The following is a 57,671-nucleotide window of genomic DNA, read 5'->3' as shown; positions in this document are numbered from 1 at the left end:
AGGCAAACAATTCGATTTACTCGGTATGCCAAGTAGTTATGTGTATGGCCGTGATGGCAAAATAAAATATCGCCATATTGGCTTTAAGAACAGTAAAAAAGCGCAATACGAGCAAGAAATAACTCAGTTATTAGCCGTTCAGCCTTAAGAGGTAATGATGAAAAAATTAATAAAAAATAGTCTCCTAACGATGTTAATACTATCTGCAACTGGGTGTGTCAGTATTGGCGTAGAACCGTGGCAACGAGATCTATTAGCTAAAGATGAAATGTCACTCAGTGGCGGATTAGATGCTGCGGTTGACGATCATATTTACTTTAGTAAAGAAGCCTCCAGTGGTGGACGCAGCTTTGGTGGTGGAGGCTGCGGATGCAACTAGTCGACTCACAAACCGAAAAGAACCAAACTAGTAATATTGCTTCAGCACTAGGGCTGGCTGCTTGCGCATTACTAGGCACAGCGCCTGCAGAGGCGCAAATAAACAAAGATTGGCAGTTTGACACCGCTGTGTTGTATTACGGTGAAACAGATCGTGTTATGGCAACAGAGGCGATGATCAACGCCAATAAAGAATTTGCTGACGAGCACTTTTTAAATTTACGGCTAACCTTAGATACATTAACGGGTGCCTCAGCAAATGGCGCGGTAGCACAACCGAATGTACAAACATTTACCCGTCCTTCAGGCAATGGCCAGTATGATATTCAGCCTGGTGAAACACCGCTGGATGATACCTTTCGTGATACGCGTGTACAGCTTAATGCCCAGTGGACTCAACCCTTGGCGCAGGATTATACCGTCAGTGGTGGCGTGCATATTTCAAAAGAGTATGATTATTTATCGTTAGGTGTTAATGGTAACTTAGCCATCGACTTTAATAAAAAGAACACTACTTTGTCGTTGGGCGGCAGTTATTTTAGCGATACCTTTACCCCCGAAGGTGGTATCCCGAAAGCATTTGCATCTATGCCAATTGGTGACAGTGAAAGTGCGGCTTGGGACGACACTTTTAACAGTACGCGACGCACAGATCAAGATGATAAAACGACCACCGATTTACTTGTCGGTGTTACGCAAATCATCAACCGTAGAATGCTAATGCAGTTTAACTATTCATATTCAATGGTGGATGGTTACCAAACGGATCCGTTTAAAGTGCTTAGTGTGGTAAATAATGATGGTTTAACACAAGATTATCAATACGAGAACCGCCCTGATGAACGTACCAAGCAAAGCCTATATTGGCAAACCAAATACCATTTTGACAACAGTATTGTTGACCTTTCATATCGTTATATGTGGGATGACTGGGAGATAACATCGCATACGGTTGATTCACGTTGGCGTCTATTACTGGGGGACGACAGTTACCTAGAACCGCATTTTCGCTACTATCAGCAATCGGCGGCAGAGTTCTATCAGCCATTTTTAAATGCAGCAGCGCCTTTGCCGCAGTTTGCTAGTGCTGATTATCGTATTGGTGAAATGGATACTTACACGCTGGGTTTAGAATACGGTACTAAGCTTAGTAATGGCCACAGTATGTCGGTACGTGCTGAATATTACACTCAGCAGCCTACCAATAATGGGTTTGAGCAACCTGGTGCGCTGGCATCACTTGATTTATTCCCAAGTGTGGATGCGGTAGTGCTACAATTTAGTTATTCATTCTAACGAGTTATAGGTTAAGTTACTAACGTGGCTGCACAAGCAATATCAATTCATCCGCAAGCCGCTGGACTAAGTGTAAAATTTAACGCTATGGCCAGCCCTTGTGAATTGTTAGTCGATAGCGTCGATCAGCGGCTTGGCGAGCAACTTGGGCAGCTGGTTGCAAACGAAGTGTGGCGTATTGAACAGAAATACAGTCGTTACAATACTCAAAGTGTTTGCTCTGCTATAAATCAAAGCCAAGGGCTGCCACTTGCCATCGATGACGAAACCTATGCTTTACTTAATTTTGCCAAGCTATGCTTTGATTTAAGCGACGGGCTGTTTGATATTAGCTCGGGTATTTTACGGCGTGTATGGCATTTTGATTGTTCCGACAACCTGCCAACTCCGGCACAAATAAGTGCATTATTGCCTAATATCGGTTTCAACAAAATTGTGTTTGATCATTCCAGTATTACCTTGCCTAAAGGTATGGAGCTTGATTTTGGAGGGATTGGCAAAGAGTATGCAGTTGATAAATGCATTCAGTTACTCCAAGCACACAGCCCTATTGCAGCGTTAGTGAATTTAGGGGGCGACTTAGCTGTCACCACTGAGCGTAGTGACGGTCAAGCCTGGCAAATTGGCATTGAACATCCGGGCTTTGTACAACAACAAACTATGGTGGTGTCTTTGCGCAGCGGCGCTCTGGCAACCAGTGGCGATGCTAAGCGTTATTTATTAAAAGACGGCATTCGTTATAGCCATATTCTTAACCCTCTCACTGGCTGTTCGATCACTGATGCACCGCGCTCTGTTACCGTCGCTGCGCCGCAATGTATACAAGCAGGCATGTTAGCAACTCTGGCCATGCTACAAGGTCGCGATGCGCAGATATTGCTCGATTCACAACCCCTCCCCCATTGGATCATTCGCTAATTTGCTCAACACAGTGATATTAAATCGTTTTTAAAGCCCTCTTTGCCGTTATTTTTTAAATCGTTTCGATATTTACTTAGCATGCTAAGTAATGTTAAACTAGTTAGCATGCTAAGTAACTAGGTACTATTATGATTTCATCACCTCCTTTTCATGAAACTTTAGATTTAAGTTTATGCGGTAGCATGGGGCGCGTTTTTCGACTCTGTCGCGATGCCGTTACTCTCGCTGTTGAGCCTTTAGGGTTAACACAATCTCGTTGGACTGCGATGATCCATATCCATCATTTAAAACAAGGTGTTACACAACAAGAACTGGCTAGCAGTTTGGGGATTGAAATGCCTTCACTAACGCGAACAGTTAAACAGTTAGAGCAACAAGCGATTATTGTCCGTCGCATTGACAGCGATGATAAACGTAGTCGTAAAATCTATTTTACTGAGCAAGGGTTACTATTATTAGATGCGCTTAGAGACATTATGGCTGAAGTTAAAACACAACTTTATGCAGAACTTACAACGCAGCAGCTTGATACTATGGCCTATGGTTTAGTGCAAATGGAAGCCAATGCTCGACGTTGTATTAGCCACTTTTCTGGAGAGAAATAATTCATGACACCGGATCAGAAATTTGCCCGCTATGTAAAAATATCATTAGTTGGGTTTATTTTATTGTTCGCTTACTTTGTCGTTGCCGATATGTTTTTACCGGTTACTCCGCAAGCGCGCGTATATCACCCTGTAGTACAAGTAACGCCACAAGTAAGTGGCCGCGTGAACCAAGTATTGGTGAATAATAATCAAGCGATTAAAGCGGGTGAAGCGCTATTTTTAATAGAAGCAGCCCCTTTTAAATTAGCACTAGAGCAAGCACAACTGGCTTATGCTGATGCGCAGTTGCAAAACCAGCGCTTAGATAGCAGTGTTAAAGCGATAAAGGCTCAGCTAGCTGCTGGAAATGCCAAGCTGCATGAGCAACAGTTGTTATTTGATCGCAGTGAATCGTTATTGAAAAAACGGTCTATTTCGGAGCAAGAATACGAAACAATTAGTGCTAATTATCAATCAAGTCAAGCGAATGTCGCAGCTATTGAAGCACAGTTAACCGAGGCAAAACTGGCGCGTGGACAATTAGGCGAAGACAACCTAGCATTACGCCACGCGCAAAACCAACTGGCACAAGCGAAGCTCAATTTATCATACAGCATAGTGACTGCTGATGCTGATGGTAAAGTCGCAAACTTGCAAGTAAGCACCGGAACATTTGCTAATAAAGGTCAACCGATGTTAGCTATTGTGGCCAATAAAGCTGATTTAGTGGCTGATTTTCGTGAAAAATCGTTAGTTAATATCAAAGTGGGCAGCAAAGCAAAAGTAACGTTTGATGCTCTGCCAGGCCAAGTATTTGCAGCTACAGTGAGCTCTTTTGAAGCTGGCGTAAGTAATGGGCAGCTCAATGCTAATGGCTTATTAAGCAGTACTGAAAGCAGTAATCGCTGGGTTCGTGATGCGCAGCGCCAACGTATTCACATTGATTTAGAGCAAGCACAGCTATTAAGTAAACTACCTAGTGGTGCACGTGCAACAGTGCAGCTACTGCCTGAGTCAGTAATTGGGCAATGGTTTGGTGTCATGCAAATTCGCTTTATCAGTTTACTGCATTACATTTACTAATAAGGCTTTATTATGTCTGCATCAGTCCCTGTAAAACTAGACCAGAATGGCCTTCGGCAAGCGTTGCGTATCGCTGGCGGCAGCGCGTTGGGATTTAGTTTATGTAAATTGATGAATTGGCCAAATGGTATTTTCTTCACCGTTTATCCTATGTTGTTATTAGGATTAGTGCCGATTTTAAATGCACATATCATTCGTCAGTTTTTTGCCAGCGCGGCATTTAGTGGGTTATTTGTATTAATAGTACAGGGTTTATTTTCTCATTTACCAGTGGCGATGACCTTGCTGTGCTTTTTAGCGTTTGCATTTTTGTTTTATCAAATGAGCTGTGGTGCTAACTTTTTGTTTGGTGCTTTAAGTGTCGTTAGTTTATCTATTCAACTGCACTTTTCTAGTTATGTTGGTAATGGCACGAGTATTTATCCGTTGATCATCAGCAATGGTTTAGCAGTCGTAGTGACCGTGTTAGCGGCGGTATTAATGCACTTTGTATTTCCTGATGTTGCACCACGCCAAGGTCGGGTGATGCCAACAAAAGCAAAAGAGAGTATTCGCCACGAAGTACTGTTGTGCGCTACGGTTGCTACACTGTCGTTTGTGATTTTTCAGGTATTTGATTTACAAGATTCAATTTCAGCACAAGCGGCATCGATCTTAATTTTGTTTCCTTTGTGCTGGAAAGCCGCTGGCATGGCTGGCTGGCAACGAGCAATTGGCACATTAATTGGTTGTAATTTAGCGTTAGTATCGCAGCTGTTTTTGTATAATCACACCGATATTCTGATTTTTCCGGCGCTGATCTTGTGGATTTTAACTTTTATATTTAGCCGTTATCATATTTTAGGTGGCGGTATCCCTGGTGTTGGATTTGGGGTTATTACCACATTTGGAATTTTATTTGGTCAGTCTCTCGGACCTGGGCAAGACTTGGTTTACAGTGCGCTTTATCGGTTTTCGTCTGTATCGGTTGCGATAATCGTGAGTTTATGTGCGGTGTATATTATGCATCATATTCTTAATCGGTTTAGTGTCACCCGTCATCATACTTTCGACTAATATAATAACCGCCTTAGTCAGTTCCTTATGCACTAGGGCGGTTATTACTTTGTTATACTAACTGTGTTTAAATAATGATCACTTTAGGCGTGAGTTTATAAACCACTAATTAACACAATCGCTACTCAACGATGCGTTAAGCTGATTTATTACGAGTGTTATTTTCGCGGGATCAACCATAAAGTCAGCGCGCCTAACAATATCCCCCAAAATGCCGAGCCAATAGAAAATAAAGTAAGATCAGAGGCGGTGACCAAAAAAGTGATCATTGCCGCCTCAGTGTAGTAACTATCAGACAAAGCTTGCTGTAAGCTCGAGGCAATGGTGGTGAATAAAGCAATCCCCGCCAAGGCTAAAATAAGTGCTTGTGGCAAACTTGCCACTAAACCCACTAGAGTCGCTGCTCCAATCGCCATCAGGATATAAAAACCACCGCCCGCGATACTTGCCCAGTAACGCTTTTTAGGGTCGCTGTCGGCATCTTCACTCATGCAAATTGCCGCAGTAATAGCAGCTAAATTAATGGCATAGCCACCAAAGGGGGCAATAAGGATATTACTAAAACCAGTGACATTGAGCGCTGCAGAGACGGGTGCAGGGTAATTATGTGCTTTTAACACTGCAATGCCTGGCAAGTTTTGTGAAGTCATGGTGACGATATAAAGCGGAATACCTACGCTGATCATCGCTTGTAAATTAAATTCAGGAGCGATAAACGCAAACTCGCTCATTTTCCATTGCCAACTGCTGGTATCTATTTGCCCTGTAACGCCAGCCATTACAAACCCAGCAATCAGTACCATAAGCATTGAAAAACGTGGCATTAAACGCTTACAGACTAAATAAACCAGCACCATCGCACCAATTAGCAATGGTTTTTCACCCATAAAGTTAAATACATCTATGCCAAAAGTCACTAAAACACCGCCAAGCATTGCACAGGCAATTTGACTCGGGATACGTTGCATTATTTTTTCAAACCAGCCAGTGATCCCTGATATAAATACCAGTAAAGCACTGAACATAAATGCGCCTACAGCTTGATTTAAACTATAACCTTGGGCACTGGTAATGAGTAAAGCGGCACCGGTTGTTGACCAGGCAATTAAAATTGGGATTTTATAGTAGTACGATAAGCCAATTGAAGTGACACCCATCGCAAGACCTAACATAAGTACCCAACTTGCAACGAGCTCCGCTGTGCCACCTAGCACAATAACGACTTGGTAAATAAGTGCGATAGAGCTGGTAAAACCGATGATCACCGCAACTAAGCCCGCAGTTAAACGGTTTAATAGTTGATTTGAGAGTTGCATGTGGTTCCTAAATCGTTGAATTCAATCGTTCTATTTATACACAAATATTACTTTGATGCTAGGGCGTGTTTATCTTTCGAGGTTACTTATGACTAAGGTCTTACTGGTTGGAGAAAGTATTGATGTTCTGAGGTAGTGATAAAGTGTTAGATTTGTAATGGCGACGGTGTAACAGTTTTCACACGTCACCAATGACAGCTTAGTATACAAAGCAATAGTCGTTATTTACGACTAAAATTTTACTGTACTACAGCGCTTAATATGGGGCTTGGAGTAGGCTGTTCCATCGCTGCTTTACTGTCTTCATCCAAGGCTAAGCTTAAATTCTCTGGGCGGTCAAAAATACCCAAGCGAATGCGAATAAAATGCAAGATTTCACGAGCCACATTGATCCCCAGTGCAGCTTCTAAGCCTTCAAATCCAGGGCTTGAATTTGCTTCGCAAATTTTAAAGTGATTATCATCAAATAATAAATCAATACCAGCAACGTCTAAATTGAGTACATTAGCTGTTTGTGTAGCTAACCATTCAATCTCTGGAGTAATTGGGTGCGGTTTACCAGTGCCACCTGCACTCACGTTCGCTTTAAAGTTTTTACCGCCAGAGTTTCGCTCCATACATGCGACAGCACGGCCACCAATAGTGAGTACTCGCAAATCACGACCATGGCTAGATTTAACAAACTGTTGCAAGATGATATTAGCTTGCGGGTTGGCGGCTTCAATTAATTGCATTAAATCGTCAAATTCGCTTTTTGACTTTGATAAAAATACGCCACTGCCCTGCGAGCCTGAAAGTGTTTTAATCACCACTGGAAAGCCTATTTGCCTATCTACTAAGTCGATATTTACTGGAAATTTTACCAGCATAGTATTTGGTGTAGGTAAGTTACGCTCAGCTAAAATTTGCTGTGCAAACAGTTTATCTTTTACCGTCTCAATTGATTGTGAGCTATTAACGCAGTACACCCCTAGTCGCTCGAGATGGCGAATAATTGCTAGTGCAAAATAGGTGGTGCTGGCGCCCATGCGAGGAATAACAAAGTCAGGCAAAGTTGTGGTTACACCGTCAATTAGAATGCTTTTGCCATCTTCGCGGGTGATAGTTAAATCAAATTGATCGGGAGAGAAAACTTGTAAATCGATACCTTCTTCTTTTGCTGCGGCCAGTAAACGCTCTACTTCGTAGGTCTCTTGTTTTAGTAATCCAGCACTGTCTTTATAAATGATCCAGCCACGCATGGTATTTCCTCTTGAGTATTGATCCGCAGCTCACAGAAAAAATAGGCTCACTACGTTATAGACGTTCACAGTCACTTATGATGATGAGAGTCTGCGGCAAAAGACGCGGAGTATGAGGTTCATCTGATGTGCAGTAAAACAAATAAATTTTATCGTCACGATAATATTATTTTTCATATCTCATTTTGGTTAATCAATAGTAGGTGTTTTTTTATTGCAATAAAGTATGTAACTACAAAAGGTATAATTGATAAGTTAATGTTAACTTAACGCGTTGTATTTTTAGTATTAAAGTTATTCATTCATAACTTTAATATATTTAATTTATTAACTGTAAGATTAATATGATAAATATTGAAAGTTTCGTTTTTGTTTTCGGTAACAAATTTATGCTTGCGATTTAATTTACTCTGATGTAAAAATAACAATATATTAACCTTTAGATCTAAAAGAGAGACAAATGAAAAGGGCTATTGCATTTATTGTTATCGTTCCGATCAGTGCTTTTTTGCTATATGAGTTCGTTATCTACAAAGAAAGCAATGTAACCCATTCGGTTCCTACGAGTGACGTTCAGTTATCGACTATAGCGCCTAAGTTAGGGGCTAAAACATCACCAGATATATCGTTACCAAGAGTTTTAGCTAAACCTAAAGTAGCTGTAAATCAAACACATGATGAATTTGATGCTATTAATCGACTCTCAGAGAAAGCAGAGCAGATTCTCAAAGCCTCAGGATTTTTGCCTACAGATTTACATAATGAGGTTTATATAGAATTTGACTTAGTTGCGCTCAGAAAGCTCAAGCAAGGCGATAATTTTGATCTAGCTATTCCACAAACCGCTGAAACCTTTAGCGCAGAGGTTACCAATGTAATTGCTGCTAGCAATGGTGATAAAAGTATTTTTGGCCGAGTGCTTGGTGCTGATGGGCGATTTCACACCACCGTGATGACTATTGGCGCAGACGCTATATATGGCCAATTAACTGCACCAAGCGGTAATTATGTATTTGAAGGTAAAGGGCAATATGGTTGGCTTGCGGCAAAGCGAGATCTTTATAAAAACCACATGGAACATCAAGTCACTAATCAACCCACATTAGAGCCAAGCAATGGTGAGGATCCGTTTGCACCAAAAGCAGAAGGTAATAACTTATAGAAATTTTTCAGAGCAGACTTTAACACAGTAATACAACACAACCTGACAAGGAACTACTATGAATAAACGACTAACTACTTTAGCTGCATTATGTGCATTAGGTATGACTGCAACTAGCCACGCCGCGACTATTGATATTGCGATTTTATATACAGATCAAGCGGCGGCCGCCACGGCAAACATTAATACTAAAATTAACCAGTATATTGCTTTTAGTAATCAGGTTTATAGCCAAAATGGTATTGATATTTCACTGCGTTTAGTAGGCAGCGAAAACTTAGGTAATCATGCAATTACACCTTCTAGCAGCTGGCTAAATTCAGTCACTAACAGTAGTTATATTCAAGGTTTACGCAATAGTTGGGGGGCAGATATGGTTGCGGTGCTTGGTACTGGTCAAAGTGCTGGCAGTAACCTAATTTCGTGTGGTATTGCGTGGGTTGGCAATGGCAGTAATGGTAATTTATATAGCTCAGTAAGTAACAGTATGTACAGTATTACAGCGGTAGATTGTGGAGCAACAACCTTTGTACATGAATTAGGCCACAATCAAGGCTTAGCACACTCTCGTAAGCAAGGTGATACATCAGGTGGTGTTTATGTTGATGGTATGGGCCATGGCGTACAAAATCAGTTTGCCAGTATTATGGCGTACCCTCATGTATTTGGTAGTGCCACGCAGTATGATTATTTTTCTAACCCGAACTGGAGTGTTAATGGTGTTCCTTACGGTGTAACTGGTGAATCGTTTGCATGGCGTACAGTAAATGCCACTAAAGACAGTATTGCTAACTTTAAATAGCGTTTATTTTTAGTGAACAGTTTTTCCCTTTTGAGCGCATTAGCGCTCTTTTTATTATTTAATTTAAAGCAGGCCAAAGTGTTGCGCCATCGCCATCGATTGCATTGAGTACTTTAATTCCCAGTACTTTGGCAATAAGTGGGTAAACATCTAAGTTATTTACTTCATCGATTACTAATGAATTTTTAAATGCTGGGCCATTGGCAATAAAGGTTGCCGCCATATCTTCGCTATAAGCATAGCCATGGGTACCTAAATAGCTTACTTTACCGGTATCAGCAAAACTTCTTGGTGCTGTGGTTTGTAAAATAATATCACCAGTTCGGCCATTGTTAGCATAGTGATAAAGCTTACGTTGTTCATCACTTAGTACGGTATAGCGCCCTTTTGCTGCTTTCGTTAAGTGTTGTTTATATGCTGTGATCTCAGCTTTTGTAGTGCCCTTATTAGCATAGATCAATACTCTCGGTCCGGTATTTTTAACCATAAACTTGTCGTCTTTCGGTAAGCTGCTGATAGCAATACTTTGGTTTGGCTCAACCGTACTCATACCATGATCGGAGACAATCACTAAGTTAACATTTTGCTCTAGTTCATTGAGGCGTTGCTGTAATTGCCCCATTAATACATCTACTTCTTTTACCGCTTGCTTGGTTTGCTCAGCATCAGGCCCATATTCATGGCCCATACTATCTACCAGTGAAAAATAACTAACAACTAATTGCGGACGCTGCGCTGCTGGCAATGTTAGCCATTGAATAATTTGATCAACACGATTTTGATAATCACTGTGTTTTGAATAATGGTAAAAGTAATCCGGCAGCATGCCATTAAATCGCGCATCCGATTCTGGCCAAAAATAAGCGGCTGATTTTAATCCCTGCATCGACGCCAAATTCCACAGTGGAATGCCATTGAACCATGTGCTGTCGTCTTTCCCTTTTCCCATGCTATAGCATTCATTTCTTTGTGTATCGCAAAAGCGGTTATCTACTACGCCATGATTAATTGGCAATAAACCAGTAATGATAGATATATGATTAGGAAACGTTTTAGTTGGATATACCGGGCGCATTTTAGTTGCGCGAACCCCCGATTTAGCTATTGCGGCTAAATTTTTAGCACCGTGTTTTTCGATGTAATCCCAGCGGAATCCATCAAGAGAAACAAGTACTACGGTATTACTTGCAGAGTTTTTATCGTCTTTAGCGTGGCTAAAAGAGCTATAAATGAGCAATGCTAATAACAGAAAAATTAAAATAGGCTTCATTGTATTACTACCTTATTAGTAATCAGAAAATAAACAAATACGTTACGATATGCTTATGTTTAATATGCAGTGTACCGCTATTTTATGACCGTGATAATTATTAATAGATAAATTTATGTGCGAATAGCAGTCATGGATATTAATTTAGTAAACAAGCTGTTAGATTAAAAGTAGACAATAAAAGGAGCGTCTATGATCGATTTCAGCAAAAAAATAACGTCAGCGCGTGAGCTGCGCTCAACCCCTAATTTACAGATGGCGTTAGAAAGCGATCGTGGCCGTATCATCAATAGTGCTGCAATTCGCCGCTTACAACAAAAAACGCAAGTGTTTCCGTTGGAGCGCAATGCTGCGGTACGCTCGCGGTTAACTCACTCCCTCGAAGTACAACAGGTTGGGCGCTTTATAGTGCAACGCATCTTTGCGAATTTAACGGCCAAACAACAAGCTGAATATGGCCTAACAGGGTTAGAGAGGCCGCTAGAAAGTCTGGTTGAAATGGCCTGCTTGATGCACGATATAGGTAATCCACCGTTTGGTCATTTTGGTGAAGCTGCGATTAATCACTGGTTTAACGCAAATTTAGCAACGCTTACCCCTCAGCGCTGCGCCGATCCACACACGGGAATTGGCTTAATATTTAAACATTTAGCACAAGATATTTGTAACTTTGAAGGTAATGCGCAAGGTATCCGTATTGTACACTCACTGTTATCACTTAATTTAACCTATAGCCAAACGGCTGGTATTTTAAAATACACGCGTCCGGCAAGTATGGCTAAAGAAGATATACCACGAACTAAAAATTATTTGATGAAAAAAGTAGGCTTTTACTACAGTGAAAAAAACTTTGTTGAAAGATTGCAAAAAGAGCTATTGATAGAGCCACAATGTCGCCACCCCGCCAGTTATATAATGGAAGCGGCTGATGATATTTCATATTGCTTAGCTGATATTGAAGATGCCGTAGAAAAGGGCATTATTACTGTTGAGTTATTATGCGATAAACTCAAACAGCATTATCAAAAAGTGTTAACTAATCTTACTATTGACGATGCAGAACATCAGCACGTGGTTGAAAAAGCAGTTAACTATGCCCTCGATAAGGCCGCTCAGCAACCTTATAACTTTAATAGCGAGTTTTTTATTTATCTACGGGTAACTCTACTCCACCCTCTGGTTAATTATGCGGCCAAACGTTTTATAGATAATATTGAAGCGGTTTATCATGGTGATTTTAATCAAGCCTTGTTAGAAGACCGCAGTCATTTACATGCTATAACCACCACTTTGAAACAAGTGGCGTTTGAATATGTGTTTTCACATAAGGAAGTCGGTAAACTTGAATTACAAGGCTATCGAATTATCAATGGATTACTTGATTGTTATAAGCCATTACTGCTGTTAAGTTATGATGACTTTAAACGGGTGATCAAAGGGGATGATCGTTTCTTAATTGAAACACGGTTGCTCAAAAAGCTTTCGAAAAAGCATTTAAATAGCTATTTACAAGCCATTGAAGCGATGCAAGCAGAACCCGATCATGTACTCGCTTATGAGTTTTATTATCGCTGTCGATTTATTCAAGATTATATCAGCGGCATGACAGATCAATTTGCTTACGATGAATACCGTACCTTGATGGTAATTGATTAGCAAAACACACTGCTAGATAAATTTGCGCACAACTATTAAACTGGGTTTATTGTGTTATTTTGTTTAATAGATTTATGATGGCTCACGTATTACGACTTTGCTTATTTATTTTATTTACTTTTAGTTTCAATAGCTTTGCTAAATACAGTGAAGCTATGTGCATTTTGTATAAACAACAAATGCAACAATACAGCGATAATACAAGTAGCCGTAGTTATCGAAATGCGGCAAAAGATTATAAAAACAACTGCAGTAACCCACCTCCAGCGTCTCAAGCGAAACCAGCACCTGTAGTGGTTGCACCAAAAACACATGTTGATAATAAAATAAAATCTACATTAGAGACGCAAAACTCGACTGTAAACCCCCTTGACAGCAATTCGTCAGTAGCCAAAAATGAGCCAGCAGAAGTTCAAAGGGAGGCGTCTGTAATTGTTGAAAATGTTGAAAATGTTGAGAATGCCCAAAGTATTGAAGTTGAGCAAAAGAGCAGCGCAGAAACCACAGTCGAACAGCCGCTTGGGCAAAACAATGATGTAGTTGATGCTACACCCGAAGCAGTAATAACAAGCGAACCTGCGACGATAAAGGTAACAGCCCCAGAACCAGTGCGCACTGAGTCGGATTCGTTATTAATGCCAAGTTTATTGTTGTTAGTAGTTTTATTATTAGCTGCAATGTTGCTGCTGCGCTTACGGGCTAACAAAAAAGCAGTTGAAACTGCACCGCTAATTCCTGCAACTGATGAGGCTTCAAGTACAGAAGCCGCTGAATCAAAACCAACCCCCGCAAAAGCTGAGCCCGTAGCAAGCGAATCCACTGTTGCGCCAAAAAAAGCGGTTATAGCAGAGCAAGTAGTGATTGCAACTCCACAAACTGAAGTGATAAGTGCAGACGATGTGAACGTAAAAGTTGAGCTAACGCAGCGGCTTTTTAAAAATGAGCATGATTTTAAAGAGCCTGAAGTGCGTATGTTTGATCCTGATGCGCCATTACCAGGTCAGAAGCCACAACAACCTAAAGACGTCATAAAGCCTGCGACGATAAATGTTGAAGCTGATCTTGAAACTAATTTAGAACCACACCAAACGACCACAACAGAGCTCGATAGCGAAGCTGAGCAATTACCTAAAATGGATGATGAAAACGTTATTCATTGCGCAACGAATGAAGTAGCAAATGAAATTGTCCATTCGGATGCTGTTAATAGTAGTGGCCAAGCGCTCACATCAGGCCTTTCGCAAACGAGGGAAGTTGAGCCATCAATGACCGTGGATGTTCAACCACAAGCTGATACTTTAACGGTAACTGACAGTGATGATGAAATAGCACAGGCGCTTGCGGCATTAAACGATGAATTAGCAGCAGAGCAGCATAGTGCATCAGAGCAAGATGAAAGAGATAATATATCTGGCGCATTTGTAGCAGATCCAAATCAGAGTAAAGCTAACCCATTTGCTAATTTATCACTCGACCCCACTTGGGATCCAAATTCAAAAGAAAAGCCGACGATTGTCCCGAAAAAAACAGTGCCAAAATCAGCCAAATTAATTGCAGCACAGGAGCGTGCAAAACAGTTAAAAACTGACGATTAATATATTAATTGTCGCTGGAGATTGATTATCCAAAGCTCAGACTATTTCGTTTAGTAGCAGCCTGCTCTGGGCTGTTACTTGCTGCTATAAATTACTTTGTTTGTATGAGTTAATATTACGAACCGCTTCACCCTTTTAGCATGTCGCCAACTAAAAAATAAAATCACAACGGTAATAAACAAACAAATACAGACAATCCCCATTAATGAAGAAGCATGTTGTAATAAGCTTGTTTGGGGGAGTGACTTTACGTTTTGAGTAGCTAAACTAATCGATTGCATGCCTTTTCTGGGTAGGATGATTTCATAGACATGATCATTAGGTTGTACTTCGGCACGTTGTAAGTTGCCCGCTGTTTGCCATTGTAACTCAAACTGTTGACGTTTTTTTCGCTGATGCTCCGTACACCAAAGTGCATTAATGGTGGCGTTTTCTTTAGTTTTACAGCGCGCTGGCAACTCATAAAAATTGCGCCATGCAGTCTGTTTTGCCGTGTTGTTATATGAGTGTAGATAAAAACCAGCTGTTATTGGTGATTCAATTATATTCACGAAGCTGTCTTTATCGGTTGATGTTGTGATGTTTTCTCTGCGATTACAAAAATCAGCTAGTCGAGTGAATAGTGTTGTGTCAGGTTGTTCTAATTGCGGTTGTGTCAAAGGGGAGTAAACAGCGGATGCAGTACATAGCGGGCTGAAACTGAGGGAGATTAATATAAAAATCCATTTTTTCATTAGTTACGTCCTGTAAAAGATGAACGTACAGCCTACCATTATTTTTTGTTATTGCAAACTTTATAGGTACAACCAAATAAGACGGTAACCGTTAAAAGCTTATATTTGGCTTAAAAGCACATGAAAAAATTATTATTGATTCTAAGTGTGTCAGTACATTGTTGTTAGTGGGATGATACACAATCCCAAGTAATGGTGGTTTTATTAGACCTAATACGAATCTATTTGGTTAGGGTAAGATATTGAAAAATAAAGTGTCAATATTAAAACCGTTAACCAGCGTTGGGTAAACGGTTTTAAAAATGCTTTAATGCATGTCTAAGTAGTAATAGAGCATTGTGAAAGGTAAATTATTAGTTTACGTTTAGCGTTTTTGTGCCACATAACCACTAAAACCAAGTGTTTTAAAATACAACTTGCCACTATTGAAGCCTGTTTCATCGAGTAAGTCGGCAAGACGAATTCTATCAAGTGGGAAAAACTCATGCTCAAAATTATGCTGCATGCGCTCTACCCCTGTTTCAGTTAAGCCTAATTGTTTGCTGAGTATCAATTGGGCATCACGCTCAAAAAGTGTTTCTGGACGCATTAAATCGGCTAAATATAATTGCCCATGTGCTTTTAGCTGTGTGCTAATTGCTTGCAACATGGCTTTTTTATCGCCGTTATCTGCCACAAAGTGCATCACTAATAAGCATAATGCGGCATCCGCTTGTTGTTTAAGTTCGGATGGCGAGCCTAAGTGTAAAGTAACCCGTTCGCTGATCCCAAGCTCAACAAATCGTTGCTTTGCGATATCGAGCATGTCTTGTGAGGTATCTTGTGCAGTAAAATGCCACTTAGGCTGCAAGGCAGCAAGGAGGGCGACTTCTTTACCGGTACCGGCGCCTATTACCAAAATATGCGCTTCATCGCCGAGCGTTGCTTGTAGTTGCGCTGCGGTACTGCTGTGCAGCAATTCATACCCCGGTACTAAACGAGGAATGCGAGAATCATACTGCGTTGCTTCGTCTTGTGTAAATGTTGGCATTACTATTCCTTAAATAATTGTAACAGTCGAATAGCCACCAGGTTTCTTGGCGACATGAACTTGGGTAGCAACCCGTTCTGTCATTTGAGATACATGGGAGATCACGCCCACTTTGCGCCCCTGCGCTTGTAATGAATCAAGTGCATCCATGGCAATGCTTAATGTTTCACTGTCTAACGTACCAAAGCCTTCGTCAATAAACAAAGAGTTAATACTTACTTTATTGGATGACAAAGATGCAAGGCCCAGCGCAAGTGCCAACGAGACTAAAAACGACTCGCCGCCGGATAAGGTATTAACTGAACGTTGCTCATCAGCCATGTCCTTATCAACAATGGCGATATCCAAGGTTTGCTCAATAGCTGTAAGTTCATAGCGTTTGTTTAACGTTCGTAAGTGGCTGTTTGCATAGTGTAATAATATTTTTAGCGTTTGCGTTTGTGCTAAGTTACGCATGGTTTTACCCGTTGCATCACCCAAGACTTTATTAAGTACATGCCATTGCTCGACGTGTTTTTGCAAGGTTGCCAATTCAGTTTGTTTGCCTTGCAGCGCCTGACGGTTTTGATTGTGCTGTTCAAGTACAGTATTGGTTGCAAGCTGTGCTTTGTGCTGCGCAGCTTGCTGATCGTTTAAATTGGCTAACTGTTGAATAAGCTCAGCATGGCTTTGCTTAGGTTTATCGCTGTTTTGATGCTGTAAGTAAGCGTGTTTGTGCTGCTTTAACGCGGCATTTTCATCTATTAAAGCTTGCGCTAATTGTTCATGTTGCTTTAAATGCGTTTTAATTTCATCGCTACTTAGTGTTAGTAAAATTGTGACCTGTTCGTGGCTTGCATCGCTGTAGCGGCTTTTAAATTCAGCAAACCATTGATTATAGCGAGTATCGAGGTCGGCTTGTTCTTGCGCATTTTCAAGTAGCCGTTGCTCGAGGCCTTGCAGCGTTATCGCGTGCTCGTCGCGTTGTTTTATCGCGTTATCGTGCGCTTTTTGGCTGTGCTGAAGCTGTGCTTGGCATTGCTCTTGTTGAGCAGCTAGCTTCGTTTGGTAGTCGTCAGCACTAATGTGTTCATTATTAAATAGCGCTAAGCGCTCACTTTGCGAGCTGCTATGTTGTTGCTGTGCTTTGGCTAAATCATCTTTTAGGTTTTTTAAGATTTGCTCTGTATCACTGATCAGCGGTGTAAACTGCTGCATCTGTTGGTCAGCGCTATCGAGTTGTTTTTGCGCTTGCTCAAGCTGCTCTTGGTTGTGCTGATATTGCTCAACTTGCTGGTTTAACTCAATTAAATTAAGCGAATTATTTTGCAGTTGTTGCCAAAATTGAGCCTCTTGAAATTGTGAACCAAGGGTCGCGGTTAGCTCATTAATTTGTGTGCTTAGCTCACTTAGCTTGCTATTGAGCTGGCTTTGTTGATTGCTTAGTTCAAGGTGGCGTGTATGTAACTGTTGTTGAGCTTGCTGCTCATTTTTAAAGATACTTTGCAGTTGGTTTACCTGCTCTTGCAAGTTGCGCTGTTGTTTTTGTGTTGCATAATACTGTGTTTTTTGTTCATTGAGCGCAATGTAACTGGCCTCCAATTGCTCTGAGGTTAAGTCATTAAGTTCAGTACGGGCCGCTTGCATGGTATGTTTTATTTCAAGCTGTTTAGTCTGTGCAGTCTGTACCGCTTGGCTGTGTTGTGTGTGTTCAGCAACGAGCACAGCATGCTGAGTTTGATGCGAGTGAAGCTCTGCTAGGGCATTTTCGTAGTGCTGTTTTGCAGTTTTATAGTCATTTTCAAAAGCAGCGATCAAGTTAGTTAATTGCTGATCTGCGAATGGGTGTTCGGTTGCTCCACATACCACACAAGGTTCATTTGGCGTAAGTTGAGCACGTAAATGTTCGACACTTTCGCTGGCACGCAAGCGAGCTTGATTTAGTGCGTATTCACTGTGTTTAAGCGTTTGTTCTCTTGTTACAAGGTTCTGGGTTAGCGTTGTTTGTGTTTGCTCGCCCTGACTTAGTTTGCTTGCAATAACACTTTGTTGTTGCGTGCTTTGCTTTAGCTCTTGATTAAACTGTTTGTAACGTTCGCGTTGCTCTTTTAAGTAATCGATACTTTTAAGTTTGGCATCACATTGCTCAATATTAAATTGGCCGTGTTGCTTGTTGAGTTGATCAAGCTTTTGTTGTTCGCTTAAAAGTGTTTGTTCGCTTAGCGTCAGTTTTTTAGTTTGTGTTTCCAGCTGCTCGTTTTGCCGTATAAGCTCAGCTGCTAACTGTGTACTTTGTTCAGTCGTTGTTGCAAATTGCTGCTTAGCGTGCAAAAACTGATTAAAGCTATGCTGATAGTAATTCCAATCACTCGCTAGTTGCTTAAGTTGACTATGCTGGTTTAGCCATTGCTGGTGTTGCTCGGAATGTTTTTTTGCTTGTTGATGACTTGCTTGGCTTTGTTTAAATTGCTGCTGTAAATGAGTAAGTTGTTTTTGCTCTTTTTCATTTTGCCTTGTAATGCTGGTTATTGTTTGTGTTTGCATCGCAAGTTGATTGTCTAGCTCACGCGCTTTAGCAATGATTGGTTCTGCGCTTTTTTGCTGTTGTTTCGCCCTTTGCAAGCTCTCGTTGTGCTTTTCAAGTGCGCTGGCAAGATCAGTAATGAGTGCCATATGATCGATACTCTTTAAATCATTTACCTTGGTATTTAGTTCATTATTTTGCGCCGTTAAGCTTTTAAAGCGATTGCGATTGTCTTTAATTTCCAGTGCACTTTGCGCTTGTTTAGCCTGTTCACTTTGTGTTGCAATGGCTTTAAGCGCTGTACTGGCTTGTTGTTGATTTTGTTGTGCTAGATTAAGTGCTTGCTCTAAGCTATTGGCTTGCTTATACCAGTTTATACCCTGCTCGATGCCAGCTAAGGTTTTTGTAGTATCTTCAATTTGCTGTTTTAAATCATCAAGTAGTTGAGTTTTCGCGGCAAGTTCTTCGTCAGTGAGTAAGGTATAACTGGCTAAACTGGCTTTGAGCAATTCGAGTTTATTTAGCTGTTCTTTATGGCGCTCAAAAATACGTTTACCAATCAAGCTAAATTTATCTGTGCCAGTTAAGCATTCTAAAAGCTGGGCTCGTTCATCACCCGTGGCCTTTAAAAATGCCGCAAACTCATGTTGCGCTAATAATACCGCCCGCGAGAATTGTTCAAAGTTGAGCCCTATTTTACTTTCGACTTCTTTTATGGTGTTGCTTTTATCAGCTATTAGCGTTTCGTCTGGCAAAGTATAGAGGCTGTGCTCAGCTACTTTTAACTTGCCGGTTATTTTTTTATGAGTTCTTTGAATGGTATAGCACGCGCGATAGAGCTGTTTATCTTGGCCTAAAAAATCGACCTCGGCAAAACCTTCCCATTTACCCTTACGTAATAAGTTACGTGGGTCATTTAACTTTATACTGTCACCATTAAAATCTATTAAGTTACCTTTATCACCTCTTAATCGAGCTGTTTTGGTATAAAGGGCTAAGCAAATCGCATCTAAAAAAGTGCTTTTTCCTGCACCGGTGTCGCCCGTTATGGCAAATAAACCAGCATCCCTTAACGGTGCTTTGGTAAAGTCGATTTCGGCGTCAACAATTGAGGCTAAGTTATGGATACGTACTGCGGTTATTTTCATAGCTGTTCTTGCTCCGCAAGTTCGCTTATTACATCGTTTAAAAGGGTTTTTAGCTCATCCGGGACAGCTTGCCCCGCCATGTCTTTGTTATTGGCAAACGCTTGCTCTAATAACATTTGCGGGTTGAGCATCTCGACTTGGCTTAAATCTTCAAAGACAGTTAAACGCTGCTCTTTATTTTGCTGACGAACGCGTTCTATGCCACAAAAGCGCACTTCTTTGTTCTCTAGTGCTTTTTCAATTTGCTCTCGAAAAGTTGTATCGGTATCCCCTGCACTGAGCTTTACTCTTACATACGGAGCTTGGCTATATTGGCTTAGGTCTAGGCTCGATAGTTGTTGGCATAATTGTTCAAGAGGTACGCACTCTCCTTCAGGTAATAGAATCACTTCTGTTGGGCGAGGAATGTAAAGGGGGTTTACAGTCACTGCAATCGTATCATCAGTGGTGGTTGTAAACTCAGCAACACATACTTGGTGTTTATAGTTGCGCTCTGAAAACGACATCGGCATTGGTGTACCGCTATAGCGGATTGTCTCGGACTTTGCGACTATTTGCGCTTTATGCAAGTGGCCCAGCGCAACGTAATCAGCATGATTGCTAAACACGTTTGCTGTGACTGATTCTTCTCCGCCAATTATCAAATTTCGCTCAGAATCACTGGAGATATCGCCGCCCTTGGCATGTAAGTGCCCCATCACTATCAGCGGCGTTGCTGCAGGCTTATCAATGAGCGCATGATCAATACTTAGCTGGTACGCCTTAGCTATGCCTTGAGCGTAATCGTGACCGTTTTCAGTGTGACTAAGCGAACTAACATCACTGGCACGTAAAAATGGCATTGCAACGATATGAGCTGTTACAGAGTTGCTATTTAAACGCAGTACCACATCTGCAGGGCTGTTTGCATCAAAACGGCCTACGACCTGAGTATCAAACTGTGCAAGCAGGGGCTGGGCGGCCATTATGCGATTTGCAGAATCATGATTACCGGCAATAAGTACTATTTGTAATGCAGGGCATTGTTTTTTGGCATCTTTTATAAATTGGTAGAGTTGATTTTCACTGCTAGCAGGTGGGGTAGCTGTGTGATAAATATCACCAGCGACTAACAGCAGATCTATTTGTTGTGTGACGAGCGTGTCTATCAGCCAACTGAAAAACACCTGATGCTCTTGGCAGCGATTGTGTTCGTAAAATTGTTGGCCTAAATGCCAATCTGAGGTATGTAAGACTTTCATGTCACGCTCTTAAAAAACAGTTAAGAGCGTCAATATACCCAAGCTAAATTAAGATGCAAGGGCACAAGCTGAATCTTTAACTTGTTAGGTTATACCAAGCAAAGATCACCATGGGTAAAGCTAACAATGCCAGCACTAATGGTACTTTGAGTGCTTTGGTTTGTTTGGCCTGCAGTACTTTTAACGCATTCGTTTCGTTACAGGCAGCTACTTTATCAATATAAAAATAACCTGAATCTAAATACTGTTTACAACTTTGTTCATCTGCTGGAATTGCAATTACTTCTTGTTGTTTTTTTAGGATATAAAAATCCATATGCCCACCGCATTTTACTAGTATGTTGAAACACTTTCGAGGAGAAAAGCGATGCTTTTAACCCCCTCAAATCAAAAAAGTGGGCGATTTTAAATACAAATGACTATAAAGGTCAACTAAAGAATTCATTATTTAGCCATTAATACAAAAATAGCCGAAATTAAGCTAAAAGTTATGCTTATAACCACCAAACTACTGCATAAAACAAGCCACTTTTTACGTTTTTTACTATGTTTTGGAAAGCGATCGAGTGCGTCGTTTTTATCGCAAGCCGCAACGACTTCAACAAACTCGAAGCCCCGCTTTTGATATTCATTTAGTTGCTCAGTCTGAGCTGGAATTGCCGCAACACTATTATCTTTTTTTACAATGTAAAATTTCATTGGTTACCCCTGCAAGCTGTCAGCTAGCTTATTCAATACTATGGTAAGAGGGTTTACTACTCATCGTTTAGGTTAACGTGTTTACAAATTGTAAAGCTAACTGTAATAGACTTGCATTAATTAAGCCTGAATTTCGTACAAAAGTTGCTGTAAACCCCCTTTACAATAATTGCCTTGTTGTTAATCATCAGTATTTAAGAATAAGTTATTTTTTACCCTATAAATGCGGCGGTTTATCGCTATTTTATTGAATATATCTGACTATTTTGACAAAGTATGCTTACGAAAAATTAACAGGATTAATTATGAAAAAAGCAGTTGTAACTTTAGGGGCTATATTTTTACCGTTAGCTCTCTCAAGTACTGTCATGGCTTCTGCAGTTGAGCAAACAAAAGGCAGTTATGTTGATAAGTTTCGCCAACTCGATGAAGTGCTGCCTACACCGAATGTTTATCGCAGTGCAGCAGGTGAACCTGGTGAAAAATACTGGCAACAGCATGTTAATTACGACATCGATGTAAAGCTTGATGAAAAAGCGCGTCGCTTAACAGCAAGTCAAACCATAGAGTATAAAAATAATTCACCACACACACTCAAGTATTTATGGTTGCAACTCGATCAAAATATTTTTAAAAGTGACTCTATTGCAGAACGTACTGCTACATTTAATGGTTCTGCCTTGCAGGGAGATCCACAACCCAAAGCAACTAAATTAAGTTTAAGCCAGCTACGTCGTCAACAATTTATGAGTGACAATGAACTTGGCTTTACAATTGCTAATGTTAAAGATGACAACGGTAAAGAATTAAAAGTCACAGTTGTTGATACACTAATGCGTATTGACTTAAATGAACCACTGAAACCAGGCAAAGACACCGAATTCAGCATGGACTTTGCTTTTAACATCGTTGAAGAAGATGCCGTTGGCGCTCGCTCTGGTTACGAGCATTTTGAAAAAGATGGCAACGATATATTCTTACTTGCTCAATGGTTTCCACGTTTAGCTGCTTATACAGATTACGAAGCATGGACTAATAAAGCCTTTTTAGGCAGTGGTGAGTTTACGCTAGAATTTGGTGATTATGATGTTGAGATCACTGTTCCTGCCGATCATATCGTCTCAGCAACGGGTAAGCTTGATAATGCTAGTAGCGTGCTGACCCGTACTCAGCGAAACCGTTTAGAACAAGCCAAAAATACAAAGCGTCCAGTATTTATCGTTACTGAAGATGAAGCCTTAGAAAATGAAAAAGAAGGCACAGACAAGACCAAAACATGGCACTTTAAAGCGGAAAATGTGCGTGACTTTGCATGGGCGTCGTCGCGTAAATTTATGTGGGATGCAAAAGGTTACCAACAAGGAGGTAATGATCAGCCATTAGTGATGGCTATGTCATTTTTCCCCAAAGAAGGTGGCGATCTATGGAAGAAGTATTCGACCGAAGCAATCGTACATACAATGGAAGTTTATTCGCGCTTTTCATTTGATTATCCATACCCTGTTGCGCAGTCAGTCAATGGTCCAGTAGGCGGTATGGAATACCCAATGATCACATTTAATGGCCCACGAACTGAGTTACAGGATGACGGTTCGCGTACTTATTCACAAGCTGAAAAGCGCTTTTTAATTGGCGTGGTGATCCACGAGGTTGGTCATATTTATTTTCCTATGGTGGTGAACTCTGATGAGCGCCAATGGACTTGGATGGATGAAGGTTTAAACAGCTTTTTAGATGGTGTTGCTGGGCGTGAATGGGATCCAACTATTCCATGGGGGGTTGAACCGCGTGACGTTGTTGCCTACATGAAGTCTGAAAATCAAGTGCCGGTAATGACTCAGTCAGACAGCGTACTGCGTTTAGGGCCTAATGCTTATACCAAACCTGCGGCCGCACTAAATATTTTGCGTGAAGTGATTTTAGGCCGTGAGCTGTTTGATTTTGCGTTTAAAGAGTACGCCCAGCGTTGGAAGTACAAGCGCCCTACCCCTGCTGATTTTTTCCGTACCATGGAAGAAGCATCAGGTGTTGATTTAGATTGGTTCTGGCGTGGCTGGTTCTATAGCACTGATCATGTTGATATCTCGCTCGATAAAGTCTATCAATTACGTTTAGATACTAAAAATCCTGATATAGATTTTAATCGCCTACGTGATATTGAAGCGGCTAAACCTATGCCACTATTTGTGGAACGCAATAAGGCTGAAGCTAAAAAGCTATGGGTTGAAGAAAACTCCGACGTAACTGATTTCTACGATGAAAACGACCGCTTCACTGTTACTAACAAAGAGCGCAACTCGTATAATAAATTTTTAAAAGGCTTAGAGCCATGGGAGCGTAAAGTACTCGATCGCGCAGTTGCAGAAGATAAAAACTATTACGTGCTTGAATTTTCGAATTTAGGCGGCCTAGTAATGCCAATTTTACTTGAGCTTACCTATGAAGATGGTACTAAAGAAGATCGTATGATACCTGCCGAAATCTGGCGTCGCAACCACAAACATGTGCAAAAACTTATTATTACTGATAAGAACAAGCCTTTGGTATCTGTAACGGTTGATCCTCGTTGGGAAACTGCAGACGTAGATGTTGAAAATAATAACTACCCTCGTCGTATTATTCCTTCACGTATTGAAGTGTATAAAAAAGAGCAAAGTAAAGCCAAAGTCAGCCGCGATATCATGCATGATATTAAAACTGAACTAAAAACAGATGACGAAAAAGATGACGCTAAGGAACAAGAATAATGCGTTTTATGCTTATTATTCTTGCTTTTATAGTTGCTATGCCTGCGACGGCACATCAACTTAAAGCATCAGTAACTACTGTTTTATTCAATAAACGTACTAGCAATATTGAGCTAATGCATCGTTTTTATTTACATGATACCGAGCATGCTGTGGAGCATTTATTTGCCGGTGGCGCCGATATTATTAGTAATAAAGAAGATCAACAACGCTTTGTAGATTACATCGAATCACATGTTGCTTTACAAACACTCGATGGAGAGCCGCTAGTGTTGAAAGAAGTGGGTGCGCAAGTTGATGGTAAGTTTTTTTGGGTTTACCAAGAAGCACCGATCCCAAAGGATATTAAAGGTATCCGTATGAGTCACGGCGCGCTGCGCGATTTATGGCCTGCGCAAGTGAATATGGTTAATGTTGAAGGTAAAGGCAAAGTGAAAACACTGCACTTTACCCAAGATGACACTTGGCTAGAAGCGCGCTTTGAACCAGCTAATACAGCGGTAGAGCAAACAAAGTAGGCAAGTTTAATAGTCCCCCAACCGACGCGCACAGTGGTTTTGTGCGCGTTTTTTATTAATTTTTAATTAAATACGAATATGTTTCTTTTCATATCCAATTGCTTAAACTATCTTAAAGTAAGTAATTTGGATGAAAATTAAATCATATACAAGGAGTGGTATGAACACGTATCAAAGTGCAGTAGCTGGGGTTATTTTTGATTTAGATGGCACCTTAGTATCATCTGAACTTGATTTTACTCTTATCAAAGCTCAAGTCGGGTGTCCTGACGAGCTTGATCTACTTAGTTTTATTGATGGTCTTCCTTCGCCTTACATGCGTGAGGAAGCAATGAATATTGTCCATCAACATGAGCTTATAGATGCTCAACATGCAACGTTGTTACCCGGCGTAGCGCAAGCTATCGCGTGTTTAAAAGAGCAAGCAATACCAATGGCAATCGTGACTCGCAATTACGATCGCGCTACTGCGCTGAAATTAAAAAATAATCCGTTGCCAATTCAAACAGTACTCACGCGTAGTGATGCCCCCCCTAAGCCAGATCCGAGCGCTTTGAATGCAATTGCAACGTTATGGGGAATAGATCAGCAACACATACTTTATGTTGGTGATTATCTTTATGATATCCAGGCTGCACATAATGCCAATATGCGTGCTTGCTTATATGCACCGAGTGATGTGCCTGCATATGCAGATCAAGCTGATTATATTCTGCACCATTTTTCTGAATTGCCTAACTTAATAAATAATTTAGGACAAACACGACAATCACGTATTTTAAATGTCTCCATTTAAAGGTATTAAATATGTTATGTTAAATAGTGCGTTGTTTAACTTTTATAAACATGAGTACTGTCAAATGAAATGTCATAATTATGATTTTGCAGTCATTTAATCACTAGCTCAATATCGCGCTAATTGTTAAAATGTTGCCAATATCGAGTTTCCAATAGAGGCATAAGATGGGCAGAGCATTTGAAGTACGTAAAAGCTCCATGGCGAAAACAGCCAATGCTAAAACCAAAGTTAATTCTAAGTACGGTAAAGAAATTTACGTAGCAGCAAAAAATGGTGAACCTGATCCAGAAGTAAACCAGTCGCTAAAACGCTTAATCGAACGCGCAAAGCGAGATCAAGTACCAGCACATGTCATCGAAAAAGCGATAGAAAAAGCTGCTGGCGGAGCTGGTGAGGATTATGCAACAGCCCGTTACGAAGGCTATGGCCCAGGTAACTGTATGGTGATTGTTGACTGTTTAACAGATAACCCAAATCGTACTATTAAAGATGTTCGCTTACCGTTTACTAAAACTGATTCAAAAATAGGTACGCCAGGCTGTGTAGCACATATGTTTGATCATTTAGCTGTACTTGGCTTTAGTGGTGACGATGATGAAGTGGTACTTGAAGCTTTAATGATGGCTGATGTTGATGTAACCGATGTAGAAGTTGAAGATGGCAAAGTATCGGTTTTTGCTCCACATACCGAATATTACAAAGCAAAAACAGCATTAGAAGAGGCGTTTGAAGGTATTATTTTTGAAGTTGACGAAATCACCTTTGTACCACAAGTGCATATAGAAATTAATGATGCTGATGTTATCGCTAATTTTGATAAATTTATTGCAATGTTGGAAGATTGTGACGACGTACAAAACGTTTATCATAACGCCACGGTAGTGAATTAGGCTGAAGTTATAAAGTTAGCAAGTTAGTAGTTTCGAGAAGATACAAAAGCGCATTTCATTGTTGGAATGTGCTTTTTTGTTGTTGATAGCTTATTTTTCTGAATGCTGATTATTCAGGAAAGTTATGGTTAAAGGATAATTTAAGCAAAAAAAACCAGCCCGAGGGCTGGCAATATGACACTAACAAACTCGAAGGGGAGCTATTGTTGCGCTTTATATTTTATACGAAACGCATGCAATAATGGTTCAGTATAACCACTGGGTTGTTTAACTCCTTCTAATACAAGGGCTAATGCAGCTTGATATGCAATACTTTGTGCTAAGCTTTGCACTGAATCGGCCATATTAACATAAGCCGGATCCCCTTCATTTTGGCCATCCACTACTTTTGCCATTTTCGCCATAGTAGTTTCTATTTGTGCCTGCGTGCATACCCCATGCTGCAACCAGTTAGCCATATGTTGGCTTGAAATACGCAGTGTAGCCCTATCTTCCATTAATCCTATATGGTTAATGTCAGGCACTTTAGAACAGCCTACACCTTGATCAATCCAACGTACTACATAACCTAAAATACCTTGAGCATTGTTATCCAGCTCTGCCTGAATATCTTCTTTGCTCAAACTATTAGGATCAACCATCAAAGGCGGAGTTAATAGTTCTGTTAAACTAGCTTGTTGTCGCTGGGCAATCGCTTTTTGACAGGCAAACACATCAACGTCATGATAGTGCATAGCATGTAAGGTGGCTGCAGTAGGGGAGGGCACCCAGGCAGTGTTAGCGCCTGCTTGCGGATGGGCAATTTTTTGCTCCATCATCAACGCCATTTTATCGGGCATTGGCCACATACCTTTGCCTATTTGTGCGCGACCACTTAACCCGGTTTGCAAACCGATATCGACATTTCTGTCTTCATAAGCATTGATCCAAGGTTGTTGTTTAATGGCTGCTTTTGGTAATACTACACCTGCTTGCATTGAGGTATGAATTTCATCACCTGTACGGTCTAAAAAGCCAGTATTGATAAATACCACACGTTGTTTAGCAGCATTAATACAGGCTTTTAAGTTCACCGATGTACGGCGCTCTTCATCCATAATGCCCATTTTGATGGTGTTTTTGGGTAACTGTAAAAGCTGTTCAATACGACTAAATAATGTATTGGTAAAAGCAACTTCTTCAGGACCATGCATTTTCGGTTTGACGATATTGATACTGGCTGCAGTTGAATTTTTTACCGGGCTATTGCCATTTAAGTCATGCAGTGCAGCAGTGACCGTGATCATTGCATCCATGATACCTTCAAATACGTCGCGGCCTTGGCTATCTTGAATCGCAGGGTTTGTCATTAAATGGCCAACATTACGCACAAACATCATACTACGCCCTTTTAGACTTAGCGGTTTCCCATCAATACCTGAATAACTGCGGTCTTTAGCGAGTGTACGCTCAATCGTTTTGCCATCTTTTGTGAATGACTCAGCGAGAGTTCCTTTCATTAAGCCTAACCAATTTTGATAAACTTGCACTTTATCTTCGCCGTCAACGGCGGCAACGGAGTCTTCACAATCCATAATGGTGGTAAGTGCAGCTTCGAGGAGGACGTCTTTTAAGCCCGCTTTGTCGGCTGCACCAATGCTATGATTATGATCTATTTGTAGCTCTATATGGAGGCCATGACTGAGTAATAAAATTGCACTGGGGTTTTGTGCTTCACCTTGAAAACCAATAAGTTGCGCTGGTTGTTTTAAGCCTGTTTGTGAGCTATCACGTAAGGTGATGATGAGCTGGCCATTAACTACCGAATAATTAGTACTTTCAATATGTGAGCCATTTTCAAGTGGTAACGCTTTATCTAAAAACTGCCTTGCGTAGGCCATTACTTTAAAACCGCGAACAGGATTATAGTTGCTGCCTTTTTCAGCGCCATCTTCTTCGCTAAGTACATCAGTGCCGTATAAGGCATCGTATAACGACCCCCAGCGTGCGTTAGCGGCATTAAGTGCAAAGCGTGCATTACTTACTGGCACAACCAGCTGAGGGCCAGCTGTGCGGGCTATTTCAGGCTCAACATTTTCTGTCTCAATGCAAAAATTATCGGGCTCAGGGACTAAATAACCAATGTCAGTTAAAAACTGTTGGTATTGCGCTGCATCCCAGTGTTTATTTGCTAGGTGATAGCTATCAATTTGGTGTTGTAGGTCTTCACGCTTGACTAATAATGCACGGTTAAGCGGACTAAGGTCATCAATAATTTCAGCAAATCCTTGCCAAAAGTGTTGTTCGCTAATACCTGTACCGGGTAGCAGTTGCTGGTTAACAAAATCGGCTAATTGGTTATCTACGGTTAATCCAAATTGGCTGTGAGAGAGTGTCATAATCGATATCCTTTTAAACGGTCGCGGTGCTATTGACTGCATGTGAGCAATCTTTTGTTAACCATAACCTAAAAATAAGCAATAGGTGTTCTTTTAGCCATTCACTAAATATATAGCCAGCATAACAACTATAAATTTACTAAATCCAATAAATCGGCCTAATGTTGATTTAAGCGCTACAGAGCATTAACTCTTAGCCTCTCACACAACCATATAAATAAAATTTAGTTTTAACCCGTTCAGAGGATTTTTTATTATGACTACTTATCAACGTGAAACCGATACTTTAGCTACACTTTGTCAAGCACAAGGTAAAACATGGCAAGCAATTAATCCTGAATACGCAAGTCGTATGCGTTTGCAAAATCGTTTTCGTACGGGATTAGACATCGCTCAGTTTACAGCTGACATCATGCGTGAAGATATGGCTGCATATGATGCTGATACCAGCCAATACACACAATCGCTTGGTTGCTGGCATGGTTTTACTGCCCAACAAATGATGATGGCGATTAAACGTCACCAAAAAACCACTAAGCGTAGCTACGTATACCTAAGCGGTTGGATGGTTGCTGCGCTGCGCTCTGAGTTCGGCCCACTACCGGATCAAAGTATGCACGAAAAAACCTCAGTACCGGCGTTGATTGAAGAAATTTATACTTTCCTAAAACAAGCCGATGCTCGTGAACTTGACCATTTATTTAAAGACTTAGATAACGCCAAAGCAACTGGTGGTGATGTACAAGCGGTACTTGATAAAATAGATAACTTTGAAAGTCATGTGGTGCCGATCATCGCAGATATTGATGCTGGTTTTGGTAATGAAGAAGCAACCTACTTACTCGCTAAAAAAATGATTGAAGCGGGGGCATGTGCTATCCAAATCGAAAACCAAGTTTCAGACGCGAAGCAATGTGGTCACCAAGCAGGTAAAGTAACTGTGCCACACGAAGACTTTTTAGCAAAAATTAACGCCGTGCGTTATGCCTTTTTAGAACTGGGTATTGATAACGGTATTATTGTCGCACGTACTGACTCACTTGGTGCCAGCTTGACCCAAAAAGTGCCGGTATCACAAACACCTGGCGACCTTGCTAGTCAGTACAATGCGTTTTTAGAAACCACACCAATTAACGGTGTTGAAGATTTAAATGAAGGTGATACGGCAATGAAGCTGAACGGCCAACTATGCAAGCCGACTCGCCTTGATAATGGTTTATACCAATTCCGCGAAGGCACAGAAAAAGACCGTGTTGTACTAGATTGTATTACCAGCTTGCAATCGGGTGCTGATTTACTGTGGATTGAAACTGAAAAACCACATGTAAAACAAATTGCTGAACTGGTTAATCGGGTTAAAGAGCAAGTTCCTGACGCTAAACTGGTTTATAACAATTCACCTTCTTTCAACTGGACATTGAAATTCCGCGAGCAAGTTTATCAACAGTGGTTAGACGAAGGTAAAGACTTATCTGCTTATCCAAGCATTGATGATAATAAGGCGCTAATGGCACCAGAGATGGATGCAACTGAACTTGCAGTCGCAGCAGATGAGTTAGTACAAAACTTCCAACGTGATGGCGCGCGCGAAGCTGGTATTTTCCACCACTTAATTACGCTACCGACCTATCACACGGCTGCATTGAGCACTGATATTCTGTCAGAAGGCTACTTTGGTGACTTAGGTATGCTGGCTTATGTACGTGATGTGCAGCGTCAAGAAATTCGCCGCGAACAAGCATCCGTTAAGCATCAAGACTTAGCAGGTTCTAACATGGGAGATACCCATAAAGAGTACTTCTCAGGTGAAAATGCGCTTAAAGCTGGCGGCGAAGCAAACACTATGAACCAGTTTTAACATAACAGTCCAACTCAACAATGTTACCAAGGGCCGCAAGGCCCTTTTTTTGATGCTAGCAATTACAGAGGATATACAGCTTTACACTTGCTAACTTTACCGCTCAGATCAGATTTTAACTAAGGCTTGGATCAGTATTTAACTAGCATCAGATTTATTTTCAATTTTTGGATCAGAGTTTAATCAAGTGAATTTTTTGGCGGTATTTTTTATCAATTTAGCGATTTAATCAGCTTTTAGCTCTTTGGAAAGGGGGGATTTTGATAAAAATGGCCGTTATTAGCCATTAATCAGAAAATATAAACCGATTTTTTACCAACTCTAACCGACTACAAACCACTTTTTTACCAACTTAAACGCCATAAACAGTGACTCAAACCGATTTTTTACTAACTCGATGACCAAAAAATGTCATAAACCGAAATTTTACTAACTCGATTTTTTACAAAGTCCGATACTTGTGTAAACTTTAGAATATGTGAATGAGCACTCACTTTTTGTAAAGGGGGTTTACAGGGGATTTGACTAGGGACAAATTAGCGAGAGTAAAAGTTGTTAAGGACCAAGCTACGGTTTCTAGCTTCACACTTGCAACTTGTTAACTTTACTCTCGCCGCTAACTAACTTCTATTTACTATGCTTATCAAACCACCATTGAATATAAGCTACTTTAGCCATCAAGTTTGACGGCCGTTTTGTTATGCCATGTGATGCATCAGGAATACGTACCATTGCTGTATCAACTCCTTGTAGCTTTAATGCTTGATAGAATTGCTCGGTCTCAGAAATAGGAGTGCGGTAATCCGCTTCACCAGTGAGTAGCATGGTTGGTGTTTTAACATTACCAACATAGCTAATTGGCGAGCGTTTCATATAATGCTCAATATGATCCCATGGCTTACCTGGGAACCAGTAATCGGCAAAGAATGGGTAGAAGTCGGCAGTTAGTACAAAGCTGATCCAATTGATCACCGGCTTGGCAACAACAGCGGCGGCAAATCTGTCTGTATGGCCAACAATCCACGCCGTAAGTACACCGCCACCTGAGCCACCGGTTACAAACAGTTTTGACTGATCAATAAAACCTTTGCCAATAAGCGCATCAACGCCAGTCATTAAGTCATCAAAATCGTTACTAGGATAATTGTGATGAATAGTTTGCGCGAACTCCTTCCCGTATGAATCACTACCACGCGGGTTCATATATAAAACCACATTACCTTTAGCGGCAAATAATTGTATTTCAGCGCTAAAGTGTGGACCGTAGTTAGCGACAGGGCCGCCGTGTATTTCTAAAATAAGGGGATATTTTTTACTACTATCAAACCCAGGAGGGTAGGCGACCCAACCTTGAATTGGTAAGTCGTCATAACTTGATTTCAGCCAAATTTCTTCTACTTTTGCCAGCTGTTTATTACCAAGCGCGTCGTCATTTAATTTTGTTAAACGTTGTGTTTTACCATTTTTAACTATTGCTATATCAGCAGGACGTTGGGTATCAGCAAGCGTGATTGCCACATCACCATCGTCGCTTATATCAAAGTCACCACCAGAATAAGGGCGACCGAATGAAACACTCCCTATTTTTTGTGTGATCACTTTTCGTTTGCCGCTACGTGGTTGATAAGCGAGTGCGGTTTGGCCTTCACTGGCGTAACTAAAATAAAGCCCTCTAGAATTATCAGCCCATTTAATTTGCTCGACACTGCGGTCAAAATCAGCGGTTAAACTTGTGGTATCACCCGATTTTAAATCGCGAATATATAGCTGGGTATTTTCATAATTGGTACGTTTATCATCATAGCCGGTATAGGCAAGATAACGCCCATCTGGTGATATTTGCGGTTGCTGATCAGGACCTTCTCGGTCGGTAAGCGCTGTTATTTGTAGATCATTTAATGTCAGCTGATATATTTCAGAATTTGTTGGTTTGAGTTTAAAGTCAGCATGGCGATTAGCCGAAAAATAAATGCTGTTACCATCTTCAGAAAAGCTAACTGGCCCGCCATGATCAAAGTCGCCAGAGGTTAACTGACGGGCATTACCGCCATTGGCTTCAATAGTAAACAAATGACGAAAACCAGGCTTGGTATAACCGCCGCCATCGGCACGATAATATACGTCATCAATAAATTTAGCAGGCTCTGCCCAGCTGGCACCTTCAGGCTTGCCTGGTAAGTTAATAGGAGAACTAACTTTACTCGGTACAAATTGGCTAAACAGTAATTGCCGACCATTAGGTGACCACTGCAAACTTGAAGGGCTTTGAGTAAGATTACTAATTTTTGCAACAGCGCCTGTTTTTAGCCATTTTACATAAATTTGGCTACTGCCATCACGAGTTGAAATAAACGCTAAACGTGATTGGTCTGGCGACAAGACAGGGGAGTAATCCATATGTACACCCGATGTAAGCGGTTGTAATTGCTTTGAACTACTGTCGACAGACCAAATATTACTAACTTTACTATCTGATTTAATGTCCATCCGATTACGAACAAAGTAGACGGTTTTACCGTCGTTAGTCATTTCAATTTGATTGGCATATTCAAGGTCGAATACATTTTCTAGTTGAAAAGTTTGCAGGTTATCATTGGCTAATACTGAAAAACACAGCGAGGTTAGGAGGGCTGCGGGGGCAATCAATTTCATTTTAATTCCTTGTTATTAATTATCGCACCTAACCGTTATAGAATAACAAAACCCAAAGGTACACCATCATGCGATGAATACCTGATTGATTATTAGTGGCTACTTGCCGACATTAGTATTTTTGAGTGGTTGAGCTGCGATAGTAAATTCACACTCGGTGAGTACTACACTTTTATTACATTGATAGAAAACGGTTACGTAAGTGTCTTGAGGCACTTGTTCTGCGAGCGTTTTAGTAATTTTAAACTGCAATTGTTGCTGATTAAAAGCAATTAGCTGTGCAGCTTCAAAACCAAAAAATTGCTTTACGCTTGGATATAGTGCTTTAAAAATACTTTCTTTTGCTGAAAAAATGACGGTTAATGGATGTGAAAGCTGCCCAGCCAATCGCCTAAACAGTGGATATTCATCGGGATGCAAAATTTGCTTTTGTAGCTCTAGCTCTTGTTTGGCACTCATTAGTTGCTCTAAATCAATACCAATTCCAGCGATATCAGTGTGCTGACATGCTATAGCCATTGCGATCCCTTGCGTGTGGGTAATGCTACCAATAATGTTTTTAGGCCATATGGGCGCGCGATCGGGGCCTGAGATAATATCAAAACAGGGGATATTGAGGGCGGTTAACACCTGTTTTGCGCAAAAACGGCCGGCGAGGTATTCAGCTCTTCGTTTAACAACAGCCTTTTGTAGTTGTTGCGGTAACACAATCTGATAATTTAAAAAGTCACTGTCAATAAAACTACTACTGTCAAACTCACAACAATAACTATTATGACTAAGTTGTGGGCTCAGTTTAGTATAAAGAGAAAAATCCATAACATTTTGCTGTTTTGTTTAGTGTCATTAGTAAGACTTTGATAATACGCTAATAACTTCATAAATAAAGTAAAGGCTATGACTATTTAAGCTGAGCTTTGGTTAAGAGATTTACTAACATATTTATTTTAGCATTAATATTATTTTACTCCCCAGCCGGAAATTTTCAGGGATAACAAAGCGATTGAGCTTGGCGCTACTGATAAGGGCGCAGCCGGTCTACGTGAAATGGCAAGCGTTCAGGCGTGTCAATTAAAGCAATTAGGCATTATGAAAGTATAGGTCTACTGACAAACATAGAACGTCAAGGTTGTTACCGTATTTATGATAACGCTGATGTGGAATTTGTTTCGCTTATAAACGTGCACAATTATTAGGGTTAAGTTTAACTCAATTAAAACAGCTAAAAGTCACTAGACATGACTTAGATTGGCCTGCGTTAATGGCTTTGCCTTTCAATATCAACCTAATAAAAGCATTCCTGAAAAACTTCTTAAAGTACTTACCGCAGAGGTTGTACTAACGCTTGATACCCCCGTTTATTATCGTTATTTTCAAGGAGACTGTGTGACAAAGCAGTTGAAGCACACAATTTTAGGCTTGTGTGGCATTAAAGTGCTAAAAATAACGCATATTGGTCCAATCATCAGTTCAACGACAAAGTAGCGGGCTAAGTGCTTAAAACAGATGACTAAAATGGCGATGAAATGAGAGTATAGACTTTACTTTATAGCTTGCAAGATCTTTAAGTACCGTTTAATAACAATAATATAAGTGAGAATACGTGTGCGCTTTTGTATTTTAACACTCGTTTTAATAGGGATTTTATCGGCACTGGTTGGCTGCTCAGGAGAGCCAGTTTTTGAAGCTCCATCAACATCACAATTTCGTCATACGCAAGAAATTGTTGAGTCCGCGGCGTTATCTAATGATGGCCAGCTAAGTGTTGTCTCAGAGCAAGGTAAGGTATGTGTATGGGATAATAAGATAAGCAAAACCTTGTTTAGTTGCATTTCCGGTGATGATGCAAAACATATTGAACTGCTTGGCTTTAGTGATGATAAAACTAAGTTTTATATTTCTAACCGCATGTCAGTACATTTATTTTCAGTTGCAAATGGTCAACTACTGGGTAGTTGGTCAACAGGGAAAAACATTGCTCGTGATATTGCAATATCAGCAAACGGTCAGTTAATAGTGGTAGGCTATCGTAGCGGTGAAGCTGATGTGATCAACTCTCTAACGAAGCAAAATACGCTATTTCAAGTTCATCGCCTTGATATTAATTCTGTAGCACTATCTGCCGATGGACAAACAGCATTAAGCGGTTCAAGCGATAAGTTTAGTTATTTATGGTCAACGAAAGATGGCACTATTTTAAAAGAGTTCAAATTAGCGACTCGTGTTAATCATGTCAGTATAAACGAAAATGCAAGTTTAGGTTTTGCGATAGATTCTGTTGATGATCGTATATTTCTTGATTTAAACACCGGTATTAAAAAAGCTGAACTAAATATATTTACTAATTTTATAGAGTTTAACCACTCGCGGTTTGTAAATGATAATAAATGGTTTTTAACCGGCTCACCGAAAAGCACGATACAATTATGGCGTGTAAAAGATGGTACATTATTGGCTGAGTATAAAGCGACACAACTGCGCATTCGTGGCTCAGTTTTAGCTGTAGCGTATGATAAAGAAAATAAAACAATTGTCAGCGAAAGCAGTGATGGAGTACTAGAAGTTTGGCCGTATCAGCCTAAGTAAGCGAAAATTTAATTGGATTTTAAAAGCCGTGTTTACTTAACAACCCCGGCTTTTATAATTACCGCTTAGCGCTATTAATAATCAAACTTATGTTCAGTAAATAAGCTCTGTACTTGTTGCCATATTTTCCCTGGTTTGCCATCAGCGACCAGTTGACCGTTGAGTTTTACCACTGGGCCAACTTCTTTTGTGGCACTGGTGATCCACACTTCATCGGCTGCAAATAGTTCCTGCTTAGTAATAATACGTTCTTGAACTTTAAAGTCACTGTGGCTGTGTAATATCGTTAAAATTAACCAGCGAGTGATACCCGGTAAAATTTGGTTATCCAATGGGGGGGTGCTGATCACGCCATCTTTAACAATAAACACATTACTTGAGCTTGCTTCGGTAAGCTCATCTAAGCGATTGTATAAAATGGTTTCTTTATTGCCAGCCGCCGCACCATGCTGGTAATGAATCACGTTGCCGAGTAATGCGGTTGACTTGATGTGGCAACGCTGCCAGCGCTTATCTTGCTCAACGGATACAGTATAAGTTGTGGCGTTGTCGATATCACTAACGGGTTGTGCTGGAATTTCAAAGGCGTAGGCAAATACCGTTGGCGTAATACCACTAGGATAAGCATGAGCACGCTTAGTATCAGCGCCACGGCTAACGTGCAAATAAATACCAAGGTTTTCACCGTGATTTTTCTCACACAGCTGCTGGCAGATTTCACGCCATGTATCAGCTGTATAATCGAGTACAATTTCCAGTTCATTTAAACCATTTTTCATGCGTTCAATATGCGCTGCAAAGCCAAGCATGTTGCCATTATAGGCAGGGATCACTTCGTAAATACCATCGCCAAATAAAAAGCCTCTGTCCATTGGCGATATTTTTGCGTGCTCTGCGTTCATATAGTCGCCGTTTAAATACACCGTACTCATTATAAATCCTCATTCTGATTGGCAACATCGCTAAGCTGACGTAGTCTTGCGATGAGTTGTTGGCCATGCATAGCATGTAAGCCATCTTCGGTTAATTCGTTTTTGTGAGTAACGCCATCTACACTGCCACGTTCACTCAAATATTGCAGGATTGCTAAAGTATCGACTTCTGCGAGTAAGTCTTGGCTATGCCAGCGGCTTAAAAACGCAATAATGCCGTAAGCTGCCCAGTTTGATACATCCGCTAACAGCAGTTCATCGCAGCAAGTAAGGCAAGGCATAATGCTCAGCTCGGTCATATATTGTGATAAATTGCCCATCCCTATTTCGTTACCGCCATCACCAATAGCTACCGTTGGGCAGGGTGCTTGGCTGACAAAAAAATCAAAACAACCACAATCAGCCGAAATATCAATACCACGCATATTGTAATATTTATTGCCGTGACACAGCCCGGGGCGCTCGATAGACAATACGCAATCTGGTTTTAACTCAGCCAGCGCAGCTTTGCTAAAAGCCATTGCATCAGTAAAATTATTCAGTGGCAATTCAAAACAGTTAAATTCATTTTTCAGTGCACTGTAAAGGGGGTTTCCACAGACTAAAATAGGATTTTTACCCAGCGTAATTAAAGCATTGTATAAAGCAATGGCGCCTACAGGGCCATCGGTTTCAAATGTTTGCTTGACGGCAAAACCGGTACCAATGAGTACCGTACTTTTGGCATCAAATAACGACTTTGCAGCGCGCAGATAAGTACCTGTCTGTTGATAGGCATAGAGGTTTTGCATACCACGTAGGTTTTGTTCTACCATCATGGTTTCGATTGCTTGACTTAATTGTTCATCACTTAACGAGTGTGGCATAACGCTTTGATCTCTTGAATTAGGGCAATGCCTGCAGCGTTATCGCCATGCACACATAAACTGTCGGCGTGTAAAGGCAGTTGTTTGCCCGATTGTGTGGTTACGCAGCCGGTGGCGAGTAGCTGTTTAACTTGTGCTATTAGCGCAGGTTTATCATGCACACTACCAGCAATTTTCCGTGATACTAATTGACCGTCATCGGTATATTGGCGATCAGCAAATGCTTCTAAAATTAATTCAAGGTTATATTGTTGAGCAAGTTGTTGATGTTGCTCTGCTTTCGCAGTGGCGAGAAGCATTAGTTTTAAAGGGCTCGGGTAACTGGCAACAGCTTGTATCACCGTGGTCAAAATTGTTTTATCGGCCATCATATCGTTATATAACGCGCCATGTGGCTTCACATACTCTAAAGTGAGGCCTTGAACTTTTGCCATGCCTTCAATTGCGGCTATTTGATAATGCAGGCAATTGCTTAGCTCTTGTGGTGTTAATGCCATGGAGCGACGCCCAAAGCCCTGTTTATCAGGATAGCTGGGGTGCGCGCCTATAATGACGTTATGTTGTTTAGCAAGCATCAGGGTGCGTGCTAGAACATCACTATCACCGCCATGAAAACCACAAGCAATATTAGCCATATCAATATGCGGCATTACCTCTTCATCAAGGCCCATTTGCCATGCACCAAAGCTTTCCCCTAAATCACAATTGAGCTTCATCATTATTCCCGTTTAAAAAGCCGAGATATGGGCGTTTTGAATGTCGGTGATCAGCATATGACCTGGGCTATGTGTAATGCAAAAATCAGGCGCAGCATTAGCTATGGCTACTTGCGGCGTGACACCACAGGCCCAAAATACCGGTACTTCACCGTCTTTAATGGTGACAGATTCACCAAAGTTAGGGCGATTAATATCTTTAATACCTATTGCAGCTGGATCCCCAAAGTGAACTGGCGCTCCATGCACATCTGGAAAGCGGCTACATATTTGGATTGCCCGAATCGCATCTGCCGGCTTCATCGGTCGCATACTAACGACCATGTTAGCATGAAATATACCGGCGCTTTCGCAGGGAATATTAGTCATGTACATAGGTACATTTTTATTTTCCGTAATATTACGTATTTCTAGGCCCGCCAACTTTAACGACTCTTCAAATGAAAACGAGCAACCAATTAAAAAAGTGACCAAGTCATCGCGCCATTGCTCTTTGATATTCGTTACTTCTTCAATCAATTGGCCATTTTTAAAAATACGATAGCGAGGTATGTCAGTCCTAATATCTAAATCATGAGCAACATTTGGAATGCTGGTAGCTCCAGGCGTGCGGCTACTTGCTACAATTGGGCACGCTTTTTTGTTTGCTTGGCAAAATTGTAAAAAATCAAACGCATAGCGCTGGGGCAAAATCACTAAATTAGCCTGTACAAAGCCGGGAACAAAGCCCGATGTACTACCGGTATAATCTTCATTCCTGATCATATTACGAATAGCGTAAGGCGTAGTAAGTGATGCGTTATGTTGCATAGTATCCTCGTAAACTTTTAGTTGTTGTTAATGCCACTGACGGTAACAGGCAAAGTACCTTGCGCTGGCTTTTTACCAACTAGTACTTTTGCAAGAGCAGTAAAAGCTGGCCCTGCTACTTTAACATCATTATCTACATCTATGTTATACGCATAAGTTGCTAAAATTGCATCCGCATATTGGCCAAATGTGGCAATATCGTATGGTGCTCGTAAACTAACAAAAACGGTTTTCTTATCAGCTTGTTGCGCTTGCTGAAGCAGTTTTTCAAGTGCCGGACCTTGCGCCGATTTTGCAATTGCAAATGCAGGGTTATCAGCAAGGTCATCCATGCCGCCAATTTCTACCGCGCTTTGGTTTGGTGATGCATTGCCTGCAATGATGATATCCGCTTCATTGATTGCTTTTAACGTCGCAGTGGGCTCAAAGCCTTGTAAACTGGTGCAGCTAAATGCAAGTGGTTGCTGAGTATTTTCTGCAATTGCCTGTTGTAGCGCCAAACACTTGCGGGTATCAGGCATGATGATATGTACTTTACTATTTTTCGTCAGTTTAATCGGTAAAGTGTGCTGGTCATTTTTAACTTGGGTAATGGCGGCAAGAGCCAGCTCAGCTTCGACTTTGCGATGATTATCATCACCGAGAATAAGTTGTGCTTTTTGCATTGCTAACGATTCGTCAAGCTCTGTGGTCAGTTTAAATTTACTTTTTAAATTGATGATGCGTTGAGCAGAGATAGCGACTTCGTCGGCTTGTAAATTACCTTTTTCAACTTCGCTCACTAAGCGGCTGATCAGTTTATCTAATACGACTAAATCTTTTGGACTACGAATTTCAATTGGCATCAAAGCAATATCAACCCCGGCAGCAAAAGTATTTACAACGGCTTCAATTGGTTCGAAAAAGTGGCTAATACCAGCCATATCTAGCGCATCGGTGATCACTACACCTTGATAGCCCATTTCATCGCGTAATAATTCGCTGATGATTTTATGCGACATCGTCGCAGGTTTGATCATGGTTTTGCCATCTTTACTAACAAATGTGCTGCTATCCAGTGCTGGGTACTGAATATGCGCAGTCATGATCATGCCAGGGTTTTGCTTTTTAATAATAGTTTGAAACGGAGGTAAATCTTTTTCCCAGATAGTTTCTTTATCGTGCATTACTTTTGGCAAGCCGGTGTGGCTATCAACGTTTGTATCACCATGGCCTGGAAAGTGTTTCAGTGAGGTAATTACGCCATTACCTTCAAAGCCAGCAACTTGTGCGCCACCTAAAATACTCACAAGTGTTGGATCTTCACCGTATGAGCGCACATTAATAACCGGGTTATCAGGGTTCATGTTTACATCAATAGTTGGTGCATAGTTAACATTCACACCAATGGCCTTTAATTCATCAGCAATCACTTGTGCAGATTGTGTAGCAAACTTGGTGCCGTGAACCGCATAACTTGCGCCAATCGACATATTACCAGTAAATGAAGTGGCAATATCACGAGGAATACGTGCAACACGTCCGCCTTCTTGGTCAATTGAAATAAATAAAGGTGCGCCTAAGCTCGACTTTGCCGCAGCTTGTTGCATAGCATTATTTAATTTAACAATTTGCGCAATATTATCGATATTTTCAGCAAATAAGATCACCCCACCAATATTATGTTTAGTGATCACCTTGGCTAAATCTGCAGGTAATTCAGTGACTGCATTACGGCATTTTTGCTCAGGTGTGTTCTCGCTGTCTTGCTCACAATAATAACGAAAATCGAGCATCAGCTTTTGGCCAAGCTGTTGCTCAAGGGTTAAATTGGTCGCTGCAAAGGTCGATTTCATTGGTAATAAACACCCTAGTCCAAAGAGAATTGATGATATGGCAAACTTATTTAACACAGTAGGCTCCAAAGCTGAATTGCTTATTTTATTTGTGAATATTTTATTCCTGATGGTAATGCCATTTTGGATTAAAATACAACATATTTTTGTCACATTAACGTTTTTTTTGCAGAACTGCAAAAACCACCGACGAATCACATGCTTGCCTGATCATTACATAAATATTAAGAGTTAATAGTTATTTAGATGAAAAAAAATAATATTAGACGAGCTTTTATTAATGGTAATTCGCTCTTATTTCAAGTAATAATATATTCCATAATGCTTGGTGGGTCGCCAAGCGAGTAAATTAACAGAACGCAAAGGGGCAAATAATGGCAACAGCACTGACACTATTTCAACAACAACTCAGTGATAAGCTGCCTGCTTCGGCGTTTATTGAAGATTACCCTAGGCGCTATGCTTTTGGCACTGATGCCAGCTTTTATCGTTTAGTGCCGCAATTAATAGTACTGGTTGCTGATCAGCAACAAGCGCAACAGGTCATCAGTGCCGCTGCAACATATAAAGTTGCCATTACTTTCCGGGCCGCCGGTACTAGCCTATCAGGCCAAGCAATTACAGATTCTGTATTAGTGCTGCTTAGTGATTGCTGGTCTGGTTATCAAATTGAAGATAACGGCGCTGCCATTCGGTTAGAGCCAGCTATTATTGGTGCTCGTGCCAATGCCGTACTTGCGCCTTTTGGCCGTAAAATTGGCCCTGATCCCGCTTCAATCAATAGTTGTAAAATCGCTGGCATGGCAGCCAACAATTCATCAGGTATGTGCTGTGGCGTGGCACAAAATAGTTACCATACAGTAAAGGACATGACCTTAATCTTCGCTGACGGTACAGTGCTTGATACACGCAGTGAGCAAAGCCGTTCTGAATTTTTACATAGCCATCAACCGTTTATTAACGATATCACTGCGCTTGCCCAGCAGGTTACAAATAATCCTGAGTTGGCACAGCGTATCGCTCATAAATACCGCTTAAAAAATACCACGGGTTATGGTTTAAACGCGCTAATTGATTACACTGATCCGATTGAGATCATTAAGCATTTAATGATTGGCTCTGAAGGTACGCTGGGGTTTATTGCTGATATTACTTACCACACGGTGATTGATCATGCTCATAAAAGCTCAGCGTTTATTATTTTTGATGATATAAGCCAAGTCTGTGAATTAGTAAAGCAGCTAGCAACGCTTGATGTAGCGGCGGTTGAGTTATTGGATAAGCGCTCGCTCCTGTGCGTCGCGCATCATGACATCATGCCTAAAGATGTTCATAACTACCCAGCAGATAGTGCAGCATTATTAATCGAAGTACGTGCAGAAGACGCAACAAAATTAGTTAATTTACAACAACAAGTGGATCAGCTTGTCGCACATTTTAGCGCCCATCAATTAGCGATTATGGCGTTTTCAACAGATGCTAAGCGCAATGCATCATTATGGAATATTCGTAAAGGTACGTTCCCGGCAGTCGGTGCAGTGCGCGAAAATGGCACCACTGTGATCATTGAAGACGTGGCTTTTGAGCTGGATGTATTAGCTCAGGGTGTTAAAGCTCTGCATCAATTATTTGATAAATACAGTTACGATGAAGCGATTATTTTTGGCCATGCCTTAGCGGGTAATTTGCATTTTGTATTTACCCAAGCGTTCGATACACCAGCGCAAGTAGCGCGTTATGAGCAATTTATGCGGGACGTGTCGCAACTGGTGGCGGTTGAACTGAATGGCTCATTAAAAGCTGAGCATGGTACTGGGCGAAATATGGCGCCGTTTGTGGCAACTGAATGGGGCACTGATGGCTTTGCTGTGATGCAACGTATTAAACAATTGTTTGATAAAGACCACATTTTAAACCCAGGAGTGATCATCAATACCGATGAAAACTGCCATATTCAACATTTAAAAACCATGCCTAGCAGCGACGATATAATCGACAAATGTATTGAGTGTGGTTTTTGCGAAACCGTATGCCCATCAAAAGGACTCACCTTAACGCCGCGCCAACGTATTACGCTGTGGCGACGTCGCACTGAATTGGTTAATCAACTTAGTAACACCGGTGATATTAGCGAAAAACAGCACATTAATCGTCAGCTCAGCAGTATCGAAAAAGATTTTCAATATTTAGGTATTGATAGCTGTGCAGCAACCGGGCTGTGTGGCATGAAATGCCCCGTTGGTATTAACACCGGTGAATTTATAAAATCCCTGAGGGCAAAAAAGCAACTCAATGCAAAAGTGGCGCCGCGCATAGCCAGTTTTGCGGTCAAACATTTTGCGGTATTAGCAAATACAGCACGCTTTGGTTTAACCAGTATGGCGATGGTGCGAAACATCATTGGTGCACAGGCACTGCGTACTTTAACCAAACCTACTAATAAGCTGATTGGCACCCCACTTTATTATTCAGCGTGGCCAAGGGGGGAGCAGCCAATTAATCACAGCATAGTACACGCACAACAGCCTGATAAAGTGGTTTATCTTCCCAGTTGTGCCAGCAGGGTGTTTGCTGCCGATGAGCAAGCGGATGATCGCCGCTCAATTATGCAAGTTATGCATAGCCTCGCGACTAAAGCGGGAATTGAACTGTTACTGCCGATGCAAATTAATGAGCTATGTTGTGGCATGCCCTTTGCCAGTAAAGGTTTACCTGAACAGGCAAAAAGTAAAGCTGAGCAGTTACTCGATATCGCGCAGCAGGTGTCTGAAAATGGTCGTTACCCGATTATTTTTGACGCCAGTCCATGTGCATTAACAAGCAATGAAGCAGCGCAACAGCGCGGTTTAACAGTACTCGAAAGTGCTGAGTTTGCTTATCAATATTTATTGCCTAAGCTGACCATCACAGCCCAACCAGAGCCGGTTATGTTACATGTTACCTGTAGTAGCAAACGCCGTGGCAGTGAACAACAACTTGTTGCCGTAGCTAAAGCATGCAGTAACGAAGTGATTATTCCGGCTGATATTGAATGTTGTGGCTTTGCCGGCGATAAGGGCTTTAACTTGCCAGAGCTAAATGCTAATGCATTAAAAACGCTGCGTAACCAAGTGCCTCAAAATTGCAGTAGCGGTATTTCTAATAGCCGCAGTTGTGAAATTGGCTTAACTCAGCACAGTGGTATTAACTACCAATCTGTGCTGTATTTATTAGATAAAGTGAGTCAAGCAGCCTCTTGATGAGGCTTAGACATTATACTTTCCAAAAAATCCCGCGTTTATAGCACGCATACATCACTAGATAAGAGGCGAGTAAAAATAGCAACGAATAGCTAAAAGAGCCTAAATAATTACCAAATAGCGGTTGTAATACTTGATTAAATATAGCACCTTTTAAACTTGTATCAGCCACTGGGATCATAATTAAAATACGCGCTACGATGCCAGCAAACATAAAGAACAAAATAGCGTTAGCGCCAAACACTAAAAACGGCGCACTCCACAAGCGAACTTTACGAATATCGAGAATATAGCTACACAGTGCATAGCATAACATCGCTAGTCCTGAGCTGATTATTACATAGCTTGGTGTCCATAGTGCTTTGTTTATTGGTATTAAAAGTGAAAGTAAGCACCCGCAAACAATGCTTGTAATAGCCACTAGGGTAAATATTCTGACTTGTTTGCCAAGGTTTTTTTCAGTGCTTATATAGTATCTGCATAATATTCCTGATAATGCCGTTGCAATTGCAGGTAAGGTTGAGAGTATTCCTTCTGGATCAAATGCTAAAGGTTTTGCTGTGGCATAGTAAACATGATTTGCACCGAGCAGTAAATTATCAAGCCAAGCGCTGAGGTTATTACCATGCAGCCACAGCCCTTTAACGATTTCACCGTTAGGCAATGAATAGGGCGTATATATCATTAACGCGCCGTACCCGATGAGTAAGCTCACAAAGGTAAGCGCAATATACTTTGGTTTTATATAAAGGTAACAAGCTAAGGCAATCAGATAAACTAGACCGATGCGTTGTAAAACGCCCATGATCCTAATACCTGCTAAACGTTCATCTAGCCAGCTGAAATTAGGATCGCGAAAATTATAGTAGAACAGGGCTAAAAACCAACCTAATGCAACTAGCTTTACCGTACGCACTACACCAGATCTGAGTATACTTTGTTTAGTCACTCCTTTTGTCAGCATGGCATTAACCGATAGTGTGATCGACATCCCAACAATAAAAATAAAAAATGGGAAAATTAAATCAGTGGGTGTTAGGCCATGCCAATCAGCATGTTTAAGCGGCCAGTACATATATAACCAACTTCCTGGGTTATTGACTAGAATCATCGCAGTGATAGTGAACCCTCGCAGTACATCTAAGGCGAGCAAACGATGACTGGGTAATTGTGATAATATATTCTGGCAGTGATGTTTAACCATAACGTTCTTTTATTTGTTATTTGTCTTTTAATTGTAATAATTTATTCATTTTGCGCAAGGTAAATTTTCTTCGCTTATTTTGTTAAAAGCGCAAACAGATAAATTGATTTTTCTATGGGGAAACAGCAATCGCTTAGCGCAAGCTCAGCAACAAGTTGTTGCATAAGTTCAACTGGCATGTAGTGAAAATTCAAATAATATTACAAGTATTTGAATTTAAAATTTTTATGTCGCGAGAGCCAAGCTGAGCGCGGTCTAAAAATTGCATAGAGATAAATTATTAGCCGTTGGGAACAACAGAAATAAGTACTTTACGAGCTTTTAGCTGGATCGTATGGGAGCTATTTGCTATCATTTATCGTTAGTATAATTGCCAAGGAAATACAAGGCCAGCATAGAGAAGTAAGTATTTTGCTAGGCCGTGTTAATATCAATCTTGATTTAAAAAAGTTAATCTTATTTTTAGCTATTTCAGTGACTGTGATCACCTTTCTAAATGGCTTTTATTCCAGCTACCAAGTACAAAAACAGCAGCTACAATCGCAAACCTTAAAAAACCATAATGCGTATGCCGCTAAACTTGTCTCTGCCACTGACCGGTTTCTACTGGCTGCTCAGCAGCAACTCGCTTATTCAGCAAAAATTCTTGCAATCCAATTTAATGATGCAAACACTCTTGCGCAAGAGGCGCAGCGACTTAGGTTGCAAACTGATAGCTTTAACTCAACGGTTGTCGTTGACAAAAATGGTGTGGTATTAGCCCATTCACCATTGAGTCTAAAGCTAAAAGGTCAACTTTTAGAAAGTGATGGTGCAAAACAAGCACTAGCGAATAAAAAGCCAATAATCAGTGAGCCTTATATTTCTGCGGTAGGGAACCTCGTGATAGTTATTTCGCATCCGATATTTAACTCTCAAGGTGAATACCTTGGCTACATAGGAGGGACATTATATCTAAAACAAAAAGGGATTTTACATGACTTACTGCAAGTACATTTTCATAAAGACGGCTCATATATCTATGTTGTTGATAAGAATAGGCGCTTACTTTATCACCCTGATGTTGCTCGGATCGGTGAACAAGTTTTTGGCAATCCAGTGATCGAAGCGGTGCTAAGAGGTGAAAGCGGCACTAGGCAGTTAATTAATAGTCAAAACATTGTCATGCTGGCAGGTTATGCACCATTAAAAAGTGCCTCTTGGGGCATTGTCACACAACGACCATTAGACGCTACATTTGCGCCATTAGACGATTTAATGATGAATGTTTTATATCGAACCCTGCCAGTAGGGTTGGCAACCTTTATATTTATTTGGGTGCTAGCTCGGTTAATTTCAAAGCCGTTAAGGCAACTTGCAGAAACGGCTAAAACACTTGATAACCCGTCAACTTCGCAACAGTTAAAGCAAGTGCGGTCTTGGTATTATGAAAGCTCTGAACTGCGTTTAGCTATGCTAAAAGGAATCGGCTTATTACAAAACCAGATTGGTCTATTACAGCATGAAGCACAAACAGATCCACTTACGGGCTTACATAACAGACGTAGCCTGGAGCTCATGTTAGATCAATTAACTTTACAGCAAACACCCTTCACTGTGCTTGCTATCGATATTGATTTTTTTAAGCGTGTTAATGATGAGTTTGGCCATGATATTGGTGATATTGTTTTGCAATCGTTGGCTAAAATTATTGTTGATGTAACCCGTGAAAATGATTTTGTTGCACGTACGGGGGGAGAAGAGTTTATTGTTATATTACCAAATATTAACGCCAAATCAGCTTATCAACTTGCGGAACGATTACGTATGCGTGTATCAGAAACAATCATCGAACCAGTAGGAAGTATCAACATATCAATAGGTATTTCTGGCTGGCCACTGATGCAATTGAGTGTTGAAGAGATACTCAAACAAGCGGATCAGGCTTTATACAAAGCGAAAAAAACGGGTCGTAATCGGTGTATTATTGATTCTCAGTTTATCCAATCTGATGATTCTCAGTTTATCCAATCTGAACTTGTCGAGCAGGAATAATTTATTGGCAATGGCTTTTAACTATGCAATATTAATAGCCTGTTTTTAATGTTATAAGCTACTACAATGTTGTTAAATATCAGTTTTAAACTAATGTCACTGCTTGGAGTGTATGCTTTAAGCAGTGCAGCAATTGCCCATGACGCTAACGCTACATATTCCGACCCAGCTCAAAGCTATCGTAGTGAGTTTGTTGATGTTGCAACGTTAATACCGACCGCATTATTTGATATTCGCTATTTTAGTGGGCAAAACTTTGTTGGTAAACCAATCGAAGGTTATAACGCGCCTAAATGCTTATTGCATAAAACGGCAGCTGCAGCGCTGGTAAAAGCACATTCTCAGGCGGAGCAAGCAGGTTATAATTTTAAAATCTATGATTGTTATCGGCCACAACGAGCCGTTGACCACTTTGTGCGTTGGGTTAACGACGAAACTGACACAAAAACCAAAGCTGCGTATTACCCTAATTTAGGAAAAGATCAGTTACTCGGTGATTATATCGCAGCTAAATCAGGCCACAGCCGTGGTTCAACAATTGATTTAACTTTGACTGATAGTCAAGGCAAAGCATTAAATATGGGCTCATTGTTTGATATGTTCGATACCATCTCAAATACCGATGATCCGCGTATTACTCAAGATCAACAAGCAAACAGATATAAGTTAAAAAATATCATGTTGGCCGCTGGATTTTCGCCTTACGCAATGGAGTGGTGGCACTTTACCTATCAGCCACAAGCCTATCCAAATACTTATTTTGATTTTGTGGTGCAGTGAGGGGCTAGCGAGTTAAAAACAGTAAAGTTAGTGAGCTGAACTAAGTACATCTATTCAGCCTACTAATTTATACACTCATAATGAGGCGGTATATAGCCATTGCTAGTTACAGGCGCGAAATTAGTTTCGCGCCTTGATCGTTAAGCAGGAAATAGCTAGTTTCTAACTTTCCCCTCCGTAGCTTGTTTTTACTGAACGGTTGCTTTTAAACCACGGCGTTTTAATAACGCTGAGGTGTCAGGCTCTTGACCGCGGAACGCTTTGAACGACTCCATTAGGTCACGTGAGTTACCAACTTCTAAGATCTCTTTACGGTATTTATCGCCCATTTTACGGGTTAAACCGCCTTGCTCTTGAACGTAAGCAAATGCATCGGCCGCTAAAATTTCACTCCACATGTATGCGTAGTAGCCCGCTGAGTAACCGCCACCCATTGAGTGTGAGAAGAACGCAGACTTATAACGCGGTGGCACAAATGGCACATTTACACCGTGCTTAGTTAGTGCTTGTTGCTCAAATTTCTCAATATCTTGTAACGGGGCATCAGCAGGCAATGAGTGCCATTCCATATCTAAAAGTGCCGCTGCAACGTACTCAAGGGTGTCATAGCCTTGGTTGAAGCTACGTGATTGAATTACTTTAGTCAGTAACTCATCAGGAATTGGCTCACCTGTTTCGTGGTGTTTTGCATAGTTTGCGATAACTTCAGGATACATAGCCCAATCTTCTTCAAACGTTGATGGGAACTCAACGAAGTCACGAGATACTGAAGTACCCGATAAAGTTGGGTATTTCACGTTCGAGAACATACCATGTAGGCCGTGACCCAATTCGTGGAAGATAGTTGTTGTTTCGTCATAGCTGATTAGCGTTGGTTCACCTTTGGCGCCTTTTTGAATGTTCATTACATTCACAACCACAGGCTTTTGTTCTTTTAAGCCAGATTGTTTTACAAACGAGCTCATCCATGCGCCACCACGTTTGCCTTCACGCGCAAAGTAATCAGCAAAGAAAATCGCAAGACTCTTACCATCAGCATCAAATAGCTCATATGCTTTTACATCTGGATGATAAACCGGAATATCAGTGCGTGGTTTGAAAGTAATGCCATATAAGCGGTTCATGGTAAAGAATACGCCGTCTTCTAATACACGATTAAACTCAAAGTATTCTTTTACTGCATTTTCGTCTAAGTTGTACTTATCTTTACGTACTTGCTCTGCGTAGAATAGCCAATCCCAAGGCTGTAGCTTAAATTGATCGCCAGACTCATCGATTTTCGCTTGGATCGCAGCAGCTTCAGCATTAACGTTTTGCATCAACGCAGGGATCATGCTGGCAAACATATCAAATACTGCTTCTGGTTTCTTCGCCATTTGTGATTCTAATCCAAACGCAGCCCAACTGTCGTAACCAAGTAGTTTTGCTTTTTGAGCACGTAGCTGAGCTAGTTCAGCCACGATTTCGCGGTTACTATTTTCACCCGATAGCGCACGCTCTGATGATGCACGCCATACTTTTTCACGTAGTTCACGGTTTTTAAGCGCTGCTAAAATTGGTTGGCGCGTTGTGTTAGTGATTTTTATCAGATATTTACCTGAGTGACCCGCTTGTGTTGCAGCATTGGCAAGTTGCTCTATTTGGCCTGCTGATAAACCATCAAGCAGCGCTTTATCGTCAACGATAACAACATTGCTGTTAGTCAATGCTAGTAAGTTTTGTGAAAACTGAGTGGTTAAGCTTGAGTGCTTGGTATTGATATCACGAATTTGTTGTTTTTGTTCTGCGTTTAATTTCGCGCCCGCTCTGATAAAGCGTTTGTAGTAAACGTCGAGTAAGCGAGTTTCTTCAGCTGTTAAAGCCAGAGTGTCTGACTCTGCGTGTAATGTTGCTACTTTTTCAAATAATGCTTTATTTAAGAAAATGTTGTCGCTGTGTGCTGCCATTTTTGGCGCTAGCTCTTTTTGTATCTCACGACGCGTTGGGTTTGAGTCACTGCCTGCTAGGTTATAGAAAATGCTACGGGTACGGGTTAATAATTCCCCACTTTCTTCAAGCGCAACAATTGTATTAGCAAAATCAGGCTTAGCAGGATTATTGATAATCGTTTGTACTTCAGCCATTTGCTCAGCCATACCTTGATTAAAAGCCGGCATAAAGTGTTCGTCTTTAATCGCATTGAAATCTGGCGTTTCGTATTGTAAAACGCTTTTCACTAACAGTGGATTAGCTTGCTGTACTTGATCAGCTGTAGCCGTTTGTTCGGCTTTAATGTTGTTTGCTGTTGTTTGGGGCTCAGAACAGGCTGTTAATAATAACGCTGAACTGATCGCGGTTGCTAATAAGTGTTTCATTATTTTTCTCTTATCATTTTTAAAAATTAAATTGTGCCGATATAAGCGCAGTAAGCGCTTTGTAAATCAGCAGGTGCCTGCTGTCATAAAAGTTGAAGTGCACAAAAAATAGCAGCAAAGCGCAATTAAATGGGGCAAATATCACTATGTGCTCAATGGCCCAAGCATACTGCAGATAACTACTAATGATCTCACCTATTGAGATAAGGCGATTATTAGCTGCGATCAGTGGTGAAATCTCACTAAGAATGGAATATATTTTTACTTTTACGCAATTTTTTCAGTGAGTTTTCAAATATGTGATAGATTGCAAAAAATGATGCTGAGCAATCAACTGTAACAAAAAAAGTAACACTCATCCGTGATAGAAAAAATTACTCAACGCGCCTTAAATATTGGCTAAGGTAAATAAAGACTCGAAAGGGGGTTGACATAACTTATTAACCCTGTATAGTTTGCTGCAGCTAGAAAGAAAGCATGAAAGCTATAAATCTCCATTTCGATGTTGTATAAGTAATACTTGTAGTACCGTCCTGAAGTTTTTAAAGTACCATCTCATTTTTTGCTACACCGCTCATTAGAGCAATTATTTTATTTTTATATCAGGATATTACAATGTCTAACATCGTATCAGGTACAGTTAAGTGGTTCAACGAGTCTAAAGGTTTTGGTTTCATCGAGCAAGAAAATGGCCCAGACGTTTTCGCACATTTCTCAGCAATCAAAAGCGAAGGTTTCAAAACTTTAGCTGAAGGCCAACGTGTAGAGTTCACTCTTTCACAAGGTCAAAAAGGTCCACAAGCAGAGAACATCACTGCTGTATAATTTTACCTTTTAGGTAGAATAAAAAAAGCAAGCTTAGGCTTGCTTTTTTGTATTTGAAAATTGACGTAACTTGCTCCCCCTCCTATTCTTTATCTATTATTATTTTTCTGTAACGAGATAGATTATCTACCGATTACTTATCCTAGTGTTTAGCCTTGGATTCACTTTTACTTGCGCTGCAAAGCCAATAATTACTATTTTTACTGAACAGTTTCCCCCTTATAATTTTTCGAATAAAGGGCAGCTGCAAGGGATTAATTTAGATATTGTGCGTACGTTGTGTGAGCTTTCACAAGTGGAGTGCAAATTTGAGCTGTTGCCTTGGGCAAGGGCATACGATTTAGTGCAAAAAAATCAGCTCTCAGGGCTAGTATCAACCGCTCGCAGTGCTGAGCGAGAAGATTTATTTTACTGGGTTGGCCCATTGGTTTCTTCACGTACATTTTTTTATCGTCTTCGCGACAACAAACACATTAATCCAACTGATATTACTCAAGTTAGTGCATACACCTTAGGTGTCGTTAGAGGCAATATTTATGAGGGGTTAGTGGAGAGTATTGGTTTCCAACAAGATAAAAACTTATTAAAAGTAGCTCATCACTATGAATATATGAACCTATTTTTTAAAAATAAAATCGATTTAATTCTCGGCTCAGAGTTTGCCTTAGATTACCAACTGCAGCAATTTGGTCATGGTGGTAAAGAAGTCGTCAAACTAGTTGAGCTACCAGTAAATACATTACAGGGTAACTACGTAGTATTTAATAAAGAGATGCCTATTGAAATAGTTGAACGCTTCAATGAGCAGTTAGAAAAACTTAAAGCGGTGGATAACTTTGACGCTTATCGGCATCGTTATGTACAATAGCTAGTTAATGAGCCGTTATTAATTGACGGTATTTTTCAGTACTTTTAACCTTTAAAAAAGCCTGCTGCAGTGCTTTTATAATATCTTCATCAGTATTGATATTTGCAGCTAAGTAACCAGCAACTGCCAGTCCTTCTATGGCATGTACGAACGTCAGTGCGTTAGCATTGATCGCTAGCTGCTCACTCATTGAAGCTAGATAATTAGCATCGTCGACTACCAGATCAACTTTTCTTGCTAGTAGTAACTGATATGACTTTTGAATATCAGTGGTCAGCAATACTTCGAAACCACGTTTTACTAATACTTGCGATGCAAGGTCATGGCGCTGTACGGCAATTTTATATTGCTTAGCTTGCTCTGTATTATCAAAGTTAATATCACTGCGCTCAGAGAGTTTTACAAAGCCCATTTCAAACTGTGCTACTGGCCCAATCCAATGAAACAGTGTTTCGCGATCCGTTGTGCGTGCCATACTGTAAATTAAGGTGTTGCTATTATTAACCGCCATTTTATAAGCACGTGCCCAAGGGTACATGTTGATTGGGGCATTGAGCTTAGCCTCTAAAATAATCATATTTACTAACTCAGTACTATAACCAGTTACCTGATTATTCAGCAAAACTTGATTCGGCGGTGACAACTCGGTCACAACCATTAAGTTTTGATTTGCAGTACTATGGACACTGATACAAAGAAGTAGCAGATTAATAAATAGCCGCATTTATTTTCTCTTTTTGACGATAGAACTTTGAGTATAGCAATAACTAGGAAAAGTATTATGAAAGTAAACAGTGAATTAAAAACGATAAAAGGGCCATAAAGGCCCTTTGTGAAGTATCGTTCAAGTAAGATAAGTCTTTAACCCCTTAAAGGCTTATCCTATTGTTTTGCAACCAAGGCTCATCTCAAAGTTTCTAAGCTAGCGAGAGGAAAAAACCTGCAATTGCGGCGCTCATAAGGTTAGCCATAGATCCTGCTAACACTGCTCTGAGCCCTAAGCGTGCGATATCCTTTCGCCGACTAGGCGCCATACCGCCTAATCCACCTAGTAAAATGGCTATCGATGATAAGTTAGCAAACCCACATAACGCGAATGTGACAATCGCTTGTGTGTGCGCACTTAACGTATCGCGATAATTCATAAAGTCTAAATAAGCAACAAACTCGTTTACTACTAATTTTTGACCAATAAAGCTACCAGCTATAATTGCTTCATTCCACGGTACACCTAGTAACCAGGCAACCGGCGCAAATATATAACCTAAAATTTCTTGTAGTGTTAGGGTTGGATAATCAAACCAACCACCAATACCACCTAATAAACCGTTTAACAGCGCAATTAAAGCTACAAATGCCAGTAACATTGCGCCTACATTCAAGGCTAAATGCATACCGTTTGCTGCACCCGATGCTGCTGCATCAATTACGTTAACAGGCTTGTCTTCGTCAAGCTCTAAATCAGCTAAAGTATCTTTTGGTGTTTCGGTCTCTGGCACAATCATCTTGGCCATTAAGAAACCACCCGGCGCTGCCATAAAGCTGGCTGCAATTAAATATTTAAGCTCTACACCAATAATCACGTAACCGGCCATTACTGAGCCCGCTACCGTTGCTAAGCCACCTACCATTACTGCAAATAACTCTGACTTAGTCATCGTTGCAATGAACGGCTTAACAATCAGTGGCGCTTCAGTTTGACCAACAAAAATGTTTGCGGTTGCTGAAAGCGACTCAGTGCGTGAGGTTTTCAACAGTTTTTGTAAACCACCGCCTAATATTCTAATTATCCAATCCATAATGCCTAAGTGATATAACACAGCAACTAATGCTGAGAAAAACACAATAACTGGCAATACCTGAATAGCAAAAATAAACCCTAACGTATCCTGATTTGCTAACGGTCCAAATAAAAAGCTGATCCCATCATTAGCAAACCCGATCACTGATGATACGGCTTTTGACATGCCAACTAATGCATTTTTACCTGCGTCTGAAAACAGGACAAAACCACCAATTATAAATTGCAGGGCAAAAGCGATACCGACAGTTCTAAAACTAATTGCTTTGCGATTTGTCGAAGCCGCAAATGCAATGCCTAGCAGCATACACATGCCGACTAAGCTCATAAATGTTGTCATCTTTGCTTATTCCCGTTGTTATTTTTGCAGTAAATATTTTATTTTACTTTTAATTATATCAATCGCAACACGATTCATACCACCACGTGTAACCACTAAATCAGCCTTGTGCTTTGAAGGCTCAATAAACTGATAAAACATCGGTCTCACAGTAGCTTGATATTGTTCAACAACGGACTGTAATGTTCTGCCTCGTTGCTCCATATCACGTTGCATACGGCGCATCAGGCAAATATCAAGCGGTGTATCAATAAACACTTTGATATCAAATTCTTTACGTAGCGCTTTATCACTAAGCAATAAAATCCCTTCAACTATGAGAATTTCTGCTGGCATCACAGTGCGTGTTTTGTCACTGCGAGTATGCTGCGCATAATCATAGGTAGGTACTTCTACCGCTTCGCCATCACGTAACTGTGTTAAATGTTTACACATTAACTCATGTTCAAACGCATCAGGATGGTCGTAATTCGTTTGCGTACGATGATCAAACGGCAAATGCGATTGGTCTTTATAGTACGCATCTTCTTCAATCACGGCGATGGCGCCTGGTTCAAGCTCATTCACCAATTCATTATAAATTGTTTGGCTAAAAAGAGATTTGCCAGACGCAGAAGCGCCAGCAATGGCTATTATTGTTCGTGTCACTAAAGTTCTCATCCACACAGAAGGATACATTGTTGGTAGATCACAATAGCAAAAAAGACACGAATAATCTCTCTTGCTTCGCTTTAAGGTGTGAAATTTATAATGTTTAGGTTTTATGAAACAGGACTTATGTCCTGTACGTTAAAAAGCACAAAAATATAAAGTAGCTACATTGGATAATCGAGGTGAGTATGGCAAGAGCAATTATATTAATGGCAGATAGCCTAGGCATAGGTGCAGCACCAGACGCTGACAAGTTTGGCGACTTGGGCGCAAACACTTTTGCACATTTGCTTAAAGCATACTTTGAAGAAACCGGCGAACGGCTATCACTACCTAACCTATCGTTATTAGGTTTAGTTGATGCATGTGAAGCTGCAGGCAATGAACCGTGCCTTGTTAGCGACCGTCAAACACCGATTGCTGCTTGGGGTTACGCAAAAGAGCTTTCTAGCGGCAAAGATACTCCATCAGGTCATTGGGAAATGGCAGGTGTACCGGTGTTATTCGATTGGGGATATTTCCCTAAAACACAACCGAGTTTTCCACAACAGTTAATTGACGAGCTGATTGCTCGTACCGGTATCCCAGGGATTTTAGGCAACTGCCATGCCTCGGGTACTACGATTTTAGAACAGCTAGGTGAAGAGCACATAAAAACAGGTAAACCAATCTGTTACACCTCAGCTGATAGCGTGTTTCAAATAGCCGCGCATGAACAAACTTTCGGTCTAGAAAAACTTTATCAGGTCTGCGAAATCACACGGGCGCTGCTTGATGAAATGAACATAGGACGAGTGATTGCGCGGCCATTTTTGGGTTCCAATAATCAAGACTTTGCCAGAACGGGCAATCGTCGAGATTATTCAGTGTTACCGCCAGCGCCAACATTGCTAGACAAACTAGCCGATGACGGTGGTGAAGTGATTAGTATAGGGAAGATATCTGACATCTATGCGCATCAAGGGATCACCCAAAAACACAAAGCCCCAGGCTTACAAAACTTGTTAGCAAAAACCACTGAGGTAATGGCATCAGCGCCAGATCACAGTTTGATATTTACTAACTTAGTTGATTTTGATGAAAAATTTGGTCATCGCCGCGACCCTGTTGGGTATGCAAAAGCGCTTAAACAGTTGGACGATTACTTACCAACGATACTTAAGCAGCTTAAAGCCGACGACGTACTAATTATTACGGCGGATCACGGTTGTGATCCAACATTCCCGGGCAGTGAGCACACCCGCGAATATGTGCCTGTACTTGCTTATCAGGTAGGGCTTGAAAATACCCCGCTTGGTGAACGTGCTAGTTTTGCAGACATAGGTCAAACACTTGCCCAGTGGTTTAACTTACCTGCACTTGAATATGGCGATGGCTTTATTGATAAGCTTAACGCGCTAAAAGTAAAAGGAAACGAATAATGAGTACTCCACATATTGACGCAAATAATGGCGATTTTGCACAAACGGTATTAATGCCGGGTGATCCATTACGTGCGCAATACATTGCTGAAAATTTTCTTGATGATGCTGTAAAAGTAACCGGCGTTCGTAACATGTATGGTTTCACTGGCACTTATAAAGGTAAACCAGTAAGCATTATGGGTTCTGGTATGGGCATTCCATCAATGTCGATTTATGCACGCGAATTAATCGTCAGCTACGGCGTTAAAAACCTAATTCGTATCGGCACTTGCGGCGGTATTGGTAGCGACATTAAAATTCGTGATGTTATCTTTGCACAAGGCGCAAGCACAGATTCAAATGTAAACCGTGCACGTGTACGTGGTTATGATTTCTCAGCAATTGCTGATTTTGATTTACTATTAAACGGCGTTAATGCAGCAAAAGAGCTAGGTATTAAAGCGAAAGTGGGTAACGTATTTACCACCGATACCTTTTATCAAGCCGATAACAGCTTTTATCAAGAACTTGATAAACTAGGCATGTTAGCGGTAGATATGGAAACAGCCGGTTTATATGGCGTTGCTGCTGAATATGGTGCAAAAGCCATGGCATTATTTACCGTGAGTGACCACGTGATCACCGGTGAAGCAACCCCAAGTGAAGAGCGTCAAAGCACCTTCAATGAAATGGTTAAAATTGCCTTAGAGTCAATCTAAGCGTAATAAACAAAAAGTTCCTTGGTAACGTATTCGCAGTATTTTGGAGACACGCCCAAAATAATGTGAGACTAACCTCCAAAGCCGCCTAGTTAAACTAAGCGGCTTTTTTTATGGGGAAAAGTTAGCGAGGGTAAAGTTAGCGAGG

The 57,671-nt window shown here is 40.8% G+C and carries 47 protein-coding genes (1 of these 47 running past the window's edge); 25 read left to right on the top strand and 22 right to left on the bottom strand.

The genetic code is table 11. The features are described from left to right. The 7 genes from H5183_RS14380 to H5183_RS14350 form a co-directional block, all read left to right on the top strand. Nucleotides 1-148, top strand: the 3' portion of a protein-coding gene (locus H5183_RS14380; protein ID WP_182732002.1) for a TlpA disulfide reductase family protein. 326 nt of this gene lie to the left of the window's left edge; 148 of the gene's 474 nt are visible here — the last part of the coding sequence; the start codon falls outside the window, past its left edge; the stop codon is at nucleotides 146-148. Between the two features lie 9 nt (nucleotides 149-157). Then, on the top strand, nucleotides 158-379 hold the full coding sequence (locus tag H5183_RS14375; protein WP_182731994.1) for a DUF4266 domain-containing protein: 222 nt from the start codon (nucleotides 158-160) through the stop codon (nucleotides 377-379). Continuing rightward, nucleotides 370-1,674, top strand: a complete 1,305-nt coding sequence (locus H5183_RS14370) for a DUF3570 domain-containing protein (protein WP_182731993.1) — start codon at nucleotides 370-372, stop codon at nucleotides 1,672-1,674. Before H5183_RS14375 ends, H5183_RS14370 begins: the two co-directional genes overlap by 10 nt. A gap of 24 nt (nucleotides 1,675-1,698) precedes the next feature. Further along, nucleotides 1,699-2,592, top strand: coding sequence for an FAD:protein FMN transferase (locus H5183_RS14365; protein WP_310736584.1), 894 nt, complete (start codon nucleotides 1,699-1,701; stop codon nucleotides 2,590-2,592). A 131-nt stretch (nucleotides 2,593-2,723) separates the two neighbouring features. After that, the gene (locus H5183_RS14360) at nucleotides 2,724-3,200 is read left to right on the top strand and encodes a MarR family winged helix-turn-helix transcriptional regulator (protein ID WP_182731992.1); all 477 of its coding nucleotides are present in this window, start codon (nucleotides 2,724-2,726) and stop codon (nucleotides 3,198-3,200) included. Nucleotides 3,201-3,203: 3 nt separating this feature from the next. Then, nucleotides 3,204-4,265 (top strand): HlyD family secretion protein, encoded by a 1,062-nt coding sequence (locus H5183_RS14355; RefSeq protein ID WP_182731991.1) that lies wholly within the window; start codon nucleotides 3,204-3,206, stop codon nucleotides 4,263-4,265. Nucleotides 4,266-4,277: 12 nt separating this feature from the next. After that, nucleotides 4,278-5,321 (top strand): DUF2955 domain-containing protein, encoded by a 1,044-nt coding sequence (locus H5183_RS14350; RefSeq protein WP_145238906.1) that lies wholly within the window; start codon nucleotides 4,278-4,280, stop codon nucleotides 5,319-5,321. 158 nt (nucleotides 5,322-5,479) lie between these two features. Here the strand turns inward: H5183_RS14350 and H5183_RS14345 are convergent, their stop codons facing one another. Together H5183_RS14345 and H5183_RS14340 are read right to left on the bottom strand one after the other, a co-directional pair. Beyond that, the gene (locus H5183_RS14345; RefSeq protein ID WP_145238904.1) at nucleotides 5,480-6,637 is read right to left on the bottom strand and encodes a benzoate/H(+) symporter BenE family transporter; all 1,158 of its coding nucleotides are present in this window, start codon (nucleotides 6,635-6,637) and stop codon (nucleotides 5,480-5,482) included. A gap of 239 nt (nucleotides 6,638-6,876) precedes the next feature. Further along, entirely contained in the window at nucleotides 6,877-7,878 is a 1,002-nt protein-coding gene (locus H5183_RS14340) for a RimK family alpha-L-glutamate ligase (RefSeq protein WP_145238901.1), read from the bottom strand. Between the two features lie 460 nt (nucleotides 7,879-8,338). On the opposite strand from H5183_RS14340, the gene H5183_RS14335 reads away from it, so the two are divergent. Further along, entirely contained in the window at nucleotides 8,339-9,040 is a 702-nt protein-coding gene (locus tag H5183_RS14335) for a hypothetical protein (protein WP_145238898.1), read from the top strand. A 58-nt stretch (nucleotides 9,041-9,098) separates the two neighbouring features. Continuing rightward, entirely contained in the window at nucleotides 9,099-9,842 is a 744-nt protein-coding gene (locus H5183_RS14330) for a zinc-dependent metalloprotease family protein (protein ID WP_182731990.1), read from the top strand. A gap of 58 nt (nucleotides 9,843-9,900) precedes the next feature. Here the strand turns inward: H5183_RS14330 and H5183_RS14325 are convergent, their stop codons facing one another. After that, a complete protein-coding gene (locus H5183_RS14325) occupies nucleotides 9,901-11,112 on the bottom strand; it encodes an ectonucleotide pyrophosphatase/phosphodiesterase (RefSeq protein ID WP_182731989.1) in 1,212 nt (403 codons plus the stop codon). A gap of 192 nt (nucleotides 11,113-11,304) precedes the next feature. Here H5183_RS14325 and dgt point away from each other — a divergent pair, with 192 nt between their 5' ends. Beyond that, the gene (dgt, locus tag H5183_RS14320) at nucleotides 11,305-12,768 is read left to right on the top strand and encodes a dGTPase (RefSeq protein ID WP_182731988.1); all 1,464 of its coding nucleotides are present in this window, start codon (nucleotides 11,305-11,307) and stop codon (nucleotides 12,766-12,768) included. A gap of 74 nt (nucleotides 12,769-12,842) precedes the next feature. Then, nucleotides 12,843-14,363 (top strand): hypothetical protein, encoded by a 1,521-nt coding sequence (locus tag H5183_RS14315; protein WP_182731987.1) that lies wholly within the window; start codon nucleotides 12,843-12,845, stop codon nucleotides 14,361-14,363. A gap of 74 nt (nucleotides 14,364-14,437) precedes the next feature. Here H5183_RS14315 and H5183_RS14310 read toward each other — a convergent pair whose 3' ends face one another. From H5183_RS14310 to H5183_RS14285, 6 genes are all read right to left on the bottom strand, one after another. Beyond that, on the bottom strand, nucleotides 14,438-15,097 hold the full coding sequence (locus H5183_RS14310) for a hypothetical protein (protein ID WP_182731986.1): 660 nt from the start codon (nucleotides 15,095-15,097) through the stop codon (nucleotides 14,438-14,440). 364 nt (nucleotides 15,098-15,461) lie between these two features. Continuing rightward, nucleotides 15,462-16,127, bottom strand: coding sequence for a class I SAM-dependent methyltransferase (locus tag H5183_RS14305; protein WP_182717327.1), 666 nt, complete (start codon nucleotides 16,125-16,127; stop codon nucleotides 15,462-15,464). Between the two features lie 9 nt (nucleotides 16,128-16,136). Then, entirely contained in the window at nucleotides 16,137-19,778 is a 3,642-nt protein-coding gene (locus H5183_RS14300; protein ID WP_182731985.1) for an AAA family ATPase, read from the bottom strand. Then, the gene (locus H5183_RS14295; RefSeq protein WP_182731984.1) at nucleotides 19,775-21,019 is read right to left on the bottom strand and encodes an exonuclease SbcCD subunit D C-terminal domain-containing protein; all 1,245 of its coding nucleotides are present in this window, start codon (nucleotides 21,017-21,019) and stop codon (nucleotides 19,775-19,777) included. Before H5183_RS14295 ends, H5183_RS14300 begins: the two co-directional genes overlap by 4 nt. Nucleotides 21,020-21,095: 76 nt before the next feature. Continuing rightward, nucleotides 21,096-21,335, bottom strand: coding sequence for a hypothetical protein (locus H5183_RS14290; protein WP_145238872.1), 240 nt, complete (start codon nucleotides 21,333-21,335; stop codon nucleotides 21,096-21,098). Between the two features lie 128 nt (nucleotides 21,336-21,463). Continuing rightward, a complete protein-coding gene (locus H5183_RS14285; RefSeq protein ID WP_182731983.1) occupies nucleotides 21,464-21,718 on the bottom strand; it encodes a hypothetical protein in 255 nt (84 codons plus the stop codon). Between the two features lie 305 nt (nucleotides 21,719-22,023). Here H5183_RS14285 and H5183_RS14280 point away from each other — a divergent pair, with 305 nt between their 5' ends. The 4 genes from H5183_RS14280 (at nucleotide 22,024) to H5183_RS14265 (ending at nucleotide 26,672) form a co-directional block, all read left to right on the top strand. Further along, on the top strand, nucleotides 22,024-24,465 hold the full coding sequence (locus H5183_RS14280) for a M1 family metallopeptidase (RefSeq protein WP_182731982.1): 2,442 nt from the start codon (nucleotides 22,024-22,026) through the stop codon (nucleotides 24,463-24,465). Continuing rightward, entirely contained in the window at nucleotides 24,465-24,983 is a 519-nt protein-coding gene (locus tag H5183_RS14275; RefSeq protein WP_145238863.1) for a DUF6702 family protein, read from the top strand. Before H5183_RS14280 ends, H5183_RS14275 begins: the two co-directional genes overlap by 1 nt. A gap of 160 nt (nucleotides 24,984-25,143) precedes the next feature. Continuing rightward, nucleotides 25,144-25,779 (top strand): HAD family hydrolase, encoded by a 636-nt coding sequence (locus H5183_RS14270; RefSeq protein ID WP_145238861.1) that lies wholly within the window; start codon nucleotides 25,144-25,146, stop codon nucleotides 25,777-25,779. A 167-nt stretch (nucleotides 25,780-25,946) separates the two neighbouring features. Next, entirely contained in the window at nucleotides 25,947-26,672 is a 726-nt protein-coding gene (locus tag H5183_RS14265) for a YebC/PmpR family DNA-binding transcriptional regulator (protein WP_182731981.1), read from the top strand. A gap of 200 nt (nucleotides 26,673-26,872) precedes the next feature. Here H5183_RS14265 and H5183_RS14260 read toward each other — a convergent pair whose 3' ends face one another. Beyond that, entirely contained in the window at nucleotides 26,873-29,050 is a 2,178-nt protein-coding gene (locus tag H5183_RS14260) for a malate synthase G (protein WP_182731980.1), read from the bottom strand. 256 nt (nucleotides 29,051-29,306) lie between these two features. On the opposite strand from H5183_RS14260, the gene H5183_RS14255 reads away from it, so the two are divergent. Then, complete coding sequence (locus H5183_RS14255) at nucleotides 29,307-30,908, top strand: isocitrate lyase (protein WP_145238853.1); 1,602 nt, start codon at nucleotides 29,307-29,309, stop codon at nucleotides 30,906-30,908. Between the two features lie 627 nt (nucleotides 30,909-31,535). Here H5183_RS14255 and H5183_RS14250 read toward each other — a convergent pair. Then, complete coding sequence (locus H5183_RS14250; RefSeq protein WP_182731979.1) at nucleotides 31,536-33,560, bottom strand: S9 family peptidase; 2,025 nt, start codon at nucleotides 33,558-33,560, stop codon at nucleotides 31,536-31,538. 99 nt (nucleotides 33,561-33,659) lie between these two features. Beyond that, nucleotides 33,660-34,379: a 4'-phosphopantetheinyl transferase gene (locus tag H5183_RS14245; RefSeq protein ID WP_182731978.1), complete on the bottom strand. Its 720-nt coding sequence runs from the start codon at nucleotides 34,377-34,379 to the stop codon at nucleotides 33,660-33,662. 245 nt (nucleotides 34,380-34,624) lie between these two features. Here H5183_RS14245 and H5183_RS22025 point away from each other — a divergent pair, with 245 nt between their 5' ends. Together H5183_RS22025 and H5183_RS14230 are read left to right on the top strand one after the other, a co-directional pair. Continuing rightward, nucleotides 34,625-34,756: a MerR family transcriptional regulator gene (locus H5183_RS22025; protein WP_222428961.1), complete on the top strand. Its 132-nt coding sequence runs from the start codon at nucleotides 34,625-34,627 to the stop codon at nucleotides 34,754-34,756. A gap of 409 nt (nucleotides 34,757-35,165) precedes the next feature. Continuing rightward, nucleotides 35,166-36,146: a WD40 repeat domain-containing protein gene (locus tag H5183_RS14230; RefSeq protein ID WP_182731976.1), complete on the top strand. Its 981-nt coding sequence runs from the start codon at nucleotides 35,166-35,168 to the stop codon at nucleotides 36,144-36,146. A gap of 74 nt (nucleotides 36,147-36,220) precedes the next feature. On the opposite strand, the gene H5183_RS14225 is transcribed toward H5183_RS14230, so the two are convergent. From H5183_RS14225 to H5183_RS14205, 5 genes are read right to left on the bottom strand one after another with little or no spacing between them, the layout of a single operon-like run. Beyond that, nucleotides 36,221-37,078 (bottom strand): aminotransferase class IV, encoded by an 858-nt coding sequence (locus H5183_RS14225; RefSeq protein WP_145238837.1) that lies wholly within the window; start codon nucleotides 37,076-37,078, stop codon nucleotides 36,221-36,223. Beyond that, nucleotides 37,078-37,944 (bottom strand): glutamate cyclase domain-containing protein, encoded by an 867-nt coding sequence (locus tag H5183_RS14220; protein ID WP_182731975.1) that lies wholly within the window; start codon nucleotides 37,942-37,944, stop codon nucleotides 37,078-37,080. The genes H5183_RS14225 and H5183_RS14220 overlap by 1 nt, the downstream gene beginning before the upstream one ends. Beyond that, nucleotides 37,929-38,660 (bottom strand): 5-oxoprolinase subunit PxpA, encoded by a 732-nt coding sequence (locus tag H5183_RS14215; protein ID WP_182732000.1) that lies wholly within the window; start codon nucleotides 38,658-38,660, stop codon nucleotides 37,929-37,931. Before H5183_RS14215 ends, H5183_RS14220 begins: the two co-directional genes overlap by 16 nt. A gap of 12 nt (nucleotides 38,661-38,672) precedes the next feature. Then, nucleotides 38,673-39,470, bottom strand: coding sequence for a putative hydro-lyase (locus H5183_RS14210; RefSeq protein ID WP_149980357.1), 798 nt, complete (start codon nucleotides 39,468-39,470; stop codon nucleotides 38,673-38,675). A gap of 17 nt (nucleotides 39,471-39,487) precedes the next feature. Continuing rightward, on the bottom strand, nucleotides 39,488-41,305 hold the full coding sequence (locus H5183_RS14205; RefSeq protein ID WP_182731974.1) for a glycoside hydrolase family 3 protein: 1,818 nt from the start codon (nucleotides 41,303-41,305) through the stop codon (nucleotides 39,488-39,490). Nucleotides 41,306-41,679: 374 nt separating this feature from the next. On the opposite strand from H5183_RS14205, the gene H5183_RS14200 reads away from it, so the two are divergent. Next, on the top strand, nucleotides 41,680-44,544 hold the full coding sequence (locus tag H5183_RS14200; protein ID WP_182731973.1) for an FAD-binding and (Fe-S)-binding domain-containing protein: 2,865 nt from the start codon (nucleotides 41,680-41,682) through the stop codon (nucleotides 44,542-44,544). A gap of 13 nt (nucleotides 44,545-44,557) precedes the next feature. On the opposite strand, the gene H5183_RS14195 is transcribed toward H5183_RS14200, so the two are convergent. Next, nucleotides 44,558-45,748, bottom strand: a complete 1,191-nt coding sequence (locus H5183_RS14195; RefSeq protein ID WP_182731972.1) for an acyltransferase family protein — start codon at nucleotides 45,746-45,748, stop codon at nucleotides 44,558-44,560. 411 nt (nucleotides 45,749-46,159) lie between these two features. Here H5183_RS14195 and H5183_RS14190 point away from each other — a divergent pair, with 411 nt between their 5' ends. Both H5183_RS14190 and H5183_RS14185 read left to right on the top strand, forming a co-directional pair. Next, nucleotides 46,160-47,782 (top strand): sensor domain-containing diguanylate cyclase, encoded by a 1,623-nt coding sequence (locus H5183_RS14190; protein ID WP_182731999.1) that lies wholly within the window; start codon nucleotides 46,160-46,162, stop codon nucleotides 47,780-47,782. A 66-nt stretch (nucleotides 47,783-47,848) separates the two neighbouring features. Beyond that, complete coding sequence (locus H5183_RS14185; RefSeq protein WP_145238815.1) at nucleotides 47,849-48,562, top strand: M15 family metallopeptidase; 714 nt, start codon at nucleotides 47,849-47,851, stop codon at nucleotides 48,560-48,562. A gap of 188 nt (nucleotides 48,563-48,750) precedes the next feature. On the opposite strand, the gene H5183_RS14180 is transcribed toward H5183_RS14185, so the two are convergent. Continuing rightward, nucleotides 48,751-50,916 (bottom strand): M3 family metallopeptidase, encoded by a 2,166-nt coding sequence (locus H5183_RS14180; protein ID WP_145238813.1) that lies wholly within the window; start codon nucleotides 50,914-50,916, stop codon nucleotides 48,751-48,753. Nucleotides 50,917-51,531: 615 nt separating this feature from the next. Between H5183_RS14180 and H5183_RS14175 the strand changes: the two genes are divergently transcribed. Both H5183_RS14175 and H5183_RS14170 read left to right on the top strand, forming a co-directional pair. Continuing rightward, complete coding sequence (locus H5183_RS14175) at nucleotides 51,532-51,741, top strand: cold-shock protein (RefSeq protein WP_058559473.1); 210 nt, start codon at nucleotides 51,532-51,534, stop codon at nucleotides 51,739-51,741. Between the two features lie 145 nt (nucleotides 51,742-51,886). After that, a complete protein-coding gene (locus H5183_RS14170) occupies nucleotides 51,887-52,609 on the top strand; it encodes an ABC transporter substrate-binding protein (RefSeq protein ID WP_145238810.1) in 723 nt (240 codons plus the stop codon). A gap of 4 nt (nucleotides 52,610-52,613) precedes the next feature. Here H5183_RS14170 and H5183_RS14165 read toward each other — a convergent pair whose 3' ends face one another. The 3 genes from H5183_RS14165 to udk form a co-directional block, all read right to left on the bottom strand. Beyond that, nucleotides 52,614-53,333, bottom strand: a complete 720-nt coding sequence (locus tag H5183_RS14165) for an ABC transporter substrate-binding protein (RefSeq protein WP_182731971.1) — start codon at nucleotides 53,331-53,333, stop codon at nucleotides 52,614-52,616. Between the two features lie 193 nt (nucleotides 53,334-53,526). Next, on the bottom strand, nucleotides 53,527-54,750 hold the full coding sequence (locus H5183_RS14160) for a NupC/NupG family nucleoside CNT transporter (RefSeq protein WP_182731970.1): 1,224 nt from the start codon (nucleotides 54,748-54,750) through the stop codon (nucleotides 53,527-53,529). 18 nt (nucleotides 54,751-54,768) lie between these two features. Next, on the bottom strand, nucleotides 54,769-55,398 hold the full coding sequence (gene udk, locus H5183_RS14155; protein ID WP_145238801.1) for a uridine kinase: 630 nt from the start codon (nucleotides 55,396-55,398) through the stop codon (nucleotides 54,769-54,771). A gap of 191 nt (nucleotides 55,399-55,589) precedes the next feature. On the opposite strand from udk, the gene H5183_RS14150 reads away from it, so the two are divergent. Together H5183_RS14150 and deoD are read left to right on the top strand one after the other, a co-directional pair. Then, the gene (locus tag H5183_RS14150; RefSeq protein WP_145238798.1) at nucleotides 55,590-56,822 is read left to right on the top strand and encodes a phosphopentomutase; all 1,233 of its coding nucleotides are present in this window, start codon (nucleotides 55,590-55,592) and stop codon (nucleotides 56,820-56,822) included. Continuing rightward, nucleotides 56,822-57,523 (top strand): purine-nucleoside phosphorylase, encoded by a 702-nt coding sequence (deoD, locus tag H5183_RS14145; RefSeq protein ID WP_145238795.1) that lies wholly within the window; start codon nucleotides 56,822-56,824, stop codon nucleotides 57,521-57,523. Before H5183_RS14150 ends, deoD begins: the two co-directional genes overlap by 1 nt. Nucleotides 57,524-57,671 lie beyond the last annotated feature (148 nt).

Origin of the sequence: Pseudoalteromonas sp. SR44-8 (assembly GCF_014163635.1) — a bacterium.
In the GTDB taxonomy this organism is placed as follows: domain Bacteria; phylum Pseudomonadota; class Gammaproteobacteria; order Enterobacterales; family Alteromonadaceae; genus Pseudoalteromonas; species Pseudoalteromonas rhizosphaerae.
Note: the sequence above shows the minus strand (reverse complement) of the source record. Positions and strands in the feature narration are given on the sequence as shown.

Coding starts and splice junctions, on each gene's coding strand:
- H5183_RS14200 (WP_182731973.1), top strand. CDS start 41,680: ATGGCAACAGCACTGACACTATTTCAACAACAACTCAGTGATAAGCTG.
- H5183_RS14150 (WP_145238798.1), top strand. CDS start 55,590: ATGGCAAGAGCAATTATATTAATGGCAGATAGCCTAGGCATAGGTGCA.
- H5183_RS14325 (WP_182731989.1), bottom strand. CDS start 11,112: ATGAAGCCTATTTTAATTTTTCTGTTATTAGCATTGCTCATTTATAGC.
- H5183_RS14335 (WP_145238898.1), top strand. CDS start 8,339: ATGAAAAGGGCTATTGCATTTATTGTTATCGTTCCGATCAGTGCTTTT.
- H5183_RS14370 (WP_182731993.1), top strand. CDS start 370: ATGCAACTAGTCGACTCACAAACCGAAAAGAACCAAACTAGTAATATT.
- H5183_RS14345 (WP_145238904.1), bottom strand. CDS start 6,637: ATGCAACTCTCAAATCAACTATTAAACCGTTTAACTGCGGGCTTAGTT.
- H5183_RS14175 (WP_058559473.1), top strand. CDS start 51,532: ATGTCTAACATCGTATCAGGTACAGTTAAGTGGTTCAACGAGTCTAAA.
- deoD (WP_145238795.1), top strand. CDS start 56,822: ATGAGTACTCCACATATTGACGCAAATAATGGCGATTTTGCACAAACG.
- H5183_RS14195 (WP_182731972.1), bottom strand. CDS start 45,748: ATGGTTAAACATCACTGCCAGAATATATTATCACAATTACCCAGTCAT.
- H5183_RS14245 (WP_182731978.1), bottom strand. CDS start 34,379: ATGGATTTTTCTCTTTATACTAAACTGAGCCCACAACTTAGTCATAAT.
- H5183_RS14285 (WP_182731983.1), bottom strand. CDS start 21,718: ATGAAATTTTACATTGTAAAAAAAGATAATAGTGTTGCGGCAATTCCA.
- H5183_RS14305 (WP_182717327.1), bottom strand. CDS start 16,127: ATGCCAACATTTACACAAGACGAAGCAACGCAGTATGATTCTCGCATT.
- H5183_RS14350 (WP_145238906.1), top strand. CDS start 4,278: ATGTCTGCATCAGTCCCTGTAAAACTAGACCAGAATGGCCTTCGGCAA.
- H5183_RS14300 (WP_182731985.1), bottom strand. CDS start 19,778: ATGAAAATAACCGCAGTACGTATCCATAACTTAGCCTCAATTGTTGAC.
- H5183_RS14215 (WP_182732000.1), bottom strand. CDS start 38,660: ATGAAGCTCAATTGTGATTTAGGGGAAAGCTTTGGTGCATGGCAAATG.
- H5183_RS14340 (WP_145238901.1), bottom strand. CDS start 7,878: ATGCGTGGCTGGATCATTTATAAAGACAGTGCTGGATTACTAAAACAA.
- H5183_RS14225 (WP_145238837.1), bottom strand. CDS start 37,078: ATGAGTACGGTGTATTTAAACGGCGACTATATGAACGCAGAGCACGCA.
- H5183_RS14375 (WP_182731994.1), top strand. CDS start 158: ATGAAAAAATTAATAAAAAATAGTCTCCTAACGATGTTAATACTATCT.
- H5183_RS14265 (WP_182731981.1), top strand. CDS start 25,947: ATGGGCAGAGCATTTGAAGTACGTAAAAGCTCCATGGCGAAAACAGCC.
- H5183_RS14315 (WP_182731987.1), top strand. CDS start 12,843: ATGATGGCTCACGTATTACGACTTTGCTTATTTATTTTATTTACTTTT.
- H5183_RS14310 (WP_182731986.1), bottom strand. CDS start 15,097: ATGAAAAAATGGATTTTTATATTAATCTCCCTCAGTTTCAGCCCGCTA.
- H5183_RS14180 (WP_145238813.1), bottom strand. CDS start 50,916: ATGAAACACTTATTAGCAACCGCGATCAGTTCAGCGTTATTATTAACA.
- H5183_RS14260 (WP_182731980.1), bottom strand. CDS start 29,050: ATGACACTCTCTCACAGCCAATTTGGATTAACCGTAGATAACCAATTA.
- H5183_RS14290 (WP_145238872.1), bottom strand. CDS start 21,335: ATGGATTTTTATATCCTAAAAAAACAACAAGAAGTAATTGCAATTCCA.
- H5183_RS14165 (WP_182731971.1), bottom strand. CDS start 53,333: ATGCGGCTATTTATTAATCTGCTACTTCTTTGTATCAGTGTCCATAGT.
- H5183_RS14255 (WP_145238853.1), top strand. CDS start 29,307: ATGACTACTTATCAACGTGAAACCGATACTTTAGCTACACTTTGTCAA.
- H5183_RS14295 (WP_182731984.1), bottom strand. CDS start 21,019: ATGAAAGTCTTACATACCTCAGATTGGCATTTAGGCCAACAATTTTAC.
- H5183_RS14185 (WP_145238815.1), top strand. CDS start 47,849: ATGTTGTTAAATATCAGTTTTAAACTAATGTCACTGCTTGGAGTGTAT.
- H5183_RS14270 (WP_145238861.1), top strand. CDS start 25,144: ATGAACACGTATCAAAGTGCAGTAGCTGGGGTTATTTTTGATTTAGAT.
- H5183_RS14220 (WP_182731975.1), bottom strand. CDS start 37,944: ATGCCACACTCGTTAAGTGATGAACAATTAAGTCAAGCAATCGAAACC.
- H5183_RS14360 (WP_182731992.1), top strand. CDS start 2,724: ATGATTTCATCACCTCCTTTTCATGAAACTTTAGATTTAAGTTTATGC.
- H5183_RS14160 (WP_182731970.1), bottom strand. CDS start 54,750: ATGACAACATTTATGAGCTTAGTCGGCATGTGTATGCTGCTAGGCATT.
- H5183_RS14330 (WP_182731990.1), top strand. CDS start 9,099: ATGAATAAACGACTAACTACTTTAGCTGCATTATGTGCATTAGGTATG.
- H5183_RS14205 (WP_182731974.1), bottom strand. CDS start 41,305: ATGAAATCGACCTTTGCAGCGACCAATTTAACCCTTGAGCAACAGCTT.
- H5183_RS14275 (WP_145238863.1), top strand. CDS start 24,465: ATGCGTTTTATGCTTATTATTCTTGCTTTTATAGTTGCTATGCCTGCG.
- H5183_RS14355 (WP_182731991.1), top strand. CDS start 3,204: ATGACACCGGATCAGAAATTTGCCCGCTATGTAAAAATATCATTAGTT.
- H5183_RS14210 (WP_149980357.1), bottom strand. CDS start 39,470: ATGCAACATAACGCATCACTTACTACGCCTTACGCTATTCGTAATATG.
- dgt (WP_182731988.1), top strand. CDS start 11,305: ATGATCGATTTCAGCAAAAAAATAACGTCAGCGCGTGAGCTGCGCTCA.
- H5183_RS14280 (WP_182731982.1), top strand. CDS start 22,024: ATGAAAAAAGCAGTTGTAACTTTAGGGGCTATATTTTTACCGTTAGCT.
- H5183_RS14250 (WP_182731979.1), bottom strand. CDS start 33,560: ATGAAATTGATTGCCCCCGCAGCCCTCCTAACCTCGCTGTGTTTTTCA.